The 53,350-nt window shown below is 68.4% G+C and carries 62 protein-coding genes (1 of these 62 cut by a window edge); 35 read left to right on the plus strand and 27 right to left on the minus strand.

Features of this window, described 5'->3' with window-relative positions:
• Window positions 1–160 precede the first annotated feature (160 nt).
• The 3 genes from DW306_RS18215 to DW306_RS18225 are packed head-to-tail and all read left to right on the plus strand — an operon-like array spanning window position 161 to window position 2,915.
• Entirely contained in the window at window positions 161–1,582 is a 1,422-nt protein-coding gene (locus tag DW306_RS18215; protein WP_042538265.1) for a ferric reductase-like transmembrane domain-containing protein, read from the plus strand.
• Window positions 1,583–1,596: 14 nt separating this feature from the next.
• Window positions 1,597–2,076, plus strand: a complete 480-nt coding sequence (locus DW306_RS18220) for an FMN-binding protein (RefSeq protein WP_042538263.1) — start codon at window positions 1,597–1,599, stop codon at window positions 2,074–2,076.
• Entirely contained in the window at window positions 2,076–2,915 is an 840-nt protein-coding gene (locus DW306_RS18225) for an FAD:protein FMN transferase (RefSeq protein WP_052492863.1), read from the plus strand. Before DW306_RS18220 ends, DW306_RS18225 begins: the two co-directional genes overlap by 1 nt.
• On the opposite strand, the gene DW306_RS18230 is transcribed toward DW306_RS18225, so the two are convergent.
• The 4 genes from DW306_RS18230 to DW306_RS18245 form a co-directional block, all read right to left on the minus strand.
• Window positions 2,906–3,883, minus strand: coding sequence for a HAMP domain-containing sensor histidine kinase (locus tag DW306_RS18230; protein ID WP_071043059.1), 978 nt, complete (start codon window positions 3,881–3,883; stop codon window positions 2,906–2,908). The two genes, DW306_RS18225 and DW306_RS18230, sit on opposite strands and share 10 nt — an antisense overlap.
• Window positions 3,880–4,560 (minus strand): response regulator transcription factor, encoded by a 681-nt coding sequence (locus tag DW306_RS18235; protein WP_042538358.1) that lies wholly within the window; start codon window positions 4,558–4,560, stop codon window positions 3,880–3,882. Before DW306_RS18235 ends, DW306_RS18230 begins: the two co-directional genes overlap by 4 nt.
• A gap of 269 nt (window positions 4,561–4,829) precedes the next feature.
• Window positions 4,830–5,741, minus strand: coding sequence for a prolipoprotein diacylglyceryl transferase (gene lgt / locus DW306_RS18240; protein WP_042538259.1), 912 nt, complete (start codon window positions 5,739–5,741; stop codon window positions 4,830–4,832).
• Window positions 5,742–5,885: 144 nt separating this feature from the next.
• The gene (locus DW306_RS18245; RefSeq protein WP_042538258.1) at window positions 5,886–6,179 is read right to left on the minus strand and encodes a metal-sensitive transcriptional regulator; all 294 of its coding nucleotides are present in this window, start codon (window positions 6,177–6,179) and stop codon (window positions 5,886–5,888) included.
• A gap of 102 nt (window positions 6,180–6,281) precedes the next feature.
• On the opposite strand from DW306_RS18245, the gene DW306_RS21680 reads away from it, so the two are divergent.
• The 6 genes from DW306_RS21680 (at window position 6,282) to DW306_RS18275 (ending at window position 10,134) form a co-directional block, all read left to right on the plus strand.
• Window positions 6,282–6,467: a hypothetical protein gene (locus DW306_RS21680; RefSeq protein ID WP_074731942.1), complete on the plus strand. Its 186-nt coding sequence runs from the start codon at window positions 6,282–6,284 to the stop codon at window positions 6,465–6,467.
• Window positions 6,468–6,473: 6 nt separating this feature from the next.
• Window positions 6,474–6,839, plus strand: a complete 366-nt coding sequence (locus DW306_RS18255; RefSeq protein ID WP_042538256.1) for a thioredoxin family protein — start codon at window positions 6,474–6,476, stop codon at window positions 6,837–6,839.
• A 160-nt stretch (window positions 6,840–6,999) separates the two neighbouring features.
• Window positions 7,000–8,409, plus strand: a complete 1,410-nt coding sequence (locus DW306_RS18260) for an MBL fold metallo-hydrolase (RefSeq protein ID WP_136057004.1) — start codon at window positions 7,000–7,002, stop codon at window positions 8,407–8,409.
• A 17-nt stretch (window positions 8,410–8,426) separates the two neighbouring features.
• On the plus strand, window positions 8,427–9,197 hold the full coding sequence (locus DW306_RS18265; RefSeq protein ID WP_136057005.1) for a sulfite exporter TauE/SafE family protein: 771 nt from the start codon (window positions 8,427–8,429) through the stop codon (window positions 9,195–9,197).
• Window positions 9,198–9,217: 20 nt separating this feature from the next.
• Window positions 9,218–9,736 carry a DUF4395 domain-containing protein gene (locus DW306_RS18270; protein ID WP_042538248.1) on the plus strand — a complete coding sequence of 173 codons (519 nt, stop codon included), beginning with the start codon at window positions 9,218–9,220 and terminating at the stop codon, window positions 9,734–9,736.
• A gap of 32 nt (window positions 9,737–9,768) precedes the next feature.
• Window positions 9,769–10,134, plus strand: a complete 366-nt coding sequence (locus tag DW306_RS18275) for a rhodanese-like domain-containing protein (RefSeq protein WP_042538246.1) — start codon at window positions 9,769–9,771, stop codon at window positions 10,132–10,134.
• Between the two features lie 276 nt (window positions 10,135–10,410).
• Here the strand turns inward: DW306_RS18275 and DW306_RS18280 are convergent, their stop codons facing one another.
• The 3 genes from DW306_RS18280 to DW306_RS18290 form a co-directional block, all read right to left on the minus strand.
• On the minus strand, window positions 10,411–10,956 hold the full coding sequence (locus DW306_RS18280) for a hypothetical protein (protein WP_136057006.1): 546 nt from the start codon (window positions 10,954–10,956) through the stop codon (window positions 10,411–10,413).
• Window positions 10,957–11,171: 215 nt separating this feature from the next.
• Window positions 11,172–11,753 (minus strand): hypothetical protein, encoded by a 582-nt coding sequence (locus DW306_RS18285; RefSeq protein WP_042538244.1) that lies wholly within the window; start codon window positions 11,751–11,753, stop codon window positions 11,172–11,174.
• A gap of 273 nt (window positions 11,754–12,026) precedes the next feature.
• Window positions 12,027–13,544 (minus strand): SulP family inorganic anion transporter, encoded by a 1,518-nt coding sequence (locus DW306_RS18290; protein WP_042538242.1) that lies wholly within the window; start codon window positions 13,542–13,544, stop codon window positions 12,027–12,029.
• Between the two features lie 192 nt (window positions 13,545–13,736).
• Here DW306_RS18290 and DW306_RS18295 point away from each other — a divergent pair, with 192 nt between their 5' ends.
• The 8 genes from DW306_RS18295 to DW306_RS18330 all read left to right on the plus strand — a co-directional run bounded on the left by DW306_RS18295 (window position 13,737) and on the right by DW306_RS18330 (window position 20,173).
• Window positions 13,737–14,090 (plus strand): MerR family transcriptional regulator, encoded by a 354-nt coding sequence (locus DW306_RS18295; protein ID WP_042538356.1) that lies wholly within the window; start codon window positions 13,737–13,739, stop codon window positions 14,088–14,090.
• 391 nt (window positions 14,091–14,481) lie between these two features.
• Window positions 14,482–15,057, plus strand: coding sequence for a VanZ family protein (locus DW306_RS18300; RefSeq protein ID WP_136057007.1), 576 nt, complete (start codon window positions 14,482–14,484; stop codon window positions 15,055–15,057).
• 139 nt (window positions 15,058–15,196) lie between these two features.
• Window positions 15,197–15,778: a hypothetical protein gene (locus DW306_RS21515; RefSeq protein WP_205814208.1), complete on the plus strand. Its 582-nt coding sequence runs from the start codon at window positions 15,197–15,199 to the stop codon at window positions 15,776–15,778.
• Window positions 15,741–16,331, plus strand: a complete 591-nt coding sequence (locus tag DW306_RS18310) for a DoxX family protein (protein ID WP_240747266.1) — start codon at window positions 15,741–15,743, stop codon at window positions 16,329–16,331. Before DW306_RS21515 ends, DW306_RS18310 begins: the two co-directional genes overlap by 38 nt.
• Before the next feature lie 43 nt (window positions 16,332–16,374).
• Window positions 16,375–17,202, plus strand: coding sequence for a universal stress protein (locus tag DW306_RS18315; protein WP_136057008.1), 828 nt, complete (start codon window positions 16,375–16,377; stop codon window positions 17,200–17,202).
• 33 nt (window positions 17,203–17,235) lie between these two features.
• Window positions 17,236–18,915, plus strand: coding sequence for a GAF domain-containing protein (locus DW306_RS18320; protein WP_136057009.1), 1,680 nt, complete (start codon window positions 17,236–17,238; stop codon window positions 18,913–18,915).
• Window positions 18,912–19,556 (plus strand): response regulator transcription factor, encoded by a 645-nt coding sequence (locus DW306_RS18325; RefSeq protein WP_136057010.1) that lies wholly within the window; start codon window positions 18,912–18,914, stop codon window positions 19,554–19,556. Before DW306_RS18320 ends, DW306_RS18325 begins: the two co-directional genes overlap by 4 nt.
• 83 nt (window positions 19,557–19,639) lie before the next feature.
• Complete coding sequence (locus DW306_RS18330; RefSeq protein ID WP_136057011.1) at window positions 19,640–20,173, plus strand: flavodoxin domain-containing protein; 534 nt, start codon at window positions 19,640–19,642, stop codon at window positions 20,171–20,173.
• A 22-nt stretch (window positions 20,174–20,195) separates the two neighbouring features.
• On the opposite strand, the gene DW306_RS18335 is transcribed toward DW306_RS18330, so the two are convergent.
• Window positions 20,196–20,801, minus strand: coding sequence for a pyridoxamine 5'-phosphate oxidase family protein (locus DW306_RS18335; RefSeq protein WP_136057012.1), 606 nt, complete (start codon window positions 20,799–20,801; stop codon window positions 20,196–20,198).
• Between the two features lie 81 nt (window positions 20,802–20,882).
• A complete protein-coding gene (locus tag DW306_RS18340) occupies window positions 20,883–21,311 on the minus strand; it encodes a DUF6855 family protein (protein WP_136057013.1) in 429 nt (142 codons plus the stop codon).
• A 203-nt stretch (window positions 21,312–21,514) separates the two neighbouring features.
• Here DW306_RS18340 and DW306_RS18345 point away from each other — a divergent pair, with 203 nt between their 5' ends.
• Complete coding sequence (locus tag DW306_RS18345) at window positions 21,515–22,537, plus strand: DUF389 domain-containing protein (RefSeq protein WP_136057014.1); 1,023 nt, start codon at window positions 21,515–21,517, stop codon at window positions 22,535–22,537.
• Between the two features lie 155 nt (window positions 22,538–22,692).
• Window positions 22,693–23,196 (plus strand): DUF6611 family protein, encoded by a 504-nt coding sequence (locus DW306_RS18350; protein WP_136057015.1) that lies wholly within the window; start codon window positions 22,693–22,695, stop codon window positions 23,194–23,196.
• Here DW306_RS18350 and arr read toward each other — a convergent pair.
• Entirely contained in the window at window positions 23,189–23,599 is a 411-nt protein-coding gene (gene arr, locus DW306_RS18355; protein ID WP_136057016.1) for an NAD(+)--rifampin ADP-ribosyltransferase, read from the minus strand. The two genes, DW306_RS18350 and arr, sit on opposite strands and share 8 nt — an antisense overlap.
• Before the next feature lie 37 nt (window positions 23,600–23,636).
• Here arr and DW306_RS18360 point away from each other — a divergent pair, with 37 nt between their 5' ends.
• Complete coding sequence (locus DW306_RS18360; RefSeq protein ID WP_136057017.1) at window positions 23,637–24,782, plus strand: Gfo/Idh/MocA family oxidoreductase; 1,146 nt, start codon at window positions 23,637–23,639, stop codon at window positions 24,780–24,782.
• Between the two features lie 27 nt (window positions 24,783–24,809).
• Here the strand turns inward: DW306_RS18360 and DW306_RS18365 are convergent, their stop codons facing one another.
• From DW306_RS18365 to DW306_RS18375, 3 genes are read right to left on the minus strand one after another with little or no spacing between them, the layout of a single operon-like run.
• Complete coding sequence (locus DW306_RS18365; RefSeq protein WP_136057018.1) at window positions 24,810–25,211, minus strand: cupin domain-containing protein; 402 nt, start codon at window positions 25,209–25,211, stop codon at window positions 24,810–24,812.
• Between the two features lie 12 nt (window positions 25,212–25,223).
• Complete coding sequence (locus DW306_RS18370) at window positions 25,224–26,243, minus strand: zinc-dependent alcohol dehydrogenase family protein (RefSeq protein WP_136057019.1); 1,020 nt, start codon at window positions 26,241–26,243, stop codon at window positions 25,224–25,226.
• A 47-nt stretch (window positions 26,244–26,290) separates the two neighbouring features.
• Window positions 26,291–27,169, minus strand: a complete 879-nt coding sequence (locus DW306_RS18375) for an aldo/keto reductase (protein WP_136057020.1) — start codon at window positions 27,167–27,169, stop codon at window positions 26,291–26,293.
• An 85-nt stretch (window positions 27,170–27,254) separates the two neighbouring features.
• Here DW306_RS18375 and DW306_RS18380 point away from each other — a divergent pair, with 85 nt between their 5' ends.
• Complete coding sequence (locus DW306_RS18380; RefSeq protein WP_136057021.1) at window positions 27,255–28,133, plus strand: helix-turn-helix transcriptional regulator; 879 nt, start codon at window positions 27,255–27,257, stop codon at window positions 28,131–28,133.
• 19 nt (window positions 28,134–28,152) lie between these two features.
• On the opposite strand, the gene DW306_RS18385 is transcribed toward DW306_RS18380, so the two are convergent.
• The 4 genes from DW306_RS18385 to DW306_RS18400 are packed head-to-tail and all read right to left on the minus strand — an operon-like array spanning window position 28,153 to window position 31,289.
• A complete protein-coding gene (locus DW306_RS18385) occupies window positions 28,153–28,938 on the minus strand; it encodes a DNA/RNA non-specific endonuclease (RefSeq protein WP_136057022.1) in 786 nt (261 codons plus the stop codon).
• A 43-nt stretch (window positions 28,939–28,981) separates the two neighbouring features.
• Window positions 28,982–30,082 carry an acyl-CoA desaturase gene (locus DW306_RS18390; protein ID WP_136057023.1) on the minus strand — a complete coding sequence of 367 codons (1,101 nt, stop codon included), beginning with the start codon at window positions 30,080–30,082 and terminating at the stop codon, window positions 28,982–28,984.
• Window positions 30,083–30,106: 24 nt separating this feature from the next.
• Complete coding sequence (locus DW306_RS18395) at window positions 30,107–30,298, minus strand: hypothetical protein (protein ID WP_136057024.1); 192 nt, start codon at window positions 30,296–30,298, stop codon at window positions 30,107–30,109.
• A 49-nt stretch (window positions 30,299–30,347) separates the two neighbouring features.
• Window positions 30,348–31,289 (minus strand): SDR family oxidoreductase, encoded by a 942-nt coding sequence (locus DW306_RS18400; protein ID WP_136057025.1) that lies wholly within the window; start codon window positions 31,287–31,289, stop codon window positions 30,348–30,350.
• 124 nt (window positions 31,290–31,413) lie between these two features.
• Here DW306_RS18400 and DW306_RS18405 point away from each other — a divergent pair, with 124 nt between their 5' ends.
• Both DW306_RS18405 and DW306_RS18410 read left to right on the plus strand, forming a co-directional pair.
• Window positions 31,414–32,256 (plus strand): helix-turn-helix transcriptional regulator, encoded by an 843-nt coding sequence (locus DW306_RS18405; RefSeq protein WP_136057026.1) that lies wholly within the window; start codon window positions 31,414–31,416, stop codon window positions 32,254–32,256.
• A 95-nt stretch (window positions 32,257–32,351) separates the two neighbouring features.
• Window positions 32,352–32,876: a VOC family protein gene (locus DW306_RS18410; RefSeq protein WP_136057027.1), complete on the plus strand. Its 525-nt coding sequence runs from the start codon at window positions 32,352–32,354 to the stop codon at window positions 32,874–32,876.
• A 35-nt stretch (window positions 32,877–32,911) separates the two neighbouring features.
• Here the strand turns inward: DW306_RS18410 and DW306_RS18415 are convergent, their stop codons facing one another.
• Window positions 32,912–33,310 carry a VOC family protein gene (locus DW306_RS18415; protein ID WP_136057028.1) on the minus strand — a complete coding sequence of 133 codons (399 nt, stop codon included), beginning with the start codon at window positions 33,308–33,310 and terminating at the stop codon, window positions 32,912–32,914.
• 72 nt (window positions 33,311–33,382) lie between these two features.
• On the opposite strand from DW306_RS18415, the gene DW306_RS18420 reads away from it, so the two are divergent.
• Both DW306_RS18420 and DW306_RS18425 read left to right on the plus strand, forming a co-directional pair.
• Window positions 33,383–34,156, plus strand: coding sequence for a TetR/AcrR family transcriptional regulator (locus DW306_RS18420; protein ID WP_136057029.1), 774 nt, complete (start codon window positions 33,383–33,385; stop codon window positions 34,154–34,156).
• Entirely contained in the window at window positions 34,149–34,478 is a 330-nt protein-coding gene (locus DW306_RS18425; RefSeq protein ID WP_136057030.1) for a CHY zinc finger protein, read from the plus strand. The genes DW306_RS18420 and DW306_RS18425 overlap by 8 nt, the downstream gene beginning before the upstream one ends.
• Window positions 34,479–34,490: 12 nt before the next feature.
• Here the strand turns inward: DW306_RS18425 and DW306_RS18430 are convergent, their stop codons facing one another.
• A complete protein-coding gene (locus DW306_RS18430) occupies window positions 34,491–34,832 on the minus strand; it encodes a metalloregulator ArsR/SmtB family transcription factor (RefSeq protein ID WP_240747267.1) in 342 nt (113 codons plus the stop codon).
• An 83-nt stretch (window positions 34,833–34,915) separates the two neighbouring features.
• Between DW306_RS18430 and DW306_RS18435 the strand changes: the two genes are divergently transcribed.
• The 5 genes from DW306_RS18435 (at window position 34,916) to DW306_RS18455 (ending at window position 41,622) form a co-directional block, all read left to right on the plus strand.
• Window positions 34,916–36,217, plus strand: a complete 1,302-nt coding sequence (locus DW306_RS18435) for an NAD(P)-binding domain-containing protein (protein ID WP_136057032.1) — start codon at window positions 34,916–34,918, stop codon at window positions 36,215–36,217.
• Between the two features lie 59 nt (window positions 36,218–36,276).
• The gene (locus DW306_RS18440) at window positions 36,277–36,687 is read left to right on the plus strand and encodes an arsenate reductase ArsC (RefSeq protein WP_136057033.1); all 411 of its coding nucleotides are present in this window, start codon (window positions 36,277–36,279) and stop codon (window positions 36,685–36,687) included.
• Between the two features lie 207 nt (window positions 36,688–36,894).
• Window positions 36,895–38,916, plus strand: a complete 2,022-nt coding sequence (locus DW306_RS18445) for an alkaline phosphatase family protein (RefSeq protein ID WP_240747268.1) — start codon at window positions 36,895–36,897, stop codon at window positions 38,914–38,916.
• Window positions 38,917–39,149: 233 nt separating this feature from the next.
• Window positions 39,150–40,244, plus strand: coding sequence for a TerC family protein (locus DW306_RS18450; RefSeq protein ID WP_136057034.1), 1,095 nt, complete (start codon window positions 39,150–39,152; stop codon window positions 40,242–40,244).
• A gap of 94 nt (window positions 40,245–40,338) precedes the next feature.
• The gene (locus DW306_RS18455) at window positions 40,339–41,622 is read left to right on the plus strand and encodes a hemolysin family protein (RefSeq protein ID WP_136057035.1); all 1,284 of its coding nucleotides are present in this window, start codon (window positions 40,339–40,341) and stop codon (window positions 41,620–41,622) included.
• 113 nt (window positions 41,623–41,735) lie between these two features.
• Here the strand turns inward: DW306_RS18455 and DW306_RS18460 are convergent, their stop codons facing one another.
• The 6 genes from DW306_RS18460 to DW306_RS18485 all read right to left on the minus strand — a co-directional run bounded on the left by DW306_RS18460 (window position 41,736) and on the right by DW306_RS18485 (window position 46,992).
• On the minus strand, window positions 41,736–42,641 hold the full coding sequence (locus tag DW306_RS18460) for an arginase family protein (protein WP_136057036.1): 906 nt from the start codon (window positions 42,639–42,641) through the stop codon (window positions 41,736–41,738).
• A 33-nt stretch (window positions 42,642–42,674) separates the two neighbouring features.
• On the minus strand, window positions 42,675–43,580 hold the full coding sequence (locus DW306_RS18465) for an SDR family NAD(P)-dependent oxidoreductase (RefSeq protein WP_136057037.1): 906 nt from the start codon (window positions 43,578–43,580) through the stop codon (window positions 42,675–42,677).
• Between the two features lie 17 nt (window positions 43,581–43,597).
• Window positions 43,598–44,272: a cation transporter gene (locus tag DW306_RS18470; protein WP_136057038.1), complete on the minus strand. Its 675-nt coding sequence runs from the start codon at window positions 44,270–44,272 to the stop codon at window positions 43,598–43,600.
• Window positions 44,272–44,607 (minus strand): metalloregulator ArsR/SmtB family transcription factor, encoded by a 336-nt coding sequence (locus DW306_RS18475; RefSeq protein ID WP_136057039.1) that lies wholly within the window; start codon window positions 44,605–44,607, stop codon window positions 44,272–44,274. The genes DW306_RS18470 and DW306_RS18475 overlap by 1 nt, the downstream gene beginning before the upstream one ends.
• 56 nt (window positions 44,608–44,663) lie before the next feature.
• Window positions 44,664–46,157: a sigma-70 family RNA polymerase sigma factor gene (locus tag DW306_RS18480; protein WP_168429378.1), complete on the minus strand. Its 1,494-nt coding sequence runs from the start codon at window positions 46,155–46,157 to the stop codon at window positions 44,664–44,666.
• Window positions 46,158–46,449: 292 nt separating this feature from the next.
• Window positions 46,450–46,992, minus strand: coding sequence for a small multidrug efflux protein (locus DW306_RS18485; protein ID WP_136057041.1), 543 nt, complete (start codon window positions 46,990–46,992; stop codon window positions 46,450–46,452).
• A 156-nt stretch (window positions 46,993–47,148) separates the two neighbouring features.
• Between DW306_RS18485 and DW306_RS18490 the strand changes: the two genes are divergently transcribed.
• The 3 genes from DW306_RS18490 (at window position 47,149) to erm (ending at window position 49,970) form a co-directional block, all read left to right on the plus strand.
• A complete protein-coding gene (locus DW306_RS18490; RefSeq protein WP_240747269.1) occupies window positions 47,149–48,360 on the plus strand; it encodes a histidine kinase in 1,212 nt (403 codons plus the stop codon).
• Window positions 48,357–48,959: a response regulator transcription factor gene (locus tag DW306_RS18495; protein WP_136057043.1), complete on the plus strand. Its 603-nt coding sequence runs from the start codon at window positions 48,357–48,359 to the stop codon at window positions 48,957–48,959. Before DW306_RS18490 ends, DW306_RS18495 begins: the two co-directional genes overlap by 4 nt.
• Window positions 48,960–49,202: 243 nt before the next feature.
• On the plus strand, window positions 49,203–49,970 hold the full coding sequence (gene erm, locus DW306_RS18500) for a 23S ribosomal RNA methyltransferase Erm (protein ID WP_136057044.1): 768 nt from the start codon (window positions 49,203–49,205) through the stop codon (window positions 49,968–49,970).
• A gap of 48 nt (window positions 49,971–50,018) precedes the next feature.
• Here the strand turns inward: erm and DW306_RS18505 are convergent, their stop codons facing one another.
• Both DW306_RS18505 and DW306_RS18510 read right to left on the minus strand, forming a co-directional pair.
• Window positions 50,019–50,831: an alpha/beta hydrolase gene (locus tag DW306_RS18505; RefSeq protein WP_136057045.1), complete on the minus strand. Its 813-nt coding sequence runs from the start codon at window positions 50,829–50,831 to the stop codon at window positions 50,019–50,021.
• A gap of 19 nt (window positions 50,832–50,850) precedes the next feature.
• Window positions 50,851–52,101, minus strand: a complete 1,251-nt coding sequence (locus DW306_RS18510; protein WP_205814209.1) for a hypothetical protein — start codon at window positions 52,099–52,101, stop codon at window positions 50,851–50,853.
• A 92-nt stretch (window positions 52,102–52,193) separates the two neighbouring features.
• Between DW306_RS18510 and DW306_RS18515 the strand changes: the two genes are divergently transcribed.
• Both DW306_RS18515 and DW306_RS18520 read left to right on the plus strand, forming a co-directional pair.
• Window positions 52,194–53,117, plus strand: a complete 924-nt coding sequence (locus DW306_RS18515; protein WP_136057046.1) for a LysR family transcriptional regulator — start codon at window positions 52,194–52,196, stop codon at window positions 53,115–53,117.
• Between the two features lie 59 nt (window positions 53,118–53,176).
• A protein-coding gene (locus DW306_RS18520; protein WP_136057047.1) for a methylated-DNA--[protein]-cysteine S-methyltransferase crosses the window boundary here: on the plus strand, window positions 53,177–53,350 show its beginning. It continues 321 nt past the right edge of the window; 174 of the gene's 495 nt are visible here — the first part of the coding sequence; the start codon lies at window positions 53,177–53,179; its stop codon lies beyond the right edge, outside the window.

The raw sequence follows: 53,350 nt of genomic DNA on the forward strand, positions 1-53,350 counted from the left end.
ACGATCAGGGTGGTGCTCGGTGGGGCGATCGCGCTGGTGGTCACGTTCGCGATCGGTACGCTGCTCGGGACGAGTGGCGTTGCCTGAGAGACAGATATGAGTTGCCTATCGGGAGCCGTTCCTTAGACCTGTCTCAGAGTCGGCGCAGCACGATTCCCCTATGACCACTCTGACGACGAGACCGCGTGCTTCCGTCCCCGCCGCTTCCCCTGAGCCACGGCGGGCAGCCCATGGCCGCGCGCGGGTCTGGCGTGCAGCGGCGATCACGGTGATCTGGGCGACCAGCCTGTTCGTCGTCGCTTTGTGGATCGCCTGTGGTGGAGTGACCGCAGTCCTGGGAGTCAACGCCGAGACCGTCACGACGCTCGGACGCCTCACCGGGTTGGTCGCGGCGAATCTGCTGCTCTATCAGGTGCTGCTGATGGCGCGCGTCCCGCTGTTCGAGCGCGGATTCGGTCGCGACGGGATCACGCGGCTGCATCGCTTCGTCGGATTCTGGTCGTTCTGGTTGATGGGCGCGCACATCGCACTGCTCGCGGTGGGCTACGCGATGGCTGCCGGTATCAACCCGCTCGTCCAGCTGTGGAGCTTCATCTGGGAATACCCCGGCATGCTCCTGGCGACTGCCGGCACTCTGCTGATCCTGCTCGTGGTCGTCACCTCGATCCGGCGTGCTCGTCGGCACCTGCGGTACGAGTCCTGGCACCTCCTGCACCTGTACGCGTACCTGGGCGTCGGGCTCGCGCTGCCGCACCAGCTGTGGACGGGCGCCGACTTCCTGTCCTCACCGATCGCGACCGTCTACTGGTGGTCGATCTGGGCGCTCTCCGCAGGATCGGTACTGCTCTTCCGCATCGGGATGCCGCTGCTGCGGTCCACTCGTCGGGCCCTGCGGGTGGCGGGGGTCGAGGCGGACGGTGCTCGGGGCGTCACCATCCGGGTCACCGGTCGCGACCTCGCGACGCTCGGTGCCAGGGCTGGTCAGTTCTTCGTCTGGCGGTTCCTCGATGGACCGGGCTGGACTCGCGCGCACCCGTTCTCGCTCTCCGCTGCGCCGGGAAGCGAGCTGACGTTGACTGCCCGTGTGCTGGGCGACGGCACGCGACGCCTCACCGCGCTGCTCCCTGGCACCAGGGTCATCGTGGAAGGACCATACGGGGAGATGACCGGTGAGCGCAGGACCGGGACGAAGCTGCTTATGATCGGCGCAGGCGCCGGGGTCGCACCGCTCGTCTCGCTGCTCGAGACGGAAGGCTACGGACCGGGAGAAGCGATGCTTATCACCCGGGAGTCCGCGGCCGAGGACGCTCTTCGGCAGGAGGCCATCGCTCACCTCATCAGTACCCGTGGCCTGAGCTACCTGCCGTTCATCGGCCCGCGATCTTCCGGCGCGTCGAGCTGGATCCCTGCCACGCACGAGGCGTGGTCGGGCGCAGATCTCCTCCGCCATCTCGTGCCGGAGCCGAAGGACCACGACGTGTTCATCTGTGGCGGTGAGGCCTGGATGAAAGACCTCAGGCGCGACCTGGTTGGCGCCGGGTTCCCCGCCCATCGCATCCATTCCGAATCGTTCACGATCTGAGCAGGGAGACGGCCATGAAGAAGATCCTCTACACGCTGCTCGCGACCGTCAGCGGACTCGTGCTGCTGTTCAGCTACCGAACGTCTCTGGAGGCGGTCACCCCGACCGACGCCAGTGCGGCGACAGCGGGCAGTTCATTGACGACCGCCGAGACCGGCGCGAGCGGCTCGGGAACCACATCGACGAACTCGGGAACCATGTCTGGCACCGGCCTCGCCGACGGAACCTACACCGGCGCATCATCGCAGACCCGCTACGGGCCGGTGCAGGTGCAGATAACCGTCTCCGGTGGACAGATCACGGACGCACAGGCGGTCGATTACCCGAACAGCAACGGTCGGGACCGGCAGATCAACGGCACCGCGATCCCGAGGCTCGTCTCGGAGACGATCCAGGCGCAGAGCTCGAAGATCCAGATGGTGTCCGGTGCCACATACACGAGCGGTGGCTACCTCTCGTCGCTGCAGAGCGCGATCGACCAGGCGCAGAGCTGATGCGTACCGCGAATGAGGTGACGCGGGTCTGGGTCGAGGAGATCATGGGCATTCCGATGAGCATCCATCTGATTGCTCCGGGGGAAATGACCGACGAGGGCGCCGACCGGGCAGTGCGAGCATGCTTCGACGAACTGCGTGACATCGACCGGGTCTTCTCGACATATCGCACTGATTCCGACATCAGCCGCATCCGTCGCGGTGAACTCTCCATCGCCGACGCTGACAGCAGGGTGGCGCTGGTCGCGGATGCCTGCGAACGCGCCGAAGAGGAGACTGGCGGCCTGGTCTCCGCCCGGTGGCGGGGAAGGTTCGACCCGACGGGATACGTCAAGGGCTGGGCGGTGGAAGCTGCGGGCCGTCGGCACCTCGAGCCGCTGCTGGCTGCCGCGACCGCGGTCGGCATCAACGCCGGAGGAGACCTGCAGCTGTTCACAGCCGAGGGAGCCGACTGGCGATGGCCGGTGGGAATCGCCGACCCGCACGACCGCGGTCAGTTGATCGCGGTGGTCGACGTGGTGAACGGTGCGGTGGCGACCTCAGGGACGGCGGAGCGCGGGCATCATATCCTCGATCCGCGCACCGGTAGGCCCGCGACAGGCACCGCGTCGGCCACGATCGTGACCGACGGTCTCACGCAAGCGGACGTCTGGGCGACCGCTGCCGTGGTGGCCGGCCCGGCGAACCGCTCGTGGATCGCGGCTGCGGGGTCGCGCACCGGCATCGTCGTCGATGCTGATCGTCGCGTGACCCGCTGGCTCGGCACGACGATGGTGGACGTGCAGACGACGACGGTCGGTTCGCATCCGATCGGAGGAGACGCACTCGTTCAGGGATGAGCCGGCAGTGTGAGCAGGAAAGTCGTGCCGGATGCTGTCGACCGTTCGACCTCGATGGACCCTCCGGCACGGCGAGCGACATCTCGCACGAGTGAGAGTCCGAGACCGAAGCTGCGAGGGCGCCCACTCTCGCGCGGACGCGCGAAGCGCTCGAAGACCTGCTCGGGCGAGATGCCTTCGATCCCGGAGCCCTCGTCGATGACGCGCACCGTCACGTTGCGGGCGTCCCGCGCGATGCGGATCGAGACGGTACCTCGCGCCGGGGAGTGCTGCACGGCGTTGTCGAGCAGCGCGACCAGGATGCGGACGAGCGTGACTTCCGGCAGCTGCGCCTTCACCTCCTGATCCACGGTGATCGCGAGCGAGACCTCGGAGCGCTTCTCGCTCGTCGTCATCGCTGCGACCGCTGTCGCCGCCGCTGTCGCGACGTCCGCGTTCCCGTCGGCGAACGATTCTCCTTCCGCGGCGATGAGCAGGTCGTTGAGCACGTCGGCCATCATGTCCGCATCGCGCCGGAGGTTGGTGAGACCCGCTCCGAGGTCCTCGCCTCGGTCATGACGGCGTTGCAACACCTGGATACGGCTCGTCAGCGCCGTCAGCGGCGTACGCAGTTCGTGGCTCGCGTCGGCCACGAAGTTTCGCTGCCGACGCAGCGCCTCCCCGAGCGGGCGGACCGATCGTCGAGCGGCGACCGCGGCGACAACCCCGAGCAGCACCACGCCGATCACTCCGAGGATGATCACGGCCGGAACGATCACGTCGATGTCGACGATGAAGTCGTCCCGCGTTCCGGCGGGACCGCCGAACCAGCCGCCGCCGTGCTCCTCGCCTTCGCGGCGCGACGTTGAGAGCACCACCGCGATCAGCACGCCGATGCCGATCGCGACGATCACACCCGACGAGACTCCGACCCAGAGTCCGATGGATAGCGCTGCGCGACGCACGCGTCGATTATCGGCGTCGCTCATGACGGTGTTCCCGCGCGGTAGCCGCGTGCGCGGACGGTCTCGATCATGTCGGGGGACGTCTTGCGCCGCACATAGTGCACGTACGTGTCCACCGAACTCGTCGTATCTCCTTCATGGAACACGGCGCGGAGGATCTCGTCCCGACTGAACACGTGCTCGGGGCTGGTGCTCAACAGCTCCAGGAGCGCGCTCTCCGTCGCCGTCAGCGCCACTCGGATTCCAGATGGATCGTACGCGGCCTGGGCGTCCGGCGTGAACACCCACTCGCCGAGGCGTCGACGTACCCCATCAGCCCTGAACGCGCGTCGCAGCGCCCGAAGGCGCGCCAGCAGCTCGTCGTAATCGAACGGCTTCACCAGGTAGTCGTTCGCTCCGCCGTCGAGACCGGTGACACGATCGTCCACGGTGCCGAGCGCGGTCAGCATCAGGACCGGCGTCGTGATGTGCGCGGTACGCACGGCACAGATGAAATCGACGCCGTCCATGCCGGGGAGGCGTCGATCGACCACCATGGCGTCGTATCGCCTGCTCAGCGCGAGCCGGAGCGCGGTCTCGCCGTCCGCGGCATGCTCGACGTCGTACACCTCTTCCAGCACTTCGACGGTCAGCGCAGCGATCTCCGCATCATCTTCAACATAGAGCAGCGAACCGCGTGGCCCCTGTGCCGAGTCGCCCATGGTCGTCGTCCCGTCTTCCGCGATCGAGACCATCAGCGTACGCCCGGCGCAAACCGGGTCGGGTAACCCGGATGATCTTCCGCATGCCGTCGTCCGTCACACCAGAAACGATCGTTTTGGCGTCACTGGCCCGGTGGCTCCTTATGAGGCGCCACAAACGATCTTCGGAAACCCCTCTCGGCAGGGATTTTCGGCGCACCACGTCAAGAGGCGTTGTGTCCGTGATCGCTTAGACAGAACTAGCTGACAGCTGGAGGTGTGGGTGGCGTTCAGCTCTCGTCTGCGCTGCTGGGCTGATGTTCCACCGCTGGCGCGCGTCCTTCTTGGTACACGGAGGGTTCGGGTTCGGGGTGTCGTCGCCCCTGGACGACGAATAGCGCGATGCCGAGGGCGACGACGACGACGGATGCCCAGACGTTCGCGGGGATGCCGAACAGGGCGTCGCTGGTGGGGTCGATCCTGATGGCCTCGAGCCAGCTGCGTCCGAGGCCGTACCAGATCATATAGAGGGCGAAGGTTCGTCCCCACCGGAACCGGTATCTGCGCTCGAGGAGGAGGATGATCGCCACGCCGATCAGGTTCCAGATGATCTCGTACAGGAACAGCGGGTGGAACAGCGTTCCGGCCGGGAGGCCGTCCGGGAACATGGTGTCCGTCGGCAGGATCTCGAGCCCCCACGGCAGCGTGGTGGGCAGCCCGAAGAGTTCGTGGTTGAAGTAGTTGCCGATCCGACCCATGGACTGCGCGATGAGCATCGCGGGCGCGAGAGCGTCGGCGAAGGACCACAGCCGGATACCGGTTCGTCGGCAGCCGATGTACGCACCGACAGCGCCGCCCAGGAGGGACCCGTAGAGGGCGTTGCCGCCGTCCCAGATGGCGAAGATGTTCCCGAGGTTCGCGCCCGGATAGAAGTAGTCCCCGACGTGGGTGAACACGTGATAGAACCGGGCTCCGATGATGCCGATCGGGACAGCCCAGATGACGATGTCGACAACCACGCCGTCCTCCGCGCCTCGTGCCGACAGGCGTCGTTGGGTGATGATCACGGCGGCGATGATCCCGGCGATGATGCACAGCGCGTAGGTGTGGATTGTGAGCGGCCCGAGGGTGAACTGTGCCCACGACGGTGGGGGGCTGGGAAGACTCGTCAAAAGCACGAAGCACCGCTCCTCATCTGGCATCACTGTGAATGCTTCAACACATCATTGTTCAGCGCCGGTCCCATGCGAACAGCGCCCTGGGAAGACTAACGGTGTTCGACACGGGAATCGTCGAACTCCTCCCAGGTCACCAGGCGAGGGCCCCGAGGAGCGGGCCTGACCGGTTCAGGCCAGGGAGAGGAAGAGCTTCTCCAACTCGGCGGGGGAGGTGACGTCGTCGGCGTCCGGATCGGTGAGGCATTCCCGCAGCGCGGTCGAGATCACGAGGAATCCGGCCCGGTCGAGGGCCTTCGAGACGGCGGAGAGCTGCTGCACGACGTCGCGGCAGTGCGCGTCGTCCTCGACGGCCGTAATGACCGCCGCCAGCTGGCCCTGAGCTCGCTTGAGGCGGTTGACGACTTTGCGCTTGGCTTCGGGGTCGTGGACGAGCGGGTCGCCGGTGACGAGGGTGTCGGTCATGGGTGGTCCTTCCGTCGAGTTGACAACCACTATACCCCCTGGGGTATCGTATTCACATGAACTGATACTCCCCGGGGTATCGCCGAGCAAGGAGATCAGCGTATGTGCAGAGCAACGAAGTGCCACACCTGTGGAAAGACGACCTGGACCGGGTGCGGTCAGCACGTCGCATCCGTGCGGAAATCCGTGCCCGCATCCGACTGGTGCAATGGCAGCCATACCCGTGCCGAAGTCCAGGCCGCCCAGTCTCAGCGGGGTGGCTTCTTCGCCCGCCTGTTCGGACGGTGATCGGCGATGGCAACTGTTGAACTGACCACCGGGAACTTCGAACAGCTCACCCACGCCGAGGGCATCGCGCTGATCGACTTCTGGGCTGAGTGGTGTGGACCCTGCCGGGCCTTCGCCCCGGTATTCGATGCAGCATCCGACAGGCACCCCGACATCCTCTTCGGGAAGGTCGACACCGAGGCCGAGACCGCTCTGGCCTCCGCCCACCGCATCACCTCGATTCCGACCCTGATGGTCGTCCGCGACGGCGTCCTGGTCTACCGGCAGCCGGGAGCTCTTGCCGAACCGCAGCTCGAGCTGCTCATCGAGAAGGCCCGCGAACTGGACATGGACGACGTCCGCCGCCAGCTCGCCAACACCGCTACCCCCTGAAAGGACCTGGCACCATGTGCGCACGAATCACCTGCTCCTCCTGCGGCAAGCCCACCTGGGACGGCTGCGGCCAGCACATCGAACAAGCCCTCGCGGGCGTCCCCGTATCCCAGCGCTGCACTTGCACGCACTGACCCAGAAGAAAGCGACGGAGACCCTTATGCTCCTCGAACGCCTCTACGACGACGACCTCGCCCACGCCAGCTACATCATCGGCTGCCAGCGCACCGGTGAAGCGATCGTCGTCGACCCGCGCCGCGACATCCAGGTCTACCTCGACCTCGCCGCGAAGAACAGCATGACCATCACCGCGGTCACCGAGACCCACATCCACGCCGACTACCTCTCCGGCACCCGCGAGCTCGCAGCCCGTACCGGGGCGACGATGTATGTCTCCGGCGAGGGCGGCCCGGACTGGCAGTACGGTGTCGGGTTCCAAGACGCCACCCGGATAATGCACGGTCACCGCATCACGGTCGGCAACATCACGGTCGAGGCGGTCCACACTCCCGGGCACACCCCCGAGCACCTGTCCTTCCTCGTCATCGACGGCGCCACGACCTCCGAGCCGGGCTATGTCCTCACCGGTGACTTCGTGTTCGTCGGGGACGTCGGACGCCCGGACCTGCTGGACGAGGCCGCAGGCGGCATCGACACCCGCTTCGACGGCGCACGGGATCTATTCGCGAGCCTCCGCGACCACTTCCTCACCCTGCCCGACTACGTGCAGGTGCTCCCCGCGCACGGGTCGGGGTCCGCCTGCGGCAAGGCGCTCGGCGCCGTCCCAAGCTCGACAGTCGGATACGAGCGGCGTTTCGCCTGGTGGGCTCCCTACCTCGAGGCCGGCGATGAGCAGGGATTCGTCGACACGCTGTTGAACGATCAGCCCGACGCACACGCCTACTTCGCACGAATGAAGCGGCAGAACCGCGTCGGACCGGCCGTGCTGGGCGAACTTCCTCCGCTCCTCGAGCGCAGCGTCTTCGATCTTGACGCCGACATCGACGCCGACCGGGTCATCATGGTCGACACCCGCCACCACTCCCTCGTGCACGAGGGCACTGTTCAGGGCGCGCTGAACGTGCCCGGAGTCGCGAAAGCAGCCAGCTACGGCGCCTGGGTCTACGACCCCGACACCGAGACGCGGCCGCTCGTCCTCATCATCGACTCGGGGGACGCCGCGGCCCGGTTCCGGGATCATCTGCTGCGGGTCGGCATCGATCAGGTCGACGGGTTCATCACCACACTCGATGGCCTCCCCACGGTGCAGCCCAAGACGATCGCCCCCACCGACCTGGACCAGGTCGACGCGGCGCTCCTCCTCGACGTGCGAAACCGTACCGAGTACAACGCCGGGCACATCCCCGGCGCCGCGCAGCTCTCCGGTGGTCGGGCCCTCTGGCACACCGACGAACTGCCCGCCGGCAAGATCCTCACCTACTGCCAGAGCGGCGTCCGCAACAGCGTCGCCGCCAGCGCCCTGCGCCGGGCCGGCCTCGACGTCATCGAGATCGAAGGCAGCTACAACGCCTGGCTCGCCGCGACGCCGTCTCGGCCGACGGCCGCCTGAGCGGCCGAGGAGCTCGAGTGGACACCTCCATCATCCTCGCGATGACTCTCGCGGCCCTTGTCGGTGTCGCACTCGGGCTCCTCGGCGGCGGGGGCTCCATCCTCACTTTCCCCATCTTCTCCCTCGTCCTGGGCATCGGAACGAGGGAGACGATCGTCTCCTCTCTCTTCGTCGTCGCTATCACCAGCGCCGTCTCCGCCGCCTTCCGTGTGCGCCGACGCGAGGTGCGCTGGAAAGTCGCCGGCGTCTTCGCGGCGACCGGCTTGATCGGGGGAATCGGTGGCGGGATGGTTGGTCAGCTGCTACCAGAAACCGTGCTCACCGTTCTGTTCGCGGCGATCATGATCGTCACAGCGATCGCCATGATGCGGCCGCGACGAGGACGCGCGGCGCGCCCTCCGACGCGGCCGGTCGTCCGTGGAATCCGAACGACAGCTACGGGACTCGGCGTGGGAGTCCTCACAGGGGCACTGGGAGCAGGCGGCGGGTTCCTCATCGTCCCCGCCCTCACCTTCCTCGGCCAGCCCATCGCCGCTGCAGTGGGGACATCGCTGCTAGTCGTCGCCGTGAACTCGTCCGCCGGCTTCCTCACCCAGATCACGACCGTGGCCATCCACTGGCCCATCGTCCTCACCTTCACCGCGCTCGCCGTCGCTGGATCCTTCATCGGTCTGGCACTGTCGCATCGCCTCCCGGCTGCCGGCATCCGGACCGGGTTCGGGGTTCTGGTGCTGGCCGTGGGGCTGACCATGCTCGCCACCCTCATCATTCAGACGCTCTCCGCCTGACCACCACCAGAAAGAAGCCCATGCCTCACGCGACCGACACCGCGCCCCGCACCGGGGAACACGTCGACGGATACGAGGTGCCCGTCCTCGACGAGCACGCCGTCCGCATCGCCGCCGGCATCCTCCTCGCCATAGGCATCACCGCCCTTACCATCACGCTCGCCTCCGACAGCATCAGGCCGCTGCAGATGTTCGGCATGTTCTTCCTCCTCGACATGACGACGCGCGTACTCATCAGCGACCGGCTGTCCCTCACTCTCGCCCTCGGCCGTGCTCTGACACGCCGCCGCCGTCGGCACTGGGTGGGCGCGCCGCAGAAGGTCTTCGCCTGGTGGCTCGCCCTCGGTCTCGCTGCTATCTCGTGCGTGACGATGAGCGCTGGAATGGTCCCGCTACCCGTGACTCTCGGGCTCTGCGGAGTCTGCTTCACAGTCCTGCTCCTAGAAGCCACCCTCGGGTGGTGCGCGGGATGTGCCCTGCACCAACGCTTCAGTAGGCAGCCCACCCGCCACTGCGCCAACGGCGCCTGCGACCGCTGACACTCTCGCTCCCTCACAACGAAAGGACGCACATGGGCCGCCTAACCCTCACCACCCTCGCCGTCATCACCGCACTCACGCTCACCTCCTGCGCCAGCACACCCACACCACAGGCTGACCTCGGCCCCGACGCGGTCATCATCGACGTGCGCACCCCCGCCGAGCGCGCCACCGGCCACCTCGACGGCGCCCTCCTGCTCGACGTCACGGGCGGCGACCTCCAAGCTGCGCTGCCGGACCTTGACCCCGAAGCCACCTACCTCGTCTACTGCCGTTCAGGTAACCGGGCAGGAGTCGCCATCGACCTGATGAAGCAGGCCGGCTTCACCGACCTCCTCAACCTCGGCTCCCTGGAAGACGCCGCCGCCACGACAGGCCTCCCCGTCGTGCAGCCCTGAGACGTACGTGCTCGCCCCCACGAGCACGTACCTGCGTGCACAGCACGCCACCGCATCGCTCGAGCACTGCCTCGCGATGCACAGTCGGGGCGGGGTCGCCAGATGCCCGCCCCGACTGTTCAAACCTGCTCGCCTTAGCCCACCGAAAACGATCGTTTACGGTGAGGTCAGGTGTCGTGCGCTTTCGAGGGTGCCACTAACGTTCGCCGGAAGCGCGTTTCGGCAGGCGCTTTCGGCAGCTCCCGTTGATCGCCGGCGGACGGAAAAAGTCGATGCCTACCCGTCGAACACCTCACCACTAGCAAATGCGGCATCCTCGGCTAAGAGTTCCACGAGGGGTGTTGGACACTTCGTGAGGATGTCTCGTTCTGCTGACGGCATTGGCTGCGAGCGAAAATCGGCCCTCACGTCGTAGCAGGTGTAAACCTCGCTTGGCCCGTTGTAGGCATAGCCATCATCGGTCGGGATGGCCGGTCGTGGTCCTGAGGCGATGAACACCGAGACGTGAGCGAAGGCATCCGTCGAAGAGATGTTGTAGAGGACGATGCCACCCTGCTCGATCTCGAACTCAGCCGCTGAGAGGGCGTCGCCATCCCACCGTGCGCCAGGAAGGGTGTCGAGGTAAGCCGTCGGACCATCAACTGGGGGACTGTAGAGACGCTGGGATAGAGGATCTTCGAAGGATGCGACTTGTCGCCAGAGCACACCATCTATTCCGCTGGGATAGCCATGGTATTCGACAGCGCATCCTGTGAATGTTGTCGTCGCCACGATTGCGCAGAGGAACATCGCGCCCGCTCTGCCCTTCCGCCTCATCTCCACGCTCTCACTCTCTCACTCCGAAGCTCGAGAAATGTCGGAGATGTGGTTCAACGGGATCCCCCGGAGAATAGCCGCGATCGCAGCCGAAATCGATCGTTTACGGCGCGATCCTGGCGTGTGCAACGGAAGGCCTGCCGAAAACGCGCGGCGTAACCACCAAGCGGCAGAGGTTTTCGGCTGAGCGTGCGGGTGACAGCGACGCTAGGAGCTCGCCACTAGTCAGCGTCGGGAGCTACGTTAACGTCCCAACCGCCTAACGAGTCAGGCAGCGAGCTCGTCCAGCGCAGCATGTCTTGCCAGGGAAGAGGGGTCGCATGTACGACGCTGGGCTTTCCCGCGCATAGGTCGTACCCCCATTGGAACGCTGCAATCGGCGTGATCACTCGCGGTTCGTAAACAGAGAACCGGACAAGATATGAATGGGCGCGCCATTGAAGGTCTGGCGCGTTGGGATTCGCGGGGGCGTCAAACAGCGTCGGCAGAAACCCAAGCGAACTGAAAGGACCCTGCTGGTTCAGGCTCGGCATATTGTCCAAGAACGCTGTCGAGGGCGATTCATCTGCGGGGGTCATCTCCACGAACTGAACCCAGGCGAACACAGCGTTGTAGCCGGAGCCGGCATGCTCAACGGTTGCCGTCATGATCGGGTAGCCGATGAGCCGTTCGTGTGGCACATCGTTCAGAAGGGCGTTCAGCCCAGTCTGCGAAATGTTCGTGCTCGTCACCGTGTCTACAGTGACGACGCCTGCAAACCCCTTCGACTCGAACGGGATGCGCAACACCTGACCCGTGCTCATCCTCTGAGCCTACGGTGGGTCTCATCTGACGAAGGGCATACTCCGTAGTTGTGGAGTGCCGAAAACGATCGTTTACGGCGTGATTTCGTATTCTGCTCTGCGAGGGGTGCCGCAAACGTGCACCGGAAGCCGGTTTCGGCAGACTGTTTCGGCGCGCTGGAGGGCCGAGCCTCGCGCTCGATGCCGAGCTTGAGGGTCGAGGAGCGGCGGCGTCGGTGGATGACGAAGAAGGGGCGACCCGAGGCCGCCCCTTCTTCTTGCGTGAATCGTGACTCAGTGCCCGGCGCCGAGGTTTCCGGTGAGGCGGCCGTGGAACGCTGCTGCGGTGTCGTTCAGGCCTTGGATGGTGACGGTCTTTCCGTGGTTTTCGTACTTGGTGACGATGGCGTCGAGGGCGGCCACGGTGGAAGCGTCCCAGACGTGGGAGTGACTCATGTCGATGACTACCGTGTCGGGGTCGTCGCCGTACTCGAACTGGGTGGTGAGGTCGTTGCTGGAGGCGAAGAAGAGTTCTCCATCGACGGCGTAATGCGCTGTGTCGCCGTCGTCACTGAGGGTGCGGGTGACGCTGACGAAGTGTGCGACGCGTCGGGCGAACATGATCATCGCGGCCACGACTCCGAGGATGACGCCAACGGCGAGGTTGTGGGTCCAGACGGTGGCGATGACGGTGATGAGCATGACGGCGGTCTCGCTCTTCGGCATGCGCTTGAGCGTGCTCAGGCGGATGCTGTGCCAGTCGAAAGTCGCAATCGAGACGAGGATCATGACGGCGACGAGCGCTGCCATGGGAATGATCGCCACCACGTCGCCGAGCGCGAGCACGAGGACCAGCAGGAAGACGCCGGCGAGGAAGGTCGAGATCCGGGTGCGTGCGCCGGAGGCTTTGACGTTGATCATGGTCTGGCCGATCATCGCGCAGCCACCCATGCCGCCGAACGCGCCGGAGAGAACGTTCGCGGCGCCCTGTCCAAGTGCCTCGCGGGTCTTGCGGGAGTGGGTGTCGGTGATGTCGTCAACGAGCTTCGCGGTCATGAGCGACTCGAGCAGGCCGACCACGGCCATAGCCAGCGCGTAGGGAGCGATGATCTGCAGCGTCTCGAAGGTGAGCGGCACATTCGGAATGAACAGCGCCGGCAAGCTCTCGGGAAGTTCTCCCTGATCGCCCACGTTCGGCACGTTCCACGCGAAGACCACGACTGCCGCGGTGAGCAGCACGATCGCGACGAGTGGCGCCGGGATCACCTTCGTGATCCGCGGCATGAGATACATCACCAGCAGGCCGACCGCGACGAGCGGGTAGACCAGCCAGGGAACGCCGATGAGCTGCGGAAACTGCGAAGTGAAGATCAAGATCGCCAGAGCGTTCACGAACCCGACCATCACCGAGCGCGGGATGAACCGCATCAGCTTGGCGACCCCGAGCAACGCGAGGACGATCTGGATGAGTCCACCGAGCAGGACCGTGGCGATGAAGTAGTCCATGCCGTACTCACGAGCGACGGGCGCGATGACGAGCGCGATTGCTCCGGTGGCCGCGGTGATCATGGCAGGGCGTCCGCCGAGGAACGCGATCGCGACGGCCATGATGAAGGACGAGAACAGGCCGACTCGGGGGTCGACGCCCGCGATGATCGAGAACGCGATCGCCTCCGGGATCAGGGCAAGGGCGACGACGAGGCCCGCGAGGACTTCACGGGTCAAAAGGCGCGGGCTGCGCAGCGCCTGCATGACGGTGGGTTCGATGCGGTAACGCGACGCGGAGTCGCGGGTGGGGGTGACGGCAGTCATGTGCCCTCCGGGTGCTGGGCTCTCTCGTGAGAGCGCGGGAAACGAATGGGAGCGCAGCGGTGCGCAGGCGTCGGTCAGGCCGACACGGAAAGATAAGGGGAGCGGGCGCGAGAGCCGCGCCGATCTAGACTCTAACGTAACGTGAGTGTTGTGGGGAAATCAGTGGAAGACGAACACAGGACCGTCGAGACGATGCGGATCGGCGAAGTGGCCGAGCGCACGGCGCTCTCGTTCCGCTCGCTTCGACACTGGGACGACGTGGGGCTCGTGCAGCCGTCCGCGCGCACGGAGGGCGGGTTCCGGCTTTACACCGAGAAAGATGTCGATCGCATCCTCATCATCCGCAGAATGAAACCGTTGGGATACACCCTCGACGAGATGCGCGAACTCCTCGACGTCGTCGACGCCCTCACCGTCGACCCGAGCGACGTGGCGTTGCGCGCCCGGATCGATGACATCCGCGACGGCGCCGACCAGCGTCGCCAGAAACTCACGGAGCAGCTCGCCATGGCCGACGAGTTCGTGCAACTGCTCGGTCAGCTCTAAAGAGAGACGGATGCACCGCGTTGGAGGCCTCGGCCCATAGTCGATCGGTCTGCCGAAAACGATCGTTTCCGGCAGCCCCCTCCCAGGCCGCCGGCCGACCACACGACACGCCGGCCGTGCGCCGACCGAAACCCCCTGCCGGAACCTGCCGCGCCGAAACCGTCCGCTCGACGTTTTAGGCAGGACGGGTTGAGACGCGATTACCGACAAGTTTCGTGAGACAACGGGCGCTTTCGGCGCCGCATCAGCCACCCGTCTTTCCGGGGCTGCTCTGTCTCACCAGCCGACAACTTTCGTGAGATCGGACAGGCGGGCATCGGCGCGGTTCCCGACCCCGATACGATCGGTGCGGTGCCCCTGCACCGTACCGTGCAGTCTCCGGAAGAAGTGAATGACCTTCGTCGAAGTCCCCATGCTCCCGATCGTGATCCCCTTCGGAGTCGTGATCTTCCTCGTGCTCATCTGGGTCCTCCGCTCCCGCGGGCGGGTCACGCTTGCCCGCGCGAGTGTCGCCGTGGTCCTCGCGGTCTACGCGGCCGGAGTGCTCGCCAACACGGTCTTCCCGATCTTCCTCCGCGTCGGGACAGGGTTCTATGACGGGCCGCGGCCGTTGCCGCTCTACCTCGTGCCGTTCGTCGACTACGGGTTCGAGGACGCTCTGATCAATGTCGCGGTGTTCATTCCGCTCGGCGGGCTCGTGCCGCTGCTCACCGCGCGCGCGAGCTGGTGGAAGGTGTTGGCGATCGTCGCCGGGGCGAGCCTCGCCATCGAACTGGTACAGATGGCCGTCTCGCGGCTCGCCCTCAGCGGACACCTCGCGGACATCAACGACTGGCTGACGAACATCCTGGGCGGGATGATCGGCTATGGCCTGTTCGTCCTTCTGACGCGGTCGAAGACGATCGCCGGATTCGTCCAGCGATTTCGGTGGCCGACGCGTGAGCGAGCGGACAGCCAGACAGCCTGAGTCCCGAGGCCGGTTCGCGGGCGGGTCGACTCCGGTCGGATCGGGCAACGCGGCAGCGGCCAAGATCACGGGCGGAGCGCTCTCGACGAAGGACCTTCGGCCCTAGGTCTGCGGCGGGGCGACGGCGAGCATCAGAGGTATGAGGAAGCATCGGCCGTTCGCGTTCGGCAACAGCTGGGCGCGCAACGTCCTGTTCGTGATTCTCTGCTTCGGCGCCGTCTCCGCGTTGGCGGGAGGAATCCTCGGCGTCGTCGCGAACGGAGCCGGCGTCCCGCTGGCCCATCTCGACGGGACGCCGTTCGCCTCGTATCTGATCCCGGGGCTGATCCTCGGAGTCGTCGTCGGGGGAACGCAAGGCGCGGCCGCTTTCCTGAGTCACCGTCGACTGCCGTGGGGGCTTCTCGCTGCAGCGGTCGCCGGGTTCGGGATGACGATCTGGATCTTCGTGGAGGTCGCCGTCGTCGGTTACTCCTGGCTGCAATCGATCTACCTCGCCCTCGGTCTCGGCGAGCTGGCCCTCGTGCTGGTGCTGCTCGGCATCCTCCACCCTTCGCGCATCCGGCCCGCCGAGGATGCAACCCGCCGGGCACCGGGACCTTCGACCCTGGCGACGACGGTGCGGACGCCGGATGGTGGGGGTATCCCGTCGCGACATTCGTCTGCGGCCCTAGGTGAGGATCATCATGACCGCTCTGCAGACTCCCCCCGCACGCTCAGCTGAATCCGCGAACCCCGCGAAGGCCGCGACGGTCGAGGAGACACGCATCGTGACCATCGCGAGCGGGCGGCGCTGGCTCGCCGTCCTGAGGCTCGCCACCGGATTCATCTTCCTGTGGGCTTTCCTGGACAAGACGCTCGGCCTCGGATTCTCGACGCCGCCGGAGCGAGCCTGGATCTCGGGTGGGACGCCGAGCCAGGGCTTCCTCAACAGCGACTCGGTCATCGGCCCGCTGAAGCCCTTCTTCGCATCGATCGCCAGCCCGGTGAGTGACGTGCTGTTCATGATCGCGATGCTCGCGATCGGTGTGGCCGTGCTCCTCGGCGTGGGACTTCGCATCAGTGCCGTCGTGGGTACCGTCCTCATGGTCGCGATGTACCTCGCCGAGTGGCCGTTCGGCATCAACGCCGCCTCGACCAATCCGCTGGTCGACTACCACATCATCTACGCGCTCGCCCTGATCGTCACCGCCGTCCTCGCGGCCGGAGACACCTGGGGTCTCGGACGGCAGTGGAAGGCGCTCCCCGTCGTGCAGCGCAACCGCTGGCTCGTCTGACGAAGCGTCCCGGCCGAGAGGTCGCACGGAAAGGCTCGGTCTCATGAAGACCATCGTCGTGGGTTTCGACGGAAGCGACGGGTCCTTCGTCGCCGTGGACTGGGCGGCCGAACGGGCCGCCCGAGGCGAGACGCGAGTCGAGATCGTCACCATCGGGGGAACGGTCCTGTCGGACGAGTCTCGGCTCGATGCTCCCCTGCGTGCAGCGGAACTGCGTGTGCTCGACATCGTGCCGGATGGCGATGTCACCTCACGGCAGGTGGAAGGCACGATGCCGGCGGCTCTGCTCGAGCAGGCATCCGCTGCGGATCTGCTGGTCGTCGGCGCACTTCATGACGGAGCGGCGAGGTCGATGCGGTCCGCGCACTTCCTGCGACTCGCCGCCGGATCCCCCGTCCCCATCGTCGTGGTGCCGGACGGCTGGTCGCCCTCGGACGCTGCGGTCGTCGTCGGCTTCTCCGGCCGTGAAGCACCCTCTCGGACCGTTGACGTCGCGGCGGGCGAAGCCGACGCAACCGGCGCGACGCTCGCGATGGTGCACGCCTGGCAGATGCCCGTTCCCCGCGTCGAGGGACCGATCTCGCTCCGGGCGTCACCGATCCAGATGAGAGCCGAGCACGCGAAGCCTCTGCGACGCGCAGCCTCGAGCGTGAGCAACACATTTCCCGCTCTCCCCGTCGAGCAGACGCTGACGCACGGAGACGCAGCCGGAGCGCTCCTCGAACGAGCGCGAGACGCCTCTCTTCTGGTCATCGGCCTGCCTCGTCACGGCATCTTCGCCGACCCGCTGCGCGGATCCATCGCCCGCGAGCTGCTGGCTCGTTCGGCGGTTCCTGTCTGCATCGTCCCGAACGCGGTGCTGCCGACGTGATCGGTCGTAGACTCGCGACGACGGGAGGCAGTCATGCCGGAACGTTCAGGCCCACTTGATGAGGCGGCCGAGGCAGCACTCGCACAGCGCAGGCTCCGTGACCTGCTCGACGCGAACGCCTCCATCATCGAGCGACTCGATCTCGAGGTGGTGCTCCGCCGCATCGTGGAGGCCGCGATGAGGCTGGTCGATGCGCCCTACGGTGCTCTCGGCGTCATCGACCGCGAGGGCGGCATCGAGCGCTTCATCCACGTCGGGATGGATGCCGCCACCGTCACACGGATCGGGCCCCCGCCGGTGGGGCACGGGCTGCTCGGGGCCGTCATCACCGAACACACGCCGATCCGGGTGCCGCATCTCGCCATGGATCCCCGCTCCACGGGCTTTCCCGCGCACCATCCGCCGATGGAGGCCTTCCTCGGTGTTCCGGTGCGCGTCGGCGACCACGTCTACGGCAACCTGTACCTGACTTCGGGGGAAGAGGGGCCTTTCTCGGAAGAGGACGAGCGGCTCGTCATCGCCTTGGCGGCCACGGCGGGGATCGCCATCGAGAACGCACACCTGTACGACATCGCGAAGACTCGTGAGATCTGGAGCGATACGACCGCCGACGTGATGGCGGCGATGCTGGAAGTCGCTGACGAGAGCGTGCTCGAGGTCATCACGGAACACGTCGGCGCCCTGATCGACGTCGACCTGGTCGTGGTCGCCGTGCCGCACGGCGACGACGACTTCCTCGTCACGACGGTCCACGGTCGCGACGCGTCTTCGCTGCGTGGTCGCGTCTTCCCGGCGGCCGGAACACTGGCGGCCCGCGCACTCGCCACGCAGCGGGCGGCAAGCGTCGTCGTCGGTGGCGCCCGCGGTGGCGCTGATGCCGACCAGGCGCCGGTCGACTGGCAGCCGGGCTCGGGGCCCACCGTCGCCATCCCGCTCTACAGCGGTGCGGAGCCGTTGGGCGTGCTCACGCTCTCGCGACGTCTGGGGGCCGCCGCCTTCACCGACGCAGACCTGGAACTGGCGTTCGCGTTCGCCGGGCAGGCCGGTGTCGCGATCGAGGTGGTCCGGGCGAGGGAGGACCGCCGGCGCCTCGAGACGAATCGCGATCGCGCCCGGATCGCGCGTGACCTGCACGATCATGTCATCCAGCGGCTCTTCGGCGCGGGGCTGTCGCTGCAGGCGGTCTCGGGGGCGGTCGATGCCGAGGCGTCCGCCGTGATCGAGACGCAGGTCGACGCCATCGACGCGGCGATCAAAGACATCAGGACGGTCGTCTTCGCCCTCGGTGCGGGGGAGCGCGGCAACCAGAAGCGGACTCGTGATCGCCTCCTGGACACGGTCGCCGAAGTCTCGGCCGGCCTCGCGTCCACTCCCCGCATCACTTTCTCGGGGCCACTCGACTCGCTCGTTCCTGCATCGCTTGCGGACGAGCTCGTCGCGGTGCTGCGCGAATGTCTGACCAATACGGTCAAGCACGCCCAGGCTCACCATGTGGAAGTCGCCGCGGAGGTCGCCGATGGAGTCGTCGCTCTCACGGTGATCGACGACGGCCGCGGCATTCCGGAGGGAGCGCGTTCGAGCGGTCTGGCGAACATCGCCGAGCGCGCCCAACTTCGCGGCGGTCTCTGCATCATCACCGCGGAGTCGCCTTCGGGGACTCGTGTCATGTGGACAGCACCGGTGACCGCGGCCGGCCAGCCAGGAGAGCCATGATCCGCGTCTTCCTCGTCGACGACCATGAGATCGTGCGGCGCGGGATCGCGCAGCTGATCGATGCCGAGAGCGACCTCTCCGTGATCGGCGAAGCGGGCTCGTTTCGTGAGGCGGTCCGGCGGATCGATGCGACCTTACCCGACGTCGCCGTCCTCGACGTGCGACTCCCGGACGGCGACGGCGTGACCCTGTGTCGCGACATCCGCTCCCTGCATCCGGGTATCGCCTGCCTCATCCTGACGGCCTACGACGATGACGACGCCCTGCGTTCTGCGATTCTCGCCGGCGCCAGCGGTTACGTGCTCAAAGACATCCGCAGCGGGGCGTTGATCGAGGCCATCCGTCGCGCCGCCGCGGGAGGGACGATACAGTCCGGCGATGTGCTGCGCCGCGGAGCGACGGCCATCCGGCCGACGCCACGGAGCTCCGATCTCCCCGCCGGCCCGGGGCTCACGATGCGTGAGAACCAGGTCCTCGACCTGATCACCGACGGACTGACCAACCGTGAGATCGGAGCGAGACTCGGGCTCGCCGAGAAGACGGTGAAGAACTACGTGAGCGGGTTGCTCTCGAAACTCGGGATGGAACGCCGTACCCAGGCGGCCGTCTACGGTTCCGAACGGAAACACACCGCATCCTGACCGGATCCGACGGGACTTTCGGCCCTGTCTGCGCCGAAGTCCACGCGTGAGACTTTCGCTACACCCATCGAAGGAGCACGACCATGCGCGCACTCGTCGTCTACGAATCCATGTTCGGCAACACCCGAGCGATCGCAGAGAGCATCTGTCTCACGTTCGAGCGCAGCGCGATCGATGTGACGATCACGACAGTGTCCGCGGCCCCACGGTCGACGGTCGGTTTCGACCTTCTCGTGGTCGGTGCTCCCACGCATGCCCACAGCCTTCCCCGGCCGACGTCACGACTCGAGGCCGCCGCATGGGCTGCCGACCCGGCGAGGACGCTCACGCTCGAGCACGCCGAAGTCGATCACGGTGTCAGGGAGTGGCTCGATGAGCTGGTCGTCTCCGATCGGACCCGTCTCCTGGCCGCCTTCTCGACGCGAGCAGACATCATGCGTGCCCTGGCCGGTGACGCCGCGGTCGCCATCAAGCGCCGACTCAAGGGCCCCGCCCACAAGCAGGTCGAGATGGAGTGCTTCATCGTGAACTCGGAGAACCAGCTCGTCGACGGGCAACGGGAACGTGCGGAGGCGTGGGGGCTCAGCCTCGCCCGGACCGCCGCTGTCGCGGCCTGAGCCCGCGAACCCTCCGCTCAGCTCAGCTCAGCGGAGGGAAGTGCGAGATCGGCAGTCGGCGGACGGCCTCCCGCGATCGGCGGTGCGTTCGCATCACCGCGTCGTCCAGAGGTCGCGTCGGCTCCTGGGGGCCGATCGGGTTCTTGGTGATCGCAGGCGATCGAGCTGCGGTGCTGCCCTCGGACCTGTCGATGAACCGGCGTCCGGAGATCGAGGTGGGCTCGATGCAGACGTAGTTGTACTTGGCTGTCGGACTCTGCGAGGCCAAGAACTTGACACCCGAATCGCGGATCTCCTGGTCGCTGTCGAGGCGCCGCAGGCCACCGTGGACGACCACGCTCCACCGGAACCCCGACTCTTCGCCGTCGATCTCCAGCGCGACCACCGGGTGAAGGACGATCGCGGCGAGCTTCGAACCGGGCGCAGACCGGAAGTAGATCGATCCCTCGTGGACGGTGTAGTTCAGCGGGAAGATGTCCGGGGCCCCGTCTCGTCCGATGATGGCGAGGCGTCCGAAGGACTCGGCCTCGATGTGGCGCCAGCAGTCCGCGGTCGCCAGCTTCTCCACTCCGTCGGCCGCCGTGCCGCTGCGCGAGCCCGCTCGGGCGTCGTCCTTCGATGACCTCATGATCCCGACCTTTCTGTTTCCTCCAGTCCACCGCCTTCGGCGACGGACCGGCAGGGTCGAAGGTCCCTCCGGATCGACGAGTCACTCCTGCGGGACCGCCCTCACGCGATTGTTGCGCGGGTTGTGCTCGAGTTCGACGAGACCCAGGGCCTCCAGCAGCGGCGGCAGGTACATGCCGAAGCGGCCGCGATAGCCTTTCCGCTGCCCGTACCAGCCGCCGACGGGGTTGTCTTCGGAGCGTCCCCAGGCTTCCACCGAATCCGGTGCCGGCTCCTTCTTCTCGTCGGCGGCGCCCAGTGCCACCCAGTCACCGCGCCGGAGCAGCTCCGCATGGAGGTCTTCGATCGCGCGGGCGAGGTAGGTGAGCCGGGTGGTGCCGACCTGGCAGGCCAGGAGAGCCGGATCGCTGTCGTCATCACGGTAGAGGGTGTAGTCGGATGACAGGGGAGCTGTCTTCAGCATCCACGGGTCATCCGGAGTTCCTCCGCCGGACCAGTGCTGTTCGGTCATTTCCGGCTCCTGTCACGGCTTCTCAGCGAAAGGGAGCTGAGGGCCTGATCCTAGACCAGTGCGTCTCATGTTCGCATCGTGGCCAGCCGTCATGAGCTCCGACCATCCCCTTGGCACGGTCGGCGCGGCGGCCGCCCGGGACGCAGCTCTCGTGTCCGGCGTGACGGGGTCCGAGGAAGACACGGGCCGAGCAGAATAGGTGCATGCTCTCCGTGCGCGTCACCGTCACCCAGGCACTCTCCGCTCAGGCGCAGGAGATCCTCTCGGGAGACCCCACCGTCTGCGGGCTCGCCGTCATCCCCGGGTCGGCGATGGGCGGACGCGGCGACGTGATCCTGTTCGAGATGACCAGGGAGAACGCGAACAACATCATGCGCTCGTTGCGGCACCTCGGCATCCCCGCCGAGGGTGGCATCGTCGTCTCCGAACCACTGGTCGTGGTCTCCGATGCTGCCGTCCGCGCCGAGACTCTCGCCCCGGGGCATCCGGCCGACGGGGTGCTCTGGGCGCAGCTCGCCGGCAAGGCGGAGGAGGACGCGCACCCGTCCGTCTCGTTCTTCGTCTTCCTGCTGCTCGCCACTCTCATCGCGGGCGTGGGCCGTCTGCTCGACCAGCCGATCCTCATCATCGGTGCGATGGTCGTCGGTCCGGAGTTCGCTCCGCTGGCCGCGATCTCGTATGCGATCGTCCGCCGACGCGGTGGCATCGTCGTCCCCGCCCTCGGAACGCTCCTGGGCGGCTTCGCCGTGTGCGCCGCCATCGCCTGGGGCATCTGGGCGGCCCTCTACGCGACGGGCGTGATCACCTACGAGCAGGCGACCACCGGCCCGGCGACGGAGTTCATCGTGGCCCCGGACGCCTGGTCGTTCGTCATCGCGATCCTCGCGGGCATCGCCGGCGTGCTCTCGCTCACCACGGCGAAGTCGTCGGCCCTCGTGGGGGTGTTCATCTCCATCACGACGGTGCCGGCGGTGGGGACCATCGGTCTCACACTCGCCGTCGGTGCCTGGGACGAGGCGCGCGGCTCCGCGATCCAGCTGCTCATCAATCTCGCCGGTCTCCTGATCGCCGGTGTCGCGACGCTGTACGTGCAGCTCATCTCCGGCCGTCGGCAGGGTCGACGAGCCGCGCGCCTCCGCCGGACGCAACGCCGGAGAAGCACGGCTCGTCTGCGGATGCTCAGCATCGAAGACGACGGACATCCGTCCCCGCCTCGTCGGGACTAGCTCCCTCGCCGCAAAGCCGGCGTCGCCAACGCGCATGGAAACGGCGCGGGGCCGTATGCGTTCCGTCTGCATCCGCGCTCCCGAGGCCCGGGCGGAGGAATGTGGGGGACATGTCCCTCGTCCATCGTCCTCGATTCACCGCTCCCATCCCTGCCGTGACCGCCGTCAGCCCGTCGGTCCCGCGCTGGGGCCATGTCTCGCGCACCGTGAGCCACTACGGCACGGTCGCATCGGTGCTCGCCATCTATCCGCCGGATTCCACCGGTGCAGAACGACGCCTCGCCGAGGCCAACCGCTTCTTCACACCGCTCGCGCTCGGCGGGGGCGTCGTCGTCTGGGTGGGGCTGTGCGCCGTCGGCGTTCCTCCGCTGCTCGCCACCCTGGCGCTCACGGCGGTGCTGCTCCCCGTCGGCTTCTCGCTCTCTCGCCGTGCACGTGACATCCGTCAGCGCACCGTGACGCTGGCAGCGAGCCGGTCCGGCCTGCACGAGGAGAGCGCGCAGGAGCGTTCGCAGCAGCGTCGGCTCGACACGATCGCGGAAGCTCTGCAGGATGCCGCCTATGCCTGCCGGCAGGGCGTGATCAGTCGACAGGAGTTCGACCGCGCGTGGCGAGCGGCGTACGTGCACGCCGGCGGGAACACCTCCGCGGTCAGTTGATGATCTCGCCGCGTTCGTCGGCGCGGAGGGCGGCGAGCCGCTCGCGCCACGGCTGAAGGGCATCGGCCGACAATCTGGTCCAGTCGACGACCTCGCCGACGACCTTCACCGGCTCGGTGCTGCGGTACGAGCGCGTCGGATTGCCGGGGAACTTCTTGTCGGTCACGTTCGGATCGTTCTCGAACGGGCCCGTGGGCTCGACGATGTACACCCGCGGTTCCCCGTCGCCCGCCGCAAGCTCTGCGGCGAGGCCCGCCCCGTCCCGCAACGCCGTGAAGTAGATGTGATTCATCACGACCTCCGGGCGGTAGTTCGACCGGAATCCCGCGGTGAGCAGGTCGCCCTCCTGAAGGTCGGCCTTGGTGCCGTGATAGAACGGTCCCTCGTCCAGCGCGTCATTCATCCCGACAGCCTAGGTCGAAGGCGGTAGAACTGGACCTATGACTGCGAAGATCACTGTCGCCCTCGTCGGTCTCGGCTTCGGAGCCGAGTTCGTGCCGATCTACCGCGATCACCCCGACGTCGAGACGCTCGTGATCTGCGATGCCGATGCAGGGGTGTTGGCTGCCGTCGGCGACGAGTTCGGGATCACCGAGAGGTATGCGAGCCTCGATGACGTGCTCGCGCAGGACCACATCGACGCGGTGCATCTGGTCACCCGTCTCCCCGACCACGGGCGGGAGAGCATCGCGGTGCTGAGAGCGGGCAAGCACTGCGCCTCCACGGTGCCGATGGCGCTGTCGATCGACGAGATGCGCGAGATCGTGCGGCTGCAGGGCGCCACCGGCAAGAACTACATGATGATGGAGACCGCGGTCTACACGCGCGAGTTCCTGCATTGCCGTGAGCTGTTCGACGAGGGGCGGTTCGGTGCGATCACCTTCGCGAAGGGCTCGCACTACCAGGACATGGAGGGCTGGCCGGCGTACTGGCGCGGCCTCCCGCCGCACTTCTACATGACCCATGCGATCGCTCCGGTGCTCGGTCTGCTCGGCACTCGCGCCACGACTGTGCGCTGCCTCGGCTCGGGCCGGTTGCCTGACGACCGTGCGGCGCAGTACGGAAATCCGTTCCCCGCCGAGACGGCGATCTTCGAACTCGAGGGATCGGATGCCGCGGTCGAGGTCTCCCGCACCCTGTTCCAGGCCACGCGCTCCTACTCCGAGGCGTTCGCCGTGTATGGCGAGAGTTACGGATTCGAGTGGCCGCAACTCGAGGACGAGCCTCCGGTGCACTTCCTCCGCGTGACCGGCGCAGGGGAGGACGCGCGAGGCGACGGGATCGAAGCCCGCCGCATCGAGGCGCCCGATCGGGGCGACCTGCTTCCCGCGGAGATCGCGGGCTACACCGGCTCCAGTGTCTTCGCCGACGGCAGTCACGCCTCGTTCGTGCAGGGCGGCGGTCATGGCGGCTCGCACCCGCATCTCGTGCACGAGTTCGTCCGCAGCATCGTCGAGGGCCGACTCCCCGCGATCGACGCGGTCACGGCGGCGAACTGGACGGCCCCCGGGGTGATCGCGCACGAGTCCGCTCTGCAGGGTGGCGTGCCGCTGCCGATCCCCTCCTTCGACGGGATCAGCGGCTGAGATCCAGGAAACGTCTCCGCATGGTCCTCAGCGCCGGCGGTACTCCTCCTCCGACACGTGCTCGAGCCAGGTCGTCGTCTCGGCCGGATCGTCGGCACTCTCGAGCAGCGCGAGGTGCTGCATGAAGCCGTCCTCCGTGGCGCCGTGCCAGTGCTCCTCGCCGGGTGGGGTGTACACCGTCTGACCGGGCTCCGCCTCGACGACCTTGCCGTCGCGGGTGCCGACGAGCGCGGTGCCCTCGGTCACGCGCAGGTACTGGCCGCGGGCGTGCGAGTGCCACGCCGTGCGAGCGCCGGGGGCGAAGCGCACGAGTCCGCCCGACATCCGCTGGTCCGCGTCGTGCGGCGCGATGATCGGGTCGAGCCAGACGTCACCGGTGAACTGCTCCGGCGGATTCTTGACGGTCGGGATCCGCGGTTCGATATTCACGATTCCTCCTCCTCAGACGGTCAGCAGCACCTTGGTGGCGCGGCGCTCGTCCATGGCCTTGTAGCCCTCGGCCGCCTCTTCGAGCGGCAGGGTGAGGTCGAACACCACGCCCGGGTCGATCTTCCGGTCCCAGATCAGCTGGATGAGCTCGGGGAGGAAGCGGCGGACCGGCGCGGGCCCACCGTGGAGGTGCACACCCGAGAAGAACAGCTCGTTGCCGGGCAGCTCCACGTCGTGCGAGACGCCGACATATCCGATGTGGCCTCCGGCACGTGTGGAGCGGATCGCCTGCATCATCGACTCCTGGGTGCCGACGGCCTCGATCGCGGAGTGCGCGCCGAGCCCGTTCGTCAGCTCCTTGATCTTCGCGACGCCGGCGTCTCCGCGCTCCTCGACGATGTCGGTGGCGCCGAAGGCGCGGGCGAGCTCCTGGCGATCGGCGTGCCGGCTCATCGCGATGATGCGCTCGGCCCCCAGCTGCGACGCGGCGAGGACGCCGAGGAGCCCCACGGCTCCGTCTCCGACCACGGCGACCGTCTTGCCCGGGCCGACCTCGGCCGCGGCGGCGGCGAACCATCCTGTGCCCAGCACGTCGGATGCGGCGAGCAGCGACGGCACGAGATCGGCGTCGGGCTGACCGGGCGTGGCGACGAGGGTGCCGTCGGCGTGCGGGATGAGGGCGTACTCGGCCTGGGTGCCGTAGCGGCCCATCGGCACGACATGCACGCAACGGGACTGGTACCCGGCTTCGCAGATCTCGCAGGTGTTGTCGGACGCCATGAACGATCCGACGACGAAGTCGCCGACCTGAACGTTCTTCACTTCCGCGCCGATCTCCTCGACGACGCCCACGTACTCGTGTCCCATCGGGGTGGCGTCCACGGAGTCCGCACCCCGATAGGGCCACAGGTCCGAGCCGCAGATGCAGGTCGCGGCGAGCTTGATGACGGCATCCGTCGGTCGGGTGATGGTCGGCTTCTCACGGTCTTCGACCCGGACGTCGCCGGGTCCGTGCATGATGACTCCACGCATGTGGTTCTCCTTGCTGAATCGGTCTGAGGAAACGGAAGCGGGGTCGCTCATGCTTCGGGGATCTCCCGGCCGAAGGCCTCGAGCGTGACGGCCTCGGGCTCGGGGCCACGGCGCACGTCCGTGTCGAGCGCGTCGATCGCCGCCAGCTGGTCGGAGGTGAGTTCGAAGTCGAACACGTCGAAGTTCTCGGCGATGCGCGCCGGGCGCACCGACTTCGGCAGGGCGGATCGTCCCTGCTGAAGGTGCCAGCGCAGCATCACCTGTGCCGGGGATTTGCCATGCTCGGCGCCGATGGCCGCGAGCGTCTCGTCGTCGAACGCCGAGGCGCCGTGGGGACGGTATGCGGTGATGCCGCCGATCGGCGACCAGGCCTGCGTGATCGTGCCGGCCACGGCATCCGCCTGCTGCACGTCGCGCTGCTGGAAGTACGGGTGCACCTCGATCTGGTTCACCGCGGGCACGATGGAGGTCTCAGCGGCGAGGTCCGCAAGATGCGCGGGCATGAAGTTGCTCACGCCGATGGCGCGCACACGTCCGTCCCCGAGCAGGGTCTCGAGAGCCTTGTAAGCGCCGAGGGTGCGGTCGAACTGCGACGGTAGAGCCTGGTGCAGGATGAGCAGGTCGAGAGTGTCGACGCCGAGCTTGCCGGTCGATTTCTCGAAGGCGTGCAGCGTCTCGTCGTAGCCGAAGTCGGTGATCCAGACCTTGGTCTCGATGAAGACATCGTTGCGCGCGATGCCGGACTGGCGGATGGCTTCACCGACCTCGCGCTCGTTGCCGTAGGCGGCGGCCGTGTCGATCAGGCGGTACCCCGTCTCGATCGCCGATGTCACCGCCGCGACAGTCTCCTCAGGTGCCGCTTGATAGACGCCGAAACCGAGGGCGGGCATCGTGACGCCGTTGTTCAGAGTGAAATTCGTGGTCATAGCTCCAGTGTGCGCGCGCACGCGTCGGGGTGGGAGGGCCTGGTGGTACCTCTCTGCGTGTGCCAAGAGGGCGTACCGTCGAGGTATGGACACCCGCAGCGAAGTGCGCGAATTCCTCTCCACGCGGCGCGCACGACTCACCCCCGATCGGGCTGGACTCCCGGTGTTCGGCGGCAACCGACGCGTGCCGGGCCTGCGTCGCGAAGAGGTCTCCCTCCTCGCGGGAGTGAGTGTCGACTACTACACGCGCCTCGAACGCGGCGACCTCTCCGGAGTGTCGGACAGCGTGCTCGACGCGCTCTCCCGCGCTCTGCAGCTGGACGACGCCGAGACCGCGCACCTGTTCGACCTCGCCCGCACGGCGAACGCCTCACCCGTCGCCCGCAGGCCGCGCAAGAAGGCGGAAGCGATCCGTCCCAGCATCCAGCGACTCCTCGACGCGATGACGGGAGCGCCGGCCCTGGTGCGGAGCAGCTCCTTCGATTACCTCGGTGCGAACGATCTCGGCAGGGCGCTGTACTCGCCGCACTTCGACGATCCCTCGCCCAACAGTGTGAGATTCGCCTTCTTGAATCCTGTGGCCCACGAGTTCTATCCCGACTGGGACCGTGTCACCCGTGAGCTCGTCGCTGCCATGCGCAGCGAGGCAGGCCGCAACCCGTTCGATCGTCGGTTCAGCGACCTCGTCGGAGAGCTGTCCACGCGCAGTGATCGCTTCCGCACGCTGTGGGCCGCGCACGACGTGCGCTTCAATCGCAGCGGAGTGAAACGGCTGCGGCATCCGATCGTCGGCGAGATCGAGCTCGTCTACGAGGCGTTCGAGCTTCCGTCCGATCCGGGCTTGCAGATGTCGACGTACACGGCCGAGCCCGGCACCCCCTCGGAGGACAAGCTCAAGATGCTGGCCAGCTGGGTCGCGACCGAGGCACCACGCACGGAGACGACGGCGTCGACCGACGCCTGACCCTGCCGCGGCGGGCGGCTCAGAGCACGATGTCGCCGGAGGCGCTCAGCGGGCGCCAGCCTTCCGCGCGTGCGCTCTCGCCGCGGAGCACGTCTGCCGCGATCAGCGGGCCGAGGTCGACGCCGGCGATCCCGGCGATGTCGGCGATCGGAGCCTGGAAGGTGCGGAACCCTCCGAGCGGCGGGGCCGCGAGCAGCCCCTCGTCGGCATCGACGAGCTCGGTCTGGTCGAGCACGAAACCGGCGGCACGGAGCCCTGTCGGATCGTGCCAGGCGGCGACCTTCCAGAAACGCAGCGGAATGCGGATGCCGCGATACGGCGGGTCGTCGTCGGCGAGAACCGGGGCCGTGAAGACGCTCAGCCGCTGATCTGTCGTCTCGGCGTACGCGAGCACGTGGTCTTCGAGGCCGAGCCACAGCTCCTTCGACTGGTTGAAGCCCGCTGCCTGCGGGGCGGCGTTCGGGTAGAAGAAGGTGGCCTCCATCGCCGCGCGTGCCTGGGACGCCTCACCCCACCCGGGGTCACGGCGGCGTACGAGGTGACCGCGGTCGAGGTCGTTCCGTGCGTACACGTCGGGGCCGGTCTGCACTTCTGCGTCGATGCGCGGGTCGAGACGCCACTCGCCCTCCCGAGCGAGATCGAGAAGCCGCGCCCCGTCGATGTTCACCGCGGTCACGGCTGCGAGCCGGCGCTGCGGATCGAGCAGCACCGAGAACCGCGGGTAGTCGAGCGTGCGGAGTTCCCGGCCCGGCGCCGGCAGCGGCACCGTCGTGGCGAGGAACTCGGAATCGTAGCCGTCCGTCATGCCTCCTATCGTGCCGGATGCGTACGACACACGCCTCGGCGCGCTAGGTGACCGCGCCGACGTGACTGCGCTGGTCGATCAGCGGACAGCTGAAGACGTCTCGCTCGCCCAGGCCGACGCGGTTGATGTAGCGGATCACGATCCCATACGACGCGAACAGCCCGATCCGGGTGTACGGCACCCCGAGTTCGCGGCAGTACGCCTCGACCACGGGGGCCGCGTGCCTCAGGTGCGGCCGGGGCATCGACGGGAACAGGTGATGCTCGACCTGGTAGTTCAGGCCGCCCAGCAGGATGTCGACGAATCGGCTCCCGCGGACGTTGCGGCTCATCAGCACCTGGCGCCGCAGGAAGTCGAGCGTCATGTCGCGCGGGACCACCGGCATCCCCTTGTGGTTCGGGGCGAACGCGACGCCCATGTAGAAGCCGAAGAGCCCGAGCTGCACGGCGAGGAAGACGAACGCGATGCCCGGCGACAGCACGAGGAACACCAGCATCAGATAACCGATCATCCGCACGCTCAGGAACACGATCTCGGCCCACCGCCGTTCGAGGCGCCCGCGGGCGAACACGCGCCGCACGCTCGAGGCGTGCAGCGAGAGCCCTTCGAGCAGCAGGATCGGGAAGAACATCAGCCCCTGATGCCCACGCAGCCACGAGACCACGGGACTGTGATGTCGCGCCGCGCTCTCAGCGGTCACGGCGATCACCGGAAGCTCGATGTCGGGATCGGCTCCGAGCTTGTTCGGATTGGCGTGATGTCGGGTGTGCTTGTGCTGCCACCAGCCGTAGCTCATGCCGACGAGCAGATCGCCGAGGATCAGGCTGATCCAGTCGTTCCAGCGTCCGGAGACGAAGATCTGCCTGTGCGCGGCATCGTGCCCGAGGAACGCGATCTGGGTGAACACGATCGCCAGCAGCGCCGCGGTGAACAGCTGCCACCAGGTGTCGCCGATCCAGACGAACGCGACGATGCAGGCGACCAGCACCAGCGGCGCGGCGACGAGCTTCGTCCAGTAGTAGCCGTAGCGGCGACGCAGGAGACCGCGACTGCGGACGGTCTGTGCGAGCTCGGTGAAAGTGCTCGATGCACGGGGCGCGCTGTCGCGCGGACGAGTGCGGACGGTCGGACGGATGTCGCCCATGATGACCTCTTCGCCGGTGTCGCCCTAACTGCGGACGGCACCGCCTTCTTCGGCCCAGTCCGAGATGCGTGCTTCGTCGTCGTCGATCGTCGTGGAGGCGGCGTCGGGGTCAGGCGTCTGCACGGTCGTCAGCTCGACAGGGAGCGCGTCGACGAGAGCGGATCCGAGACCCAGCGGTTCGGGGCTGAGCCCCGCGATCTTCACTTGTGCGTTCATGATCGGACGTTACGCCCTCTAGCTGTACGGGCTCACAGTCTCGATCCCCTCAGTCACCGTTGATCCGCACCCCCGTGAGCTCCTCGGAGACCTGCCACACGCGCCGTGCTTCTTCCTCGCTGCGGAGTCGCGAGTACATCTTCTGCTCGGCGGGAGCGCCGCCGAGGTGAGCGAGCCCGCGGGGGCCGTAGAGGCGGCCGCGGCGGGCGTCGGGGGATGTCGCGGCATAGAGGGCGGACAGCGCTGCCGACTCCGGCGTGCCGACCAGGATGCCGCGTGCGGATAGCCACCGGATCATGCGCACGCTAACGGTGTCCTGCCCGCGCTGCAATTCGGGTCGGGCTGCGAGCAGGCTGGTCGGGGCGACTCCCGGGTGGGCGAGGTTGCTCGTGATGCCCCAGCCGTGTTCCTCGCTGCGCCGGTCGAGCTCGAGCGCGAACTGCCCGAAGGCGATCTTCGACTGGCTGTAGGCATGCTGGCCGCTGTAGGACCGCTCCCAGTTCAGGTCGTCCCAGTGGATGGAGCCCGAGTTCGCGGCGATGCTGACCTGCGAGGTGACGCGGGCGCTGCCTGCGCGCAGGAGCGGGAGCAGCTGCCCGACGAGGGCGAAGTGGCCGAGGTGATTCGTGCCAAACTGCAGCTCGAAGCCGTCGGCCGTGAGCTGCCGGTCGGGCGGGGTCATGACGCCGGCGTTGTTGATCAGGAGGTGGACGGGTCGAGCGTCCTGCCGCATGCTGTCGCCGAACGCCGCGATCGACTCGAGCGACGAGAGGTCCATGGGCAGCAGCGTGATCTCTGCGGACGGCGCCGTCTTCCGGATGCCGGCGGCCGCGGCCTCGCCTTTGGCCAGGTTGCGGACCGGCAGCACGACCTCGGCGCCGGCTCGCGCGAGGCGGGTGGCGATCCGCAGTCCGATGCCGTCGCTCCCTCCGGTGACGACGGCGCGGCGTCCGGTCAGCGGCGGGACGGTGATGTCGATGATGCGTGGCATGGTGTGCTCCTTCAGGTCTCCACCACTCTCGCCGTCGCACTGGCGGGCAACCAGGACTCGTCGATCAGTGGATGCCGGAGCACAGGCGTGTCAGGATCATCAGCGACGAGAGGCGGTCGTGCGCATGGGTATCGACAGGGCGGGATTGGCGGAGTTCCTCCGTCGTCGGCGCGACGTCCTCCAGCCGGAGGACGTCGGCCTTCCGCATGGACAGCGACGTCGCACCGAGGGACTCCGGCGCGAGGAGGTCGCGGCGCTCAGTCATATGTCCGCCGACTACTACGCCCGCCTCGAACGCGGCAGCGGGCCGCTGCCCTCGGAGCAGATGATCGCCTCTATCGCCCAGGGCCTGCATCTCTCCGCCGACGAGCGCGACCACCTCTTCCGACTGGCCGGCCACCGGCCTCCTGCTCGCGGAACCGAGAGCGATCATGTCTCACCCGGAATGCTGCGCATCCTCGACCGGCTCGAGGACACGCCTGCCGAGGTCGTCACAGAGCTGGGGGAGACGCTGCGTCAGACCGCGCTCGGCGTCGCGCTCACCGGAGATACGGCGCGGCTCACCGGTCCGCAGCGCAGCATCGGGTTCCGGTGGTTCACGGATCCGAAGTCGCGAGAGCTGTACGACCCGCGCGACCACCCGTTCCTCGCGCGGCTGTGGGTCTCAGGACTTCGGGAGGTCATGGGCCGCAATGGGCCGGAGTCGCGTGCGGCGGAACTGTGCCGGCTGCTGCGCGAGAGGAGCGAGGAGTTCCGGGTGCTCTGGGACCGGCAGGAGATCGGGCTGCGCCCCCGGGAGACCAAGCGTTTCGTCCATCCGGAATTGGGGGCGCTCGACCTGTCGTGCCAGAGCCTGCTCGACCCGGGATCCTCGCAGGCTCTGCTCGTCTACACCGCGGCCCCGGGGTCGGAGAGCCACGAGAAACTGCGGCTGCTCTCGGTGCTGGGTCCGCAGTACGCGCGGTGACTCTCGATCGATCGAGCGTCGGAACGAGGACAGGATATGTCCGCATCTGTTCCTAGAGTGAGCGTCATCGCCTGACGTCACGATCGGAGAAGCAGATGACCGAAACGAAGAATCCCGCCCCTTCCGGCTACACGACGGTCGCTCCGTGGGTCGTGACCGATGACACCGGAGCGCTGCTCGACTTCCTCGTCGCCGCTTTCGACGGCGAAGAGCTCGGGCGGGTCGCCACAGAGGACGGCCTGATCGGCCACGCCGAGGTCCGGGTCGGCGACACGGTCGTGCTGGCCTTCGACCGTCGCCCGGAGTGGCCGGTGATGCCGAGCCTGCTGCGGGTGTGGGTCCCTGATGCCGAGGCGACGTTCGCGAAGGCGCTCGCCGCGGGAGCCGTCATCGTGACCGCTCTCGACGACAACGCTTTCGGACAGCGCGGCGGCCGCATCAAGGACCCGTTCGGCAACATCTGGTGGGTGGTCAGCAATGTGGAGGAGGTCCCCGAAGATGTGATCTGGCAGCGCCTGCAGCAGCCCGCATACGCCGAGCAGATGCGCATCGCGCAGGAGACCCTCGACGCGGAGCTCAGTGGTCGAGAGCAGGGACGGTCGAGCGCACCCACGCGCTGAGCGGCGACGAGGCCGCCCAGCGCAGGGGCGCGACCTCAGCCGACGTCCTCCGCCGTCGGCTCGACCCACTGGACGAGCTGGTAGACGACGCCGTTCGGGTCCGTCATCTGGAAGTAGCGTTCGCCCCACGGTTCGGTCTCGATCGGCGTGACGATCGTGACGCCGTCTGCCTGCAGCCGGGCGTAGTCCTCGTCGATGCGCTCGACGGTGAACACGACGAGCAGCCCCGCGGCGTCCACCGCGGCCGAGGCCGGCTTGAAGGTCGACAGCCCCGTGCGCAGGAAGATCAGGTTGATCCCGGCATCCGGATGCTGCAGCGACGAGAATCCGTCTGCCGCCATGGCGACCGAGAATCCGAGGTGCTTCTGCACCCAGGCGGATGAGGCGTCGACATCGGGGACGTTGAGTGAGATGGCGGATGCGGTGATCTGCATGACTGCTCCTGTCGGTAAATTATACGACGTACAATGTACGGCGTATAACGCACATATGACAAGATCATTCCCATGGATGCTGATCGAACGGGTTCCGGAGAGCCCAGCAGAACGCTCGCGCTCCTCTGGGGTGAGTCGACCGCTCCGCGGAAGGGGCCAGCCCGCTCCGTCGCCGTCGAGAAGATCGTGCAGGCGGCGCTGAGCATCGCCGACGACGGCGGACTCTCCGCCGTCACGGTGCGCGCGGTCGCCGAGCGGGTGGGCATCGCGCCGATGTCGGTGTACACCTACGTCCCCGGCAAACCCGAGCTCCTCGACCTCATGGTCGACGCGCTCTCTGCCGGAATGGACCGGCCCGGCCTGGGGGATCGGCCCTGGCGAGAGCGTGTGACCGAGATCGCGCACGCCAACCGCGAGCTCCTGCTGCGGCATCCGTGGCTCACCGAGGTCGCCGCCCTCAGTCGTCCGCCGCTCGGACCGGGCGTGATGGCGAAGTACGAGTACGAGCTCTCGGCCTTCGACGGCACCGGACTCGCCGATGTCGACATCGACGCGGGGCTGACCTACGTCCTCGGGTTCGTGCAGGGGCACTGCCGGTCGGTGCACGACGCGGCGCGGGCGGTGACCGACACGGCGATGAGCGACGCCGAGTGGTGGTCGGCGAACCAGCCGATCCTCGCCCGCGTGCTCGACCCGGTCAGGTACCCCCGCGCGGTGCGCATCGGGGCTGCCGCCGGCGAAGCCCAGGGTGGCGCGTGGGGCGGGGCGCAGGCGTGGGCATTCGGACTCGCCCGCACCCTCGACGCCCTCGCCGCCCTGATCGAAGGCCGGGAGCGCCATGTCTGATCGACCGGTCGTCCGCGGCGCCGTCGTCGACGACATGACGAGGTGCGTGCACTATCGGAGCGCCGTCGACATCGTGGCGATCCGCTTCGCCTGCTGCGGCGAGTACTACCCGTGCCACCTCTGCCATGCGGAGGCCGCCGGGCACGCCGCGCGGCAGTGGGGCGTCGGGGAGCGCGGCGAGAAGGCGGTCCTGTGCGGGGCGTGCGGCACGGAGCTGACGATCGCCGCCTACCTCGTGGCGACCGGGTGCCCGGCGTGCGGATCGGCGTTCAACCCCGGGTGCGCACTGCACGCGCCCCTGTATTTCGAGGTCGATCCCTGAGGTCGCGTCCCGTCATCCCCGGCGGAGTGCGTCGGCCGCGGCATCGAGCGCTGAGTCGTTGAGGGCGAAGTACGCCCACCTGCCGCGCTGCTCACGCGTGACGAGGCCGGCCTCCGTGAGGAGCTTCATGTGGTGGGAGACCGTGCCCTGGGAGAGGCCGACGGGTTCGGTGAGGTCGCAGATGCAGGCCTCCCCGCCCTCGCCGGCGGCGATCAGCGACAGCAGTCGGACCCGCGTCGGGTCGCCGAGTGCCTTGAACACCCGTGCCGCGCGCTCGGCGTCGTCGACGGTCAAGGAGGACGTCACCCGGGGCACGCAGCAGGCCGTGGAATCGATCGTCAGTGGCAGGCTCACAGCTGTATCTTCGCACGTATTGACATTCTTCGATAGGTGGGCGATGGTCTTCATATTGAAGTTTTTCAATCTGAGGAGACGTCATGGATGAACTGCCCGTCGTGATCATCGGCGCGGGACCGCAGGGGCTCGCCGCAGCGGCGCATGCGACCGAACGCGGGCTGGACACCGTCGTGCTCGAACGGGGAGGCGCCGCGGCGGCCGCCGTGTCGGAGTGGGGCCACGTTCGCCTCTTCTCCTCCTGGCCGGAGCTCACCGACGCCGCCGGTCGGCGGCTCCTCGCGCCATCGGGCTGGTCGGCTCCCGCGGCGGGATTCCCGACGGGGACCGAATGGGTCGACGGATACCTCGCCCCGCTGGCCGACGCGCTGGGCGATCGGGTGCGCTACGGCGTCACCGTCACCGGCGTCGCACGTCAGGGGCGCGACAAGGTCGTCGACGGCGGTCGCCGGAGTCAGCCGTTCGTCGTGCACACACGCGATGCCGATGGCGTCGAGGGGCGGACCCTCGCCCGATCGGTGATCGACGCGAGCGGGACGTGGGGGCAGCCGAACCCGGCAGGTGCGGACGGTCATCCCGCGCGGTGCGAGACCGCGTCAGCGGATCGCATCTCCTATCGCATCCCCGAAGACGTCGCCGCCTTCGCGGGAACGCACGTCGTCGTGATCGGGGCCGGGCATTCCGCGACGCACGCGGTGCTGCGACTGAGCGAAGTCGCGCGCCGCGCCCCGGGGACGAGAGTCACGTGGCTGCTGCGAAGGGGAACCGCGACGAACGTCTTCGGCGGCGGTGCAGGCGACGAGCTCCCCGAACGGGCGGCGCTCGGGGAGCGCGCTCGCACGGTGATCGAATCCGGAGTCGTCGACGTCGTCACCGGGTTCCGCGTCACCGAGTTCCGAGAGCAGGACGGTGCGCTCTGGATCCGCTCGGAGGACGGGCGGGAGGTGGCCGGCGCCGCCCATGTGTTCGCGCTGACCGGGTTCCGTCCCGACACCGGCCTGCTTCGTGAGGTGCGCACCGATCTCGATCCGGCGCTCGAGGCCGTCGCGGGGATCGCTGCCGAGATCGATCCGAACATCCACTCGTGCGGGTCGGTGTCGGCGACGGGGGCGCGCCAGCTCGCACAGCCGGAACACGGTCTGTTCATCGTCGGGGCGAAGTCGTACGGGCGTGCACCGACCTTCCTCGCACTGACGGGTTTCGAGCAGGTGCGCAGCGTCGTCGCCCATCTCGCGGGCGATCATGCGGCTGCGGCCCGCAACGAGCTGGTGCTGCCGGAAACCGGCGTCTGCGGCGGCGCGGGCGGGTTCGATGAGGGGGCGAGCGGATGCTGCGCGATCCCTTCGGTGCGGAAGATCGGATCGCGCCCGACGGCATCCGTCTGATGTGCGCGTTCGCTCGCATCGAAAAGTGTCAATATAGAACTGACCCCTCAGGAGCCCTTATGAACGATGCCGCATCCACACCCTCCGTCCTCTTCGTGTGCGTGCACAATGCGGGCCGGTCGCAGATGGCCGCCGGGTTCCTGCGCGACATCGCGGGGGACCGCGTCGAGGTCCGCTCGGCCGGGTCGATGCCCGCCGACGAGATCAACCCGATCGCGGTCGCGGCGATGGCCGAACTGGGCATCGACATCACCGCGGAAGCGCCGAAAGTGCTCACGACCGAAGCCGTGCAGGCCTCCGACGTCGTGATCACCATGGGGTGCGGTGACGCCTGCCCGTTCTTCCCGGGCAAGCGGTACGAGGATTGGGAACTCGACGATCCTGCCGGTCAGGGCATCGACGCCGTGCGTCCGATCCGCGACGACATCCGAGGGCGGATCGAGCAGCTCGTGAACGAACTGCTCCGCTGAAGCCCGCCGGACGTCTGTTCACGGAGGTGGGTACCTACATGCGTGGCCATGAGTAAACGGCATCCCAACTTGTATTGACATCTTCGCGCGCAGCATAGGCGGCGCGGGCGTCGGGTTCGAGACTGGCAGCGGCAGGGACCTTCCCCTGCCGCTGAATCCCCACGTCTCGGAGATGAAATGCCCTCGAATCGCCAGCGAGCAGTTGTCTTGTCAACTGCAGCTGCCTGCCTGCTGCCCGCTTTGATCGTCGTACCCGCCCTGCCCGCTGCGGCGGTCGACGAACCCACCGTGAAGACCCTCGTGATCGGCATCGACGGCGCGTCCTTCGACTTCCTCGATGATGCCGACATGCCGAACCTCGACGCCCTGATGGCACGCGGCATGGTCTCGTCGAGCAACCTCTACGCCACGCCGATGGCGGGCACGATCTCGGGCCCGGGGTGGTCGACGATCGCCACCGGCGTCTGGCCCGACAAGCACAAGGTGGTCGACAACAACTTCACGGCGCCCCGGTTCGACCTGTACCCGGACTATCTGACCCGTATCGAGGCGGCGCAGCCGGAGCGCACCACGGCCGTTGTGGCCACGTGGGCGCCGATCGCGACCACCGTCTTCGGGTCTGCCGTCGACTCCCGTGTGCAGGGCGGCAACGACGTGGGCACGACCGCCGAGGCGGTCGAGACGATCGCGAGCGGCGCGGACGATGTCTTCGTCCATCTGGATGAGGTCGACGGCGCCGGGCACAGCGTCGGCACGAACGGGGCTGCCTATGGAGCAGCGTTGGCGAAGGCCGACGGCGAGATCGGACAGATCCTGGCCGCCGTCGACGCCCGTCCTGCCGACGAGGAGTGGCTGGTCGTCGTCACGGCGGACCACGGTCACACACCGACGGGAGGCCACGGCGGCAGCACGCCGGCGGAGCGCGAGGTGTTCGTGATCGCGGCAGGGCCCGGCATCGAGCCCGGTGTGCGTCACGACGTGAAGATCTCGGACGTCGCACCGACGGTGCTCTCCGCCGTCGGCATCGCTGCCGACCCGGCCTGGTCGCTCGACGGCACCGCCGTGCCCGACCTGACGCCGGATGCGTTCGACACCCTGCGGCCCTCGCTGCAGACCCGTGCCGACGAGACCCGCCCGGGTGCAGGCGTTCTGGGCTGGACGCATGCCGCACCGGAGGGATGGAGCATCGACAACTCCCGGATGCCGTCGGGCGGCGTGCGGGAGTGGGCCGGCTGGTCCTTCGCCACCGATGACTTCTGGACCAACGTCGAGCTCGGGCAGCGGCGCGAGACCTCGGTGCGGGCTCGCGACGTGTTCGCCGTCGCCGACTCCGACGAGTGGGACGACAAGGCGCACTCCGCCGGTGCCTTCGACTCGACGCTCGTCAGCCCCGCGTATCCCCTCACCGGAGCAGCCACCGCGACACTCGCGTATACGACGAACTACTTCATCGACGGGCCGCAGTCCGCGGAGGTGCTGGTCAGTTTCGACGGCGGGGAACCGCGATCGCTCAAGGCCTACTCGACGAACACCAATACCGAGGAGCGTCTCGCGTTCGACGTGCCCGCCGGTGCGAAGACGGCGCAGTTCCGGTTCCACTACACGGGCACCAACAGTGCGTTCTGGGTCGTGGACCGCGTCGCCCTCGGCCAGGAGGCCGCCCCGGTCGACACCACGAAGCCGATCGCGACCCTCGTCGCTCCGACCGCGGCAGGGCCGACGCCCTCGGTGAAGCTGCGCGTCGAGGCGACGGATGATCTCGGTCTGAAGCGGATCGTCGCCAACATCTATAAGGACGGCACACTCGTCAAGAGCACCCAGACAGCGATCGGCGGCGCGACGAGCGGCGTCCACGAGACGACCCAGACGCTCCCCGACGGTGCATACACGGTGAAGTACAACGCAGAGGACCTCGCCGGGAACATCGCCCAGACCGGAGTCTTCGCCTTCTCGATCGACGCCACCGCGCCGACGGCCACCGTCAAGGAAGGGGCGTCGTTCACGGTGGGGTCCGCGGGAACCTACGACCTCGTGAGCTTCAAGCTCTTCGACGCGGGCAAGGTCTCGCAGGTCGTCCTCAACGGGGTCGTGAAAGACCTCACCGACAACGCCTGGTCTGACATCAACTCCGTGAAGCCCGGTGTCTTCGGTGCGGTACGCGGCCAGAACACGTTGGTCGTCCACGATGTGGCCGGCAACACGGCGACGGTGGTCTTCACACTGAACTGAATGCCGTCTCCGCGGGCGCGTCACACGGCGCGCCCGCGGAGCAGCATCCACTGTCGGCAGATCCACAGGAAGCGCCGGGCGTCGCCTGTATTCTGGCATTTCCCAAGGGGAGTACTCCGATACGGTCGGGTCGTCATTACGGATGCACGTCGCATCCCGGGCCACCGGTTCCTGGTCTCAGGAATGGAGAAGACTTTGGCGCTGCTTCCGCATACGCCGAGTCTGGAGTCCTCTTGGAAATCACGCCCCTGATCTGGATCATCACGATCGCGATCACCATCGCGTTCTTCGTGTACGAGTTCTTCGCCCACGTGCGCACGCCTCACGAGCCGACCATCGGCGAATCCGCGCGCTGGTCCGCCTTCTACATCGGTCTCGCCGTGCTGTTCGGCGTCGGTATCGGCATCGTCTCCGGATGGACCTTCGGCGGAGAGTACTTCGCCGGGTATCTCACCGAGAAGGCGCTGTCGATCGACAACCTCTTCGTCTTCCTCATCGTGATGACCGGCTTCGCCGTGCCGAAGATCTACCAGCAGAAGGTGCTGATGATCGGCATCGTCATCGCGCTGATCCTGCGCGGGATCTTCATCGCGGTCGGTGCCACGCTGATCGAGAACTTCTCCTGGATCTTCTACCTCTTCGGCGCGCTGCTGCTCTTCCTCGCGTACCGCCAGGCCTTCAGCAGCCACGAGAGCGACCCCGCCAACGGTCGCTTCATGACCTTCGTGCGCCGGCACCTGCCGGTCACGAACGAGTACCACGAGGCCAAGCTGACCGTCGTCAAGAACGGCACGCGCTTCGTCACCCCGATGCTGCTGACGATCATCGCGATCGGCTTCATCGACCTCGTCTTCGCCGTCGACTCGATCCCCGCGATCTACGGGCTCACCGATGAGGCGTACATCGTCTTCACCGCCAACGCCTTCGCCCTGATGGGGCTTCGTCAGCTGTACTTCCTCATCGGCGGACTGCTCGAGCGCCTCGTGTACCTCGCCCAGGGGCTCGCGGTCATCCTCGCGTTCATCGGCGTGAAGCTCGTGCTCCACGCGATGCATGTCAACGAACTGCCGTTCATCAACGGTGGCGAGCCGATGCTCTGGGCCCCCGAGATCCCGATCTGGTTCTCGCTGCTCTTCATCGCCGCGACGATCACCGTCGCCACGGTCGCGAGTCTCCTCAAGACCCGCCGGACGTCGGATGCCGCCGAGGCGACCTCAGCGACCGGCGCGGCACCGGTCGCCGGAGGCGCGATCAGCTCGCTCGAGAGCCCCACGACGTCAGAGACCCCCACCCGCACGACCCACGCCACCGACAAGGAGACCTCGTGAGCGCGCCGCGCTGTTCCGCACCATCTTCGGACCCTGACAGTACGAGCGCCCGGCCTGGGCCGGGCGCGCAGATCCCTCTGCGGAACCTCCGCTGATGGGCGATCTGCTCTGGAACATCGCACTCGTCTTCGTCTTCGTGCTGGTCGGCGGAGTCTTCGCGGCGACCGAGATGGCCCTGGTCACCCTGCGCGAGAGTCAGATCAACGCGATCGGGCTCCGCGGACGACGGGGCGCCAAGGTGGCGGAACTCGCACGCAACCCGAACACCTTCCTCTCGGCCGTCCAGATCGGTGTGACGGTCGCGGGTTTCGCGTCGGCCGCCTACGGAGCGACCTCGCTCGCACCCTCGCTGGCTCCTCTGCTCGAGACGTGGGGCCTGGCCCCCGCACTGGCGCTCACGATCGCGACGGTCGTCCTGACGCTCGTCATCGCGTATCTCTCCCTGGTGCTGGGCGAGCTGGTCCCGAAGCGGCTGGCCATCCAGCGCAACGCGCAGTTCGCGTACACGGTGGCGCCGGCGCTCAACGGCTTCGCGACGGTGATGCGTCCCGTCATCTGGCTGCTCTCGGTGTCGACGAACGCGCTCGTGCGGCTGCTCGGCGGCGACCCGCACAAGACCGGCGACGAGATGACGGACGAGGAGGTGCGCGACATCGTCGCCTCCCACCAGGGACTGCCCGATGACGAACGGCGGATCCTCGACGACGTGCTTTCGCTGCGGGGGCGTCAGATCAGCGAGGTCATGCGACCGCGCCCCGAAGTCGTCGCCCTCGACGAGTCGGCGAGTGTGGCGGACGCCATGGTGCAGGTGCGGGATCTGCCGTTCTCCCGCTACCCGGTGTCGGATCGCTCCATCGACGACATCACCGGCTTCGTGCACGTCCGAGACCTGTTCGAGGCGGCGGGGGCGGACGCCACCGCGCCCCTGAGCTCGCTCGTGCGCGCCATCCCGTACATCCCGTCGACAGCACGCGTTCTCCCGACGCTGACCCGTATGCGGGCGGACGGTCACCACATCGCGGTGGTCGTCGACGAATACGGCGGCACCGACGGACTGGTCACGCTCGAAGACCTCGTCGAGGAAGTCGTGGGCGAGATCTTCGACGAGTACGACGCCGATGTCACCGCCTCTCCCGATGCGGGCGTCGACGGCAGGCTCAACCTGCAGGACTTCGAGGAGCTCACCGGTCTTGCGATACCGCGCGGGTCTTCCGACACGATCGCCGGGTTCGTCACGGAGCGCCTCGGGCGACTCGCCGTCGTCGGCGACAGCATCGAGGTCGACGGAGCGACCCTGCGGGTGACCGAGCTCGATCGCCGCCGCATCTCCCGTGTGCAGGTGACCGCGCACACGGAGGCGGAGCCCGCGCCGGCCTGAGGAGGTGCCGCCACGGAGCCTCCGTCTTGCGCCGACGTTTCGCGGAGCCGGTGACGAATCGCGGAGCGATCCCCAGGGAAACCTCCGCGAAACGTCATCACCTCCGCGAAACGTCACTCGATGCCGCGCGTGCCGAGGTCGCTCAGCCCCGCGTCGAGGATGTCGACCAGCAGTCGCGCGTAGCGGCCGTCGGGGTCGAGATCCGGGTCGAACACCGTGATGCTCGCGCCGATCGCCCCGGGAGCGAGTTCGCGCAGGAGATCCGTGAGCTGTGCAGCGCTCAGCCCTCCGGGATCGGGACTGTCGACCGCCGGCATCACCGAGGGATCGAGCACGTCGACATCGACCTGGAGCCAGTACCCGTCCGGCCCCGCGACCGCGGCCGACGCGGCGGCCACATCGGCTGCGCCGCGGGCGATGACGTCGGCCGCGGGAGTGACGAGTCCGAGAAGGGCGCGCACCTCCTCCTGTTCCTCGTCGTCGGCGCGATGGCCGATGTGCGCCGTCTGTGCGGCGTCGAAGTACGGGGAGAGGCCGTCGATGTCGGCGATCGCCGGCCAGTGCAATCCGATCGCGGCCGCGAGGTCTTCGCCCGCCACGCTCGCGCACTCGGCGCTGTTCCCCGGATGCCGGAAGTCGGTGTGCCCGTCGACATGCACCAAGCCGGTGCGCCCTCGTCTCGCCGACGCGATGCCGGCGCCGATGAGGAGGGAGCAGTCGCCGCCGATCACCAGGGGAGCATTCCCCGTCGTGAGCGCGTCGGTGAGGCGCACGGCGAGGCGCCGGGAGTGCTCGACCAGTGCCTCCTCGTTGCGCACGTGCCCGGGAGTTCGGGTGTCGTCGTCGTCGACGTAGCGGGCAGGGACGACGACGCCGCCGTCGGTCGCGCCCCTCGCGGCGAAGCGGGCGTGGAGACCGGCCTCGCGGAGGGCCTCGGGCGCCTTCGCCGTGCCGGGGACGCTTCCCCGCCGGGGCGGTCGCAGGCCGAGGTTGCTGGGTGCGGACAGCAGGGTGATCATGAGCCCAGCCTGGTCGCGGCATCCGACATCGGCTCAGAGGGGGAAGCGCACGCCGGTCAGGCGCTCCGCGGCATCCCAGAGTGCGGCACCTGTCGCGGGCGAGCGCACCTCGTCGGACGCGCGCATGCGCGCGGGTGCTCCGCGGAATTCGAGCATCCCGCCCGGCCCCCAGTAGTCTCCGCCGCGGGCATCCGGTGCCGTGGCCGCATGGATCAGGGGAGCGGCGCCGTCATCCTTGCCCTGCACGAACGGCCGGCTCAGTGCGGCCAGGCCGCGCGCCAGCGGCGGCACCTCGACGAGGCCCGGCCGCGGCGCGGTGAGCGGGTCGACCGCGTAACCGGGATGCGCGCACAGCGCGGATCGCGCGGAGTCGGACCAGCGCCGGTCGAGCTCGAACGCGAACGCCATGAGGGCGGCCTTGGAGCGTCCGTACTGGCGCAGCGAGGATCCGTGCCAGGGTTCCGAGAGACGGTCGGGCGCGATGTGCGCGAACCGATGTGCGAGCGAGCCGACGGCCACGACGCGGGCATCGTCGGCGAGGCGCGGGGCGATCCGCGCGAGCAGTGCGAAGTGACCGAGGAAGTTGGTGCCGATCATGAGGTCGAGGCCGTCGTGCGTGCGCGCGCCCTTATCAGCGGCCTTCACTCCGGCGTTGCAGATGACCGTGTCGATCCGCTCGTCGATGTCGGCGGCAGCACGGTGGATGCTGTCGAGCGATCCGAGATCGACAGGGACGACGCGCAGCTCCGCGGCGGGAGCCTGCGCGGTGATGGCGTCGACGGCTGTCTGCGCGCGTTCCGGCGACCGGCATCCCAGAAGGATGCGCGCGCCTCGGACGGCGAGACGCTCGGCGCACCAGTAGCCGATGCCGGCATTGGCGCCGGTGACGAGGATCGTACGACCGTCCAGATCGTGCGGCTGCGACAGGGGAGCATCCATCTCCCCAACCTAGGTGCTCAGTGGTGGTGGTCGTGGTCGTGGTCGTCGTCGTGATCATCCTCGAAGATCATCCCGACCGAGGTCGCGCAGGCGTCGCCCTTCCACGCCTCGACGCCCTCCCGCACGGCGAAGCCCGCGATGATCAGCCCGGCGACGGCATCCGCCCACCACCAGCCGAACAGGGAGTTCACGACGAGGCCCACGAGCACGGCGGCGGACAGGTAGGTGCAGATCAGCGTCTGCTTCGAGTCGGCGACGGCGGTGGCCGACCCGGCTTCGCGACCTGCTCGCCGCTCCGCGAGCGACAGGAACGGCATCACCACCACGCTGACGGCGGTCAGGATGATCCCGATGGTGCTGTGCTCCGGACGCTCCGCCGTCACGAGGGCGAGCACGGATGTGGCCGTGACGTAGACGGCGAGCGCGAAGAAGGCGATGGCGATCACGCGCAGGGTCGGCTTCTCCCAGCGCTCGGGATCGCGTCGGGTGAACTGCCACGCGACGGCGGCCGCTGACAGCACTTCGATGGTGGAATCGAGGCCGAACCCGACGAGCGCCGCCGAGGAGGCGATCGACCCGGCGGTGATCGCGATGACGGCCTCGATCAGGTTGTACCCGATCGTGATCGCGACGATGAGCCGGATGCGACGGTGGAGGGTCTCGCGCCGGTCGGTGGTGAGGGTCGTCGACATCAGCAGGTGCATCCTTCGCCGTCGCAGCAGTCCGGTTCGACGATCAATGTGACGCGCATGAGCTCGTCGAGGGCCGGCGCGAGGTGCGGATCGGCGAGGCGATAGCTGCTCCGTCGGCCGTCGGGCACGCTCTCGACCAGGCCGCAGCCGCGGAGGCAGGCCAGATGGTTCGACATCACCTGACGGGAGACGCCGAGACCGTCGGCGAGCTCGGCGGGGTAGCGGTCGGATGCCCGCAGCGCGAGCAGGATGCCGGCGCGCGTCGGATCCGAGAGGGCGTGTCCGAGACGCGCCACAGCTGCGGTGTGGGTGAGGGAGGCCGTCGCCGTGGTCATGCGCCCACAGTACATCAGAACCTGAATTCAGAGAATACTGAACCAGATGCCGCTGATCAGTAGTCGATGACCCTCTCGGCGACCTGCTCGCTGAACCCGCCCTCCGGGCCGGTGCCGAAGATCGTCACCGTGTGCCGACCGGAGGGCGCGGTCAGATCGATTTCTCCCGTCCAGCTGCCGTCGGCGCCGAGGGTCGCCGTCACCCCGGTGCTCCGGCCGTCGACGACGATCAGGATCACCGACCCGGCGATCCCGCTGATCGTGGCGGTGGCGATCGGAGGGCATCCGCTGGACCCCGCGGTCGTCAGCGCGATATCGGCCCACCACGCGGGAGCCCGCGTGAGGAAGGTCTTCGGCGCCGGGTCCACCGGATCCACCGGATCCGGTGCGGCAACCGGAGCGCTCTCGGCTCGGTCTTCCGGTTCTTCCGCGGGCGCCGGTGGGGAGACCTCGGCGATCGGAGCCGGGAGCTGACCGCTCGCACCGTCGACGGTCGGGGCGGTGTCGCTCGGTGCGACGTCGTTCGGGGCATCCGCGGAGGGGAGCGTGCCGGCCTCGAGTGGCGCGGGATCGGTCATCGGAGGGAGAGGCTGCGGGGATGCCGTCGCCGGCGGCACGGCGGCTGCCGTCACGTGCACGGCGGCATCCGGTTCTGCCGGGATCCGCAGGAGCAGACCCCCGCTGACGGAGACGGCGACGGCCACGGCGGCTGCGACGGGCCAGACCAGGGGAACGGCGAGGCCTGTGGCGGCCGCCGCCTGGCCCGCCCCGAAGTATGCGGGCGCGATGACCAGTCCGGCGCCGCCGACGAGAAGCGGGCCCAGGGTGATGGCGCGCGCCAGGTGCCGGGCTTCACCGGCCGCCGCGCGGCAGTCCGCGCACGACGCGAGATGCTCGGCGACGACCTTCTGCGGTCGAGGGCCCAGGCCGCCCTGCGCGTAGCCGCCGAGCAGCTCGATGACCCGGGCGTGGTCGGATCCCTCAGGTGCACGACGCAGCTGCGCGGTGATCCACGCCTTGCGGAGCCCGTCCCTGGCGCGGTAGGTCAGGGCTGCCACCGCGTTCGCCCGCAGTCCGAGCACCTGGGCGATCTGACGCGGAGGAAGCCTCTCGACCTCGCTCAGCCAGAGCGCATGCTGCCACCGCTCGGGCAGAGCGCAGAACGCCTCGCTGAGTGCCGTGGAGTCCACCATCGCCTCGACGTCGATCGTTCCGATGTCTGACGGGGGGTCGTCGACCAGCTCGATCGGCACTGTCGAGGGGGCGCGACGGGCAGCCGTCAGCCAGGTGTTGCGCACCGCCGTCAGCAGGTACGGCCGGAATCGCTCTTCCGGACCGCCGCCCCCGCGCACCACCTGAAGGATGCTCAGGAAGGCGTCGGAGACGACATCCTCCGGGTCAGGCGGGGCGGCCCCCAGGCTCCGGGCATAGGCCACGGCTGTCGGCGCGTGCCGACGCCAGAGTTCGGAGAATGCGCGTCGATCGCCGTCGCGACTGCGCTGGAGCAGGACGGCATCAGGGAGAGCGTCGGCGTCTTCGGTGCCGGCCATCGATCCTCGTGCTTCCTGCGGTGGTTTCGTCCGCGCATCTCTGTCGGAGACCCGCGCGAATACTGTATACCGCGGGGTCCGCCCCCACGCGGATATGACATCCACCGACAAGATCGCGGGTGGGATCCCTGGGAACAGGATCCCACCCGCAGGCCGCTCGGTGTGAGGGGTGCGCGGCCGGCGACGGAGCGAGTCAATATCCCCAAAGACTCGGCCCTCCGTCATAGGCAAGACTTCGCGGCGGACGATTCATGACGCGAGTCCAGAAGATCCGCGGCGACGTTCTTTCCGCTCAGCGGATGGCGTACACCGCGCTGCCGACGATCACGGCGACGACGGTCGTCCAGCCGATGATCGCAAGGGCCTGCCAGAACAGCACACGGGCCTTGTTCACGCCGGCGGCGGCGAGCATCGTGGCGGTGAAGTGCGTCGGGAGCAGCAGCGGGCCGAGCAGGCTGACGCCGGGGACGCCGTAGCGCTCGAACGCGCGCTGGAACTTGTCCCGACGTGCCGCCTTGCGATCGCTCTCCGCGGTCTGGACGGCGGTCTCGGTCACCGTCCCGCCGTTCGCGACGGCGGTCTCCCCGGCTCGTGTCCGGTTCAGGATGGCGCTGCGCGCCCCGGAGCTCGCCAGCACCAGCACAGCGACGCACACGAAGTTGCCGACCATCGCGGCGATCGCGGCGACCACGGGAGGGATGCCGCCGATGATCCCGATGCTGGCCGCGCCCTCTCCCTCGATGAAGGGGATCGCGCCGGCGAGGGCGACGATGAGCGGCTGCACGAGGTCGGGGACCTGGGCGACCCAGTTCTGGAAGATCTCGATGAGGTTCATGGGGTGCTCCCGGTGATCGGTGCGAACGGCGTCTCCGTCGCGATGATCCCAGTCCAGCGTTCCTGCGCCGCGCGCGACAGTGCCGGCTCGTCACCGCTTTCCGGGTGGAACGCACGCCGTATCCGTGACATGTGTCACGCCCGTATCGTGTTGAACGTGAGCAGCCGCACCGAGCCCCTCGCCCCCGCTCCGTCGAGCCCGGGGGCCGTATCCCTGACGCGCGGTGTCACCGCCACCTGGTGGTACACGCTGACGGCCGTGCTCTTCATCGAGGTGATGCTGATCGGCGCCTGGACGGGGATCGTCGCGGCGACCGATTTCGGCGGCTCCGTCGTGCTGGTGGTCGCGGTCGGCGGTCTGCTCTGGTGCGCCTCCACCCTGCTGCTGCTGTTCGACTACCGGCACCGCATCGACGCCGGTCCGGGCGTGCCGTGGAAGCGGCTGATCGTGCCGTTCGCGGTCGCCGTGGCGTTCGGCGCCGTCGCCGGCTCGCTCACCGGAAGCTGGCAGCTCGCCGCGATGCCTCTCGCGCAGTCGGTGGTGCTGTTGAACTGGCCGCGCGGGGTCCGCTTCCGTGTCGTCGTGGCGGCCACCCTGCTGCTGGTCGCGCTCGCCTTCCTCGACTCGGCGACCCATTCGCTGGGCGCGGGCGTGCCCTCCTGGCTGCCCGGCGCCTACGCGGCACTGCTGCCGTCGATGACCGTGAGCTCCCTGTGGTTCTGGGATGTGATGGTCACGCTCGACCGCGCTCGCGCCTCCGAGTCGCGACTGGCGGCGACCCAGGAGCGGCTGCGGGTCGCCACCGATGTTCATGACCTGCAGGGACATCACCTCCAGGTCATCGCGCTGCAGCTCGAGCTGGCCGAGCGGCTGCTGCCCAGGGATCCGGATGCCGGCATGGAGCAGCTCCGCGCCGCACGGGTGAGCGTGGACGAGGCTCGTCAGGGGACCAGGGATCTCGCGACGCGATATCGCTCCGTGCCCTTGAGCGACGAGCTCGCCAACGCGCGCGACCTCCTGCGCGCCGCCGGCCTCGAGGTGGAGGCCGTGATCGATGCGGATGCTGCCGGGGCCCCGGCATCCGCTCTCGGTCCGGTCATCCGCGAGACGACGACGAACGTGCTGCGGCACGGCGGAGGGCGCCGTGCGCGTCTCGTGCTGACCAGGGATCCGGATGCCTGGCGCTACGAGATCGCGAACGACGTCGTGACCGGTGCCGACGTCCGGAGTGACGGGCCGGGAGGGTCGGGGTTGGACGGCATCCGCCGCCGGATCGAAGAGGCGCACGGCACTCTCGACGTGCGCGCCGAAGCGGACGAGTTCGCCGTCGTGGTGACGGTGCCGTCGACGGTCGAGGCACGCGGATGATCCGGGTGCTGCTCGCCGACGACGAGGGGATGATCCGATCCGCGCTCGCCGCCCTGCTGCGGTTGGAGGACGACATCGAGGTCGTCGCGGAGTGCGCCGACGGCGAGCAGGCCGTCGCCGAGGCCCTGCGTCTGGAACCGGACGTGTGCCTGCTCGACCTCGAGATGCCGGGGCTCGACGGCGTGCAGGTCGCCGAGCGGCTGAACAGGGCGATCGCGACGCGGTGCGTCGTCGTCACACGTCACGCGCGGCCCGGGGTGCTGCGCCGCGCGCTGGCCTCCGGCGTCGCCGGATTCCTGCCCAAGTCGCGGGGGGCCGACGAGGTCGCGGCCGTCATCCGCCGGGTGGCGGCCGGCGCGCGGTACGTCGATCCGGAGATCGCCGCCGACGCCCTCAGCGACGAGCGCTCGCCGCTCACCGATCGCGAGCTCGACGTGCTGCGTGCGGGGCGACGAGGCGAGACCACCGGGCAGATCGCCCGCGCGCTCGCCCTCGCGCCGGGAACCGTGCGCAACCACATCTCGGTGATCCTCGGCAAGCTGTCGGTCGGCACCCGGCAGCAGGCGGTGCTTATCGCCGAGGAACGGGGCTGGATCTGACTGGATCCGCTCACCCGGGCGCGGCTAGGCTGTCGGCCATGGGAACAATATTCTTCGCGCCCGTGATGGGGCGCACCCTCGTGTTCCGCGACCGCCGCGCCTGACGGCGCGCTCGCTCCTCGCACGCATCTGCGCGCCGTCCACTGAGATGTCATCGCACCTCGGGACGGGCAGTTCCTCTCGACGCGTCTCCGCGTCTCTCCCTCCTCCGAGGTGCTCCGATCCTTCTTCTGGAGCGCACTCATGCCTCGTTCACTGCATGGCGGCCGTCACGAACTCGGCCAGAACTTCCTCGTCCACCGTCCGACTCTCGGGCGCATCACCGGCCTGGTCCGTCGCACCTCGGGCTCGATCCTCGAACTCGGGGCCGGCGACGGCGTCCTCACCCGCTCACTCGCGGACCTCGGCCGACCGCTGACCGCGATCGACATCGATGAGCATCGGGTCCGTCGGCTGCGGCATTCCCTGCCCGGCGTCCGCGTCGAAGCGGCCGATGCGACGCGGCATCCGCTGACCGCCGACGTCGTCGTCGGCAACATCCCGTTCCATCTGACGACGCCCATCCTGCGCCGCCTGCTGTCGAGCGGGCAGTGGCGGCACGCGGTCCTGCTCACCCAGTGGGAGGTGGCACGCAAGCGAGCCGGCGTCGGCGGCGGCACGATGATGACCGCGCAGTCGGCGCCGTGGTTCGAGTTCACGCTCGAGGGGCGCGTGCCCGCGTGGGGGTTCTCGCCGCAGCCGAGCGTCGACGGCGGTCTGCTCTCGATCTCGCGTCGCGGCTCGCCGCTCGTGCCGATCGGGGAACGCCGCGCCTACGAGCTGTTCGTCCGGTCGATGTTCACGGCCCGAGGAGGAACGCTCGACGCGGTCGTCGCGACGGCGGGTCGGGTGTCGAGGTCGCGAGCACGGAAGGCGCTCGCCGCCGCGGGTGCCTCGGCTCCGCGTCTGCCGCGCGATCTGCGCCCCGAGCAGTGGGCGGGGCTCTGGCAGCAGCTCGGGCGACCGGACTGACGCGCGAAGGTGCGCCCCGGAACCGTCCGGGGCGCACCTGGCGCGCTGTCAGAGCCCGGCCAGCACCGCACGCACGCGCTCGGCGAACTCCGCGGGGTGGTCCACGAAGCCCGTGTGGTCGCCGGGGAACCGGGTCGGCTCCACATCGAGCAGCCCGCCCAGCGCCGTCGTGGTGCGCTCGCACAGCTGGTCGACCGACTCCTCGCCGATGCCGAGCACCACGCGCACGTCCGTGCGACGGAGCGCGTCGACGTCGGGCTGCCAGCCCACGCTGCCCCGGTACTCGCGCTCGAACCAGAAGCGCTCGTCCGCGAGGCTCTGCGGATCGGCATCCCCACCGAACCACTGCACGAGCACCTCCTCCGGCAGGGCGATGTTCGCCTGGTCGAAGAACATCCGCCAGGCGCCGAGCCGATCTCCGGCGAGCGCCCGCGCGATCAGGTCATCGGCTGTCTGCAACTGCGCCGCGTGGTCGGGGAGCAGACGGAGCAGTGGCGGCTCGTGCGCGATCACGACGTCGACGAGCTCCGGGCGGTCCTGTGCGAGGGCGAGGACGGTCACGGCGCCGCCGCTCGAGCCCAGCACTGTCGCCGGTCCTCGATCGATCTTCTCGATCAGTGCGGCGAGATCCGCCGCCCGCACCTCCGGACTCGAGTCGAGCGACGGATCCGCCACGGTGCTGCGCTTGATCCCGCGCGGGTCGGCGGTGAGCACGGTGTGGTCGGATGCCAGCTCGTCGGCGAAGGGTGCGAACGCGTCGGCATCCATCGGGGATCCGATGAGGGCGATCAGCGGGCCCTCGCCGCGCACCTCGTAGTGAAGGCGGGCGTCGGGGCGATCCAGGCTCGCGGTGGTGTTCATGGGTTTCTCCTTCTGTCGGTCAGGGCGTCTCAGGAACAGCGACGGATGGGGGCGTCGTCGAGGACGACGACGGGCGGATGCCGCGGCCGCGGCTGATGACGCCGGGGGCGGTGATCGCGACGAGGAGGGCGAGCGCGGCCGGCAGCAGCAGCGCGAGCGACAGGGACAGGCCCGCGGCGAGGAGCCCGATGAGCGCCGGACCGACGAGCCCGCCGCTGTAGCCGATCATGGTGACGACCGAGAGCCTCCGGGCCGTCTCGCCGCGTTCCGCGAGCGTGCCGATCACGATCGGCCAGATCAGCGCCGTCCCTGCTCCCGCGAGGGCCCAGCCGAGGAGGGCCGTGGCGACGGCGAGCGGTCTGCTCGGCAGAAGGCCCGAGATCAGCACCGCCGCGTAGCCGATCACGGCGAGGCTGCTCGTGACGCGGACCGTGCGCAGGGGGCCCAGCCGGAGACGCAGCGCGTCTCCGGAGAACCTCATCACGGTCATCGTGGCGAAGAAGACGCCATAGATGAGCGACCCGATCGCCGGGTCCGCGCCGAGGATGCGGGTGGCGTGCACGCCCGACCAGTCCGTGGCCGCTCCCTCGGTGAGGAACGCGGCGGCGCCGAGCACTCCCAGCGCGATGAGGTGTGCGCGCCCGAGTGCGGGGCCGCCGGCATCCGACGCTTTCGCGACGTGGCTGTCGACCGTCGCTCTGGAGGCCTCGCGAGGGGATTCCGGCACGGCGCGCATCCGCGCCCCCAGGAGAGCGGATGCCGCCACGACGAGGCCGGCCGCCCCGGAGATCGCGAGGCGGCTGTCGACGCCGGCGTGGAGCACCGCCGCCAGGAGCACGCCGCCGCCCGCGGCGCCGAGCGTCCAGAAGCCGTGCATGCGGGCGATCACCGGACGTCCCATCGCGCACTCCACGGCCATCGCCTCGGTGCTGAGCGCGATGTTCGTCGCGCCGCAGCCGACTCCGAAGGCGGCGGCTGCGAGCAGCAGCACCGGGAGTGAGGGGGAGAGGCCCGCCACGATGAGAGACGCTGCGGCGCACGGCAGCGCGACCGCCAGCATGCGTCCGGACGGACCGGCGAACCGGCCGGCGGCGCGCATGGACAGCAGGGCGGAACCGGCGACGACGAGCAGCATCGCGCCGAGCGCGGCGGGGCCGAGGTCGAGGCGGGCGTCGAGGGCGGGAAGCCCGGCGCCCCACACGGCCGTCATCAGACCGGTCAGCGCGTGGCCGTTCGTGATGAGGAGGTGGCGGGAGCGGAGCGTGTCCATGGCTCCAGGGTGGCCCCGGCGACCGTGTCGACTCCAACACCCATTCCCGCCGGATTGACGCGTTCCTGTTGTGAATCGGCTATAACGGGAGCATGGCCGATGAGCTCGAGCTGCGCCTGTTGCGGCACTTCGTCACGGTGGCGGAAGAGCTGCACTTCCGACGCGCCGCCGAGCGGCTCTTCATCGCCCAGCAAGCCCTGAGTCGCGACATCCGGCGGCTCGAGGACCGCGTCGGCACCTCGCTGCTGCGTCGCTCCACGCGCAGCGTCGACCTGACGGACGCGGGGCGCCGGCTGCTGCCTCGCGCGAGAGAGATCCTCGCGCTGCATGACCTCGCCCTGCGCGAGCTGCGCGAGGACGAGCCGCTGGTCGTCGACGTGGTGGATCCCGATCTGACCCCGGCGCGCGTGCTCGACGCGGTGCGCGGTCGCGCGCCGGAGCAGGAGTACGTCGCGCGATTCGGGAGGACCGGCGATGCACGCGCGAACGCCGATGTCGTCTTCGATCGCGTGAGCCGCCCCTCCCCGGACGTGGCATCGCAGCTCGTGCGCCTAGAACCCCTCGCCGTGCTCGTCCTGGAAGGGGATCCGCTGGCGGACCAGGATGCCGTGGCGTTCGAGGACCTCCGCGGCACGCGTGTCTGTTCGCGCGCCGGGGGCCATGTGACCGACGGATGGATCGACGCGACGGCTCAACTGCTCGCGCCGTTCGGCATCGATCCGGCGATCGGGCACCCGGTGGTGGCTGGTGGGGAAGAACTCGCCCAGCATCTGAGCCTGCGCGGTGCCCCGATCCTGACCCTCGTCTCGCAGCCGGCCGTCGACGGCGCCGTGCTCCTGCCGGTCGTCGATCCGATCCCGATCTTCCCGTGGGCGATGACCTGGCGGCGCGACCTCGATCACCCGGCGCTCGCCGACCTGCGGGCGGCGGCAGCGGAGCTCTCCGCCATCAACGGGTGGCTCGAAGCGCCCGCCGGCGCGTGGTTGCCTTCGCCCGAGAGCCGGTCGGCCGGATGACCTGGATGACCTCGTCACTGCGAGCACGACGCGTCCCCGGCCGGGAGTAGCCTCGGCACATGCCCACGTTCGGAACGCTCGCCACTCCCGTCGGAGTGATCGGCGTGATCAGCGACCGCACGTCCATCACCCGGCTGGGGTGGCGGGCTCCGGCCCCGGTCGACGCGGATCCGTCTCCTGATCCGCTGCTCGACGAAGCGCTCGCGCAGCTGCGCGCGTACTTCGCCGGCGAT

Source organism: Microbacterium sp. K24 (assembly GCF_004794465.1).
In the GTDB taxonomy this organism is placed as follows: Bacteria; Actinomycetota; Actinomycetes; order Actinomycetales; family Microbacteriaceae; genus Microbacterium.

What these genes read in the sequence shown, in the direction of transcription:
- DW306_RS18260 (WP_136057004.1), top strand. Translation starts at nt 7,000, where the DNA reads ATGCTCCTCGAACGCCTCTACGACGACGACCTCGCCCACGCCAGCTAC.
- DW306_RS18465 (WP_136057037.1), bottom strand. Translation starts at nt 43,580, where the DNA reads ATGGATGCTCCCCTGTCGCAGCCGCACGATCTGGACGGTCGTACGATC.
- DW306_RS18470 (WP_136057038.1), bottom strand. Translation starts at nt 44,272, where the DNA reads ATGTCGACGACCCTCACCACCGACCGGCGCGAGACCCTCCACCGTCGC.
- lgt (WP_042538259.1), bottom strand. Translation starts at nt 5,741, where the DNA reads ATGCCAGATGAGGAGCGGTGCTTCGTGCTTTTGACGAGTCTTCCCAGC.
- DW306_RS18215 (WP_042538265.1), top strand. Translation starts at nt 161, where the DNA reads ATGACCACTCTGACGACGAGACCGCGTGCTTCCGTCCCCGCCGCTTCC.
- DW306_RS18400 (WP_136057025.1), bottom strand. Translation starts at nt 31,289, where the DNA reads ATGCCACGCATCATCGACATCACCGTCCCGCCGCTGACCGGACGCCGC.
- DW306_RS18495 (WP_136057043.1), top strand. Translation starts at nt 48,357, where the DNA reads ATGATCCGGGTGCTGCTCGCCGACGACGAGGGGATGATCCGATCCGCG.
- DW306_RS18290 (WP_042538242.1), bottom strand. Translation starts at nt 13,544, where the DNA reads ATGACTGCCGTCACCCCCACCCGCGACTCCGCGTCGCGTTACCGCATC.
- DW306_RS18455 (WP_136057035.1), top strand. Translation starts at nt 40,339, where the DNA reads ATGGGCGATCTGCTCTGGAACATCGCACTCGTCTTCGTCTTCGTGCTG.
- DW306_RS18405 (WP_136057026.1), top strand. Translation starts at nt 31,414, where the DNA reads ATGGGTATCGACAGGGCGGGATTGGCGGAGTTCCTCCGTCGTCGGCGC.
- DW306_RS18220 (WP_042538263.1), top strand. Translation starts at nt 1,597, where the DNA reads ATGAAGAAGATCCTCTACACGCTGCTCGCGACCGTCAGCGGACTCGTG.
- arr (WP_136057016.1), bottom strand. Translation starts at nt 23,599, where the DNA reads ATGAATGACGCGCTGGACGAGGGACCGTTCTATCACGGCACCAAGGCC.
- DW306_RS18245 (WP_042538258.1), bottom strand. Translation starts at nt 6,179, where the DNA reads ATGACCGACACCCTCGTCACCGGCGACCCGCTCGTCCACGACCCCGAA.
- DW306_RS18380 (WP_136057021.1), top strand. Translation starts at nt 27,255, where the DNA reads ATGGACACCCGCAGCGAAGTGCGCGAATTCCTCTCCACGCGGCGCGCA.
- erm (WP_136057044.1), top strand. Translation starts at nt 49,203, where the DNA reads ATGCCTCGTTCACTGCATGGCGGCCGTCACGAACTCGGCCAGAACTTC.
- DW306_RS18325 (WP_136057010.1), top strand. Translation starts at nt 18,912, where the DNA reads ATGATCCGCGTCTTCCTCGTCGACGACCATGAGATCGTGCGGCGCGGG.
- DW306_RS18415 (WP_136057028.1), bottom strand. Translation starts at nt 33,310, where the DNA reads ATGCAGATCACCGCATCCGCCATCTCACTCAACGTCCCCGATGTCGAC.
- DW306_RS21515 (WP_205814208.1), top strand. Translation starts at nt 15,197, where the DNA reads ATGAGGAAGCATCGGCCGTTCGCGTTCGGCAACAGCTGGGCGCGCAAC.
- DW306_RS18360 (WP_136057017.1), top strand. Translation starts at nt 23,637, where the DNA reads ATGACTGCGAAGATCACTGTCGCCCTCGTCGGTCTCGGCTTCGGAGCC.
- DW306_RS18435 (WP_136057032.1), top strand. Translation starts at nt 34,916, where the DNA reads ATGGATGAACTGCCCGTCGTGATCATCGGCGCGGGACCGCAGGGGCTC.
- DW306_RS21680 (WP_074731942.1), top strand. Translation starts at nt 6,282, where the DNA reads ATGTGCAGAGCAACGAAGTGCCACACCTGTGGAAAGACGACCTGGACC.
- DW306_RS18485 (WP_136057041.1), bottom strand. Translation starts at nt 46,992, where the DNA reads ATGAACCTCATCGAGATCTTCCAGAACTGGGTCGCCCAGGTCCCCGAC.
- DW306_RS18295 (WP_042538356.1), top strand. Translation starts at nt 13,737, where the DNA reads ATGCGGATCGGCGAAGTGGCCGAGCGCACGGCGCTCTCGTTCCGCTCG.
- DW306_RS18310 (WP_240747266.1), top strand. Translation starts at nt 15,741, where the DNA reads ATGACCGCTCTGCAGACTCCCCCCGCACGCTCAGCTGAATCCGCGAAC.
- DW306_RS18340 (WP_136057013.1), bottom strand. Translation starts at nt 21,311, where the DNA reads ATGACCGAACAGCACTGGTCCGGCGGAGGAACTCCGGATGACCCGTGG.
- DW306_RS18410 (WP_136057027.1), top strand. Translation starts at nt 32,352, where the DNA reads ATGACCGAAACGAAGAATCCCGCCCCTTCCGGCTACACGACGGTCGCT.
- DW306_RS18345 (WP_136057014.1), top strand. Translation starts at nt 21,515, where the DNA reads ATGCTCTCCGTGCGCGTCACCGTCACCCAGGCACTCTCCGCTCAGGCG.
- DW306_RS18375 (WP_136057020.1), bottom strand. Translation starts at nt 27,169, where the DNA reads ATGACCACGAATTTCACTCTGAACAACGGCGTCACGATGCCCGCCCTC.
- DW306_RS18480 (WP_168429378.1), bottom strand. Translation starts at nt 46,157, where the DNA reads ATGGCCGGCACCGAAGACGCCGACGCTCTCCCTGATGCCGTCCTGCTC.
- DW306_RS18270 (WP_042538248.1), top strand. Translation starts at nt 9,218, where the DNA reads ATGCCTCACGCGACCGACACCGCGCCCCGCACCGGGGAACACGTCGAC.
- DW306_RS18370 (WP_136057019.1), bottom strand. Translation starts at nt 26,243, where the DNA reads ATGCGTGGAGTCATCATGCACGGACCCGGCGACGTCCGGGTCGAAGAC.
- DW306_RS18300 (WP_136057007.1), top strand. Translation starts at nt 14,482, where the DNA reads ATGACCTTCGTCGAAGTCCCCATGCTCCCGATCGTGATCCCCTTCGGA.
- DW306_RS18235 (WP_042538358.1), bottom strand. Translation starts at nt 4,560, where the DNA reads ATGGGCGACTCGGCACAGGGGCCACGCGGTTCGCTGCTCTATGTTGAA.
- DW306_RS18335 (WP_136057012.1), bottom strand. Translation starts at nt 20,801, where the DNA reads ATGAGGTCATCGAAGGACGACGCCCGAGCGGGCTCGCGCAGCGGCACG.
- DW306_RS18315 (WP_136057008.1), top strand. Translation starts at nt 16,375, where the DNA reads ATGAAGACCATCGTCGTGGGTTTCGACGGAAGCGACGGGTCCTTCGTC.
- DW306_RS18275 (WP_042538246.1), top strand. Translation starts at nt 9,769, where the DNA reads ATGGGCCGCCTAACCCTCACCACCCTCGCCGTCATCACCGCACTCACG.
- DW306_RS18515 (WP_136057046.1), top strand. Translation starts at nt 52,194, where the DNA reads ATGGCCGATGAGCTCGAGCTGCGCCTGTTGCGGCACTTCGTCACGGTG.
- DW306_RS18230 (WP_071043059.1), bottom strand. Translation starts at nt 3,883, where the DNA reads ATGAGCGACGCCGATAATCGACGCGTGCGTCGCGCAGCGCTATCCATC.
- DW306_RS18330 (WP_136057011.1), top strand. Translation starts at nt 19,640, where the DNA reads ATGCGCGCACTCGTCGTCTACGAATCCATGTTCGGCAACACCCGAGCG.
- DW306_RS18475 (WP_136057039.1), bottom strand. Translation starts at nt 44,607, where the DNA reads ATGACCACGGCGACGGCCTCCCTCACCCACACCGCAGCTGTGGCGCGT.
- DW306_RS18510 (WP_205814209.1), bottom strand. Translation starts at nt 52,101, where the DNA reads ATGGACACGCTCCGCTCCCGCCACCTCCTCATCACGAACGGCCACGCG.
- DW306_RS18385 (WP_136057022.1), bottom strand. Translation starts at nt 28,938, where the DNA reads ATGACGGACGGCTACGATTCCGAGTTCCTCGCCACGACGGTGCCGCTG.
- DW306_RS18425 (WP_136057030.1), top strand. Translation starts at nt 34,149, where the DNA reads ATGTCTGATCGACCGGTCGTCCGCGGCGCCGTCGTCGACGACATGACG.
- DW306_RS18390 (WP_136057023.1), bottom strand. Translation starts at nt 30,082, where the DNA reads ATGGGCGACATCCGTCCGACCGTCCGCACTCGTCCGCGCGACAGCGCG.
- DW306_RS18320 (WP_136057009.1), top strand. Translation starts at nt 17,236, where the DNA reads ATGCCGGAACGTTCAGGCCCACTTGATGAGGCGGCCGAGGCAGCACTC.
- DW306_RS18440 (WP_136057033.1), top strand. Translation starts at nt 36,277, where the DNA reads ATGAACGATGCCGCATCCACACCCTCCGTCCTCTTCGTGTGCGTGCAC.
- DW306_RS18225 (WP_052492863.1), top strand. Translation starts at nt 2,076, where the DNA reads ATGCGTACCGCGAATGAGGTGACGCGGGTCTGGGTCGAGGAGATCATG.
- DW306_RS18460 (WP_136057036.1), bottom strand. Translation starts at nt 42,641, where the DNA reads ATGATCACCCTGCTGTCCGCACCCAGCAACCTCGGCCTGCGACCGCCC.
- DW306_RS18505 (WP_136057045.1), bottom strand. Translation starts at nt 50,831, where the DNA reads ATGAACACCACCGCGAGCCTGGATCGCCCCGACGCCCGCCTTCACTAC.
- DW306_RS18285 (WP_042538244.1), bottom strand. Translation starts at nt 11,753, where the DNA reads ATGAGCACGGGTCAGGTGTTGCGCATCCCGTTCGAGTCGAAGGGGTTT.
- DW306_RS18395 (WP_136057024.1), bottom strand. Translation starts at nt 30,298, where the DNA reads ATGAACGCACAAGTGAAGATCGCGGGGCTCAGCCCCGAACCGCTGGGT.
- DW306_RS18420 (WP_136057029.1), top strand. Translation starts at nt 33,383, where the DNA reads ATGGATGCTGATCGAACGGGTTCCGGAGAGCCCAGCAGAACGCTCGCG.
- DW306_RS18255 (WP_042538256.1), top strand. Translation starts at nt 6,474, where the DNA reads ATGGCAACTGTTGAACTGACCACCGGGAACTTCGAACAGCTCACCCAC.